Below are 56,864 nucleotides of genomic sequence, written 5' to 3'. Positions count from 1 at the left end.
GGTGGGCGGGTCCAGGAGGCCCGGGTGACAGGCCGCCCGGGCCACTCGGCTGCGCGGCTCAGTGTTCGACTATCTCCCCGTCGCGCAGCTCCAGGACCCGATCGGCGAGGTCCAGCAGGGTCAGGTCGTGCGTGGCGACCAGCGCGGTCACCTGCTGACTGTGGACCACTGCGCGCAGCAGCTCCATCACGGCGAGGCCGGTCTCCGCGTCCAGCTGGCCGGTCGGCTCGTCGGCTATCAGCAGCGCGGGGTCGTTCGCGAGCGCGCGGGCTATGGCCACGCGCTGCTGCTGGCCGCCGGAGAGCTCGCCGGGCCGCTGCCTGGCGTGGTCGGCGAGGCCGACCAGGGACAGCAGCAGCTCGACGCGCTCCTCCCGCTCGCGCGGGTCGGCGCGGCGCAGGCGCATCGGCACCCCGACGTTCTCGGCGGCCGTGAGGATGGGGATGAGGCCGAAGGACTGGAAGACGAACCCGATACGGTCCCTGCGCAGCGCGAGCAGGCCGTCCTCGCCGAGCTGGGAGAGGTCGCTGCCGTCGACGTGGACGCTCCCCCGGTCCGGCTCGTCGAGCCCGCCCACGATGTTGAGCAGCGTGGTCTTGCCGGAGCCCGAGCGGCCCTTGAGGGCGACGAGCTCGCCGCGCGGCACCTCGAAGGAGACCCCGCGCAGGGCGTGCACGGCTGCCGCCGCCTGCCCGTAGGACTTGTGGACGTTCTCGACGCGCACCATGGTCTCGGTGACGACCTGGCTCATGTGCCCCTCCCCGCTGTGCTCCCCCGTGGACCGTGCGCCAGTATCACGACCAGCGCCCGTCCCTTCAATCCCTCAACGGACGGCACCTCACGATGGTTTCCGTACCGGAGGTTCCTGTAGACGAAGAAGGGCCGCACCCCGCAGGGGTACGGCCCTCGGATGTCCGTCAGCGCACCTCGGTGATCTCCGGGCCGCGCTGCAGCTGCCCCATGCCGCCCGCGAAGCGGGAGTGGCCCTCGTCCTGCTGGACGCCCTCGGGCACCATCTGGGCGTCGTTCGGCAGCTTCAGGACGATCGGGTCACGGGGTGCCATCGGGCCCTCGCCGCGGACCACGACCGTGTCCCTGAAGATCTGTTCGAGCAGCCCGGCCGCCTGCGGCTGCACCGCGCCCTGCCCCGAGATCACCCCTCGCAGGAACCAGCGGGGTCCGTCCACACCGACGAACCGCACGACCTGGAAACCACCCGTACCGTCCGGCAGCTGCACCGGCACCTGCGCGCGCAGCTCCCAGCCCAGCGGCCCCTCGGCCTCGTCGACGATGCCGCCCTGCTGGGTGATACCGGTGGCGATCTCCTCGCGCACCTCGCCCCAGATGCCCTCGCGCTTGGGCGCGGCGAAGGCCTGCAGCTGGATGGCGCTGTCCCGCAGGACGACGGTCGCGGCGACGATCGCGTCACCCGCGACCTCCACCCGCAACTCCATGCCGTCCACACCCGGTACGAACAGACCCCCCAGGTCCACCCGGTCCTCGCCCGGGTCGCGCACCTCGGAGCTGTCCCAGGGCCCGTCGGGCCGCGGTTCGGGCTCGAGCCTCACCCGCTCGCGCTCGGCCTCTTCCTCCGCTTCGTCCGCCTCGGTGTCGACACTGTCGACGACCTGCTCGGCCTCGCCGGCCGCGTCCTCGGCGGCACCCTTCTTCTTGCGACGTCCGAACACGTCACTGTCCTTCCCGGTCGGATACGACCGAAGCGTATCGATTCCCACCCGTCCGGCCGCCCATGGCGGCCCGACCGCTTGTGCCGCTCACGCCGTCCACCGCGGCGTGGCCACCGGTGGACCCGAAGCCCCCCTCGGCCCGCGCCGAGTCGGGAAGCTCCGCCACCTCCTGGAAGCGGACCCTCTCGACCTGCTGGACGACCAGTTGGGCAATCCGGTCGAAGCGCTCGAACCGCACGGACTCGCGCGGGTCGAGATTCACCACGATCACCTTGATCTCCCCACGGTACCCGGCATCAACCGTCCCCGGGGCATTCACGAGGGCGACACCGCACCGGGCGGCGAGACCGGACCGCGGGTGCACGAAGGCCGCGTACCCCTCAGGGAGCGCGACAGACACACCCGTGGGCAGTACGGCCCGCTCCCCGGGCGCCAGTTCGCAGGCCACGGTGGTGCGCAGATCGGCACCCGCGTCGCCGGGGTGCGCGTAGGCCGGGAGCGGTACGTCGGGGTCGACGCGCCGGATCAGCACGTTCAGCGGGGCACGGTCGGCGGGAGCCGCAGAGCTCAGGCAACTCGCAGGCGTCTGCGGGTTCTGCGGGCCCTCGGGGCTGATGGGGCCCTCGGGGTTCGCGGGACCTTCGGGGTTCATGGGGCTCACGGGTTCACCTCGAAGGCGCGCGCCCGGCGGATCTGGTCCGGGTCGTTCATGGCGGCCAGGATCTCCTCCTCGCGGCCGTGCTCCACGAAGTGGTCGACCTTCACCTCGATGAACAGTGCCTCGGCGCGGACCGCGACGGGCCCGTCGGGGCCGCCGACGCGCCCGGTGGCCCGCGAGTAGATCTTCCGCCCGGCCACTGCGGTGACCTCGGCCTCCAGATGGAGCGTCGTGCCCACCGGCACCGGCCGCACGAAGTCGGTCTCCAGCCGTCCGGTCACGGCGATGGTCCGCAGCAGCCAGTTCAGCGAGCCGAGGGTCTCGTCGAGCGCGGTCGCGAGGACCCCGCCGTGGGCGAGGCCGGGCGCGCCCTGGTGGGCGGGCTGCACGGTGAACTCGGCGGTGATGCTGACGCCCTCCCCGGCCCGTGCCTGGAGGTGCAGCCCGTGCGGCTGCTGACCGCCGCACCCGAAACATTCCCCGTAGTGCGCGCCGAGGAGCTCGCCGGGCGCGGGAGCGTCGGGATGCCGTACGGGTTTCACGGCATCGGCGGGAGGCTGAAGAGCTGCGGAACTACCACTCACAGGCGCAGACCTTACCCGCGCCCGAAGGCAGCGCCGACACCATGCCAAGCTAGCTTCATGCAGCTTTCCGCCCAGCCGTACGAAGAACGTCTCACCGCACCCCGCTCCTGGTGGCTGATCAGCTTCCTGATCGGCGTTTCGTGCGCCCTGGTCCTGCTCCCCTTCGGCACCCTGCCCCTGCTCGGCGGCCTGGTCGGCGGCACCGCGGTCGCGGCGATCGTGGCCAGCTCCTACGGATCCGTACGCATCCGTGTCGTGGGCGGCTTCCTGATCGCGGGCGAGGCGAAGGTCCCGGTCACCGCGCTGGGCGAGGCGGAGGTCCTGGACCCGGAGGAGGCGCGCGCCTGGCGCACCTACAAGGCCGACACCCGGGCTTTCCTGCTGCTGCGTGCCTACATCCCCAGGGCGCTGCGCGTGGAGGTCACCGACCCCGAGGACCCGACGCCGTACCTGTACCTGTCCTCACGGGAGCCGGAGCGGCTGGCCGAGGCGCTGCGGGCGGCGCGAGCTGCGGCTCCCGGGGCCGCGTAGGAGTCACGGCCCGTCGAGGGCCGGGCGTGGTCAGGGCCGGCGGTCCTTGCCGGTGCCGGTCGTGTCGTCCCCGGTTTCGGCGTCACCGGTGCCAGCCGTGTCGTCACCGGTTCCGGTGGTTTCCGTCAGCGGCAGCGGCTTCTCGGGGGTCTCCAGGGGCGGCAGCGCGGGCAGTTCGTCCCACGGGACCTGGACCTTCCGCAGGTCCGCGCGGACGCGGGCCGCGAGCTTCTTGGTGTCGCGCCGGTTGACGGCGGCGCCGACGGCGGCGCCCACCAGGAACGGCATCAGGTTCGGCAGGTCCCGCACCATGCGTTTCATGATCTGCTGGCGCAGCCGGCGCTTCATATGGCCGCCGAGGGCCGTGTCGATCGTCGACGGCTTCATCACGTCGATCCCGCGCTCCCCCGACCACGAGGACAGATACGCGGTGCTGCGGACCTTCAGATTTCCGGGGGGCCGCACCCCGTAGACCTCGTGGAGCTCGGCGATCAGCTTGAGTTCGATCGCCGCGACCCCGGTGATCTCCGCGGCCAGTTCGGTCGGCATCGCGGGCGGCACCGGCAGCATCGCGGCCGCGCCGACCCCCGCTCCGATCGTGGACGTCCCGTTGGCCGCTCCGGCCACCAGTCTGTCCGCGAGCTGCTCGGGCCCGAGGCCCGGGAACTGCCGGCGAAGGGTGGCGAGGTCCCGTACGGGGACCCTGGGGGCGATCTCGATGATCCGGTCGGCGAGGTGCCCCAGTGCCGCCCTGGCGCGGCTCCCGCTCATGCGGACACCGGTCCTGGCGACTTCCCGGGCCCTGCTGCGGATCACCGCGGCCCGTCGTCCGGCGGCGGGCGCGGGCCCTTCCGCTGTGGCGGCGGGGTCACCACGCCCTGACACCTGTTCGAGCGAGGCCGATCCCGTCGATGCCGTGGCATCTGTCCGATCGGACGGACGGGATGGGCCTCGCTCGTGGTCACGCGCGCCGTGGGAGCCGTCGTGCGGCCCCGAGTCCGCTCCCCTGCGGGGGAAGCGGCGCTTCCAAGGAGGGGTCGAGCCGGTCACGGCCGACCCCGCCTCAGTCGCAGTCGCGGCAGATCGGCTGGCCGTTCTTCTCGCGGGCCAGCTGACTGCGGTGATGCACCAGGAAGCAGCTCATGCAGGTGAACTCGTCCTGCTGCTTGGGCAGTACCCGGACGGCCAGTTCCTCATTGGAGAGGTCTGCCCCGGGCAGCTCAAGGCCTTCCGCGGCCTCGAACTCATCGACGTCCACGGCGGACGTCGACTTGTCGTTCCGCCGAGCCTTCAGCTCTTCAAGGCTGTCCGAGTCGACGTCGTCGTCGGTCTTGCGTGGGGTGTCGTAATCGGTTGCCATGTCGCTCTCCCCCTCTGGGTGTCTGCGGTGTCTCCAGCGCACGTAACGCGTGAGAGGCCGGACTTGTGCCCGCCTCGAGGCGGAGATTTTGCCTCACATCAAGGTCTGTTACTCAATCGACACCCAACCGGACTCCTCAAGAGTGATCGGCTTGGATGGCGATGGGGACCGTACACGGTCCTATTGGCGCAGTTCAAAGCGGTCTCACCGTGTACTTCCCGTGATCATGACCCTTGAAAACCCGGACTTTCCCGGCTTTTCTACCCTCATCATGATCACGGAGAGTAGATGGCCGGAAATCCGTGCATGTGATCGATCACACAGGGGGCGGCCAGGGCGGGTGCCTGGAAATTCCGCGCAAAGCGAACATCCCTGTTGTCGGGGTCATGATTTCAGACGGGCAGAGTGACGCGCATCACGAGCCCGCCGCCCTCTCGTGGTTGGGCCGAGATGTGCCCGCCGTGCGCCCGGGCCACCGAGCGCGCGATGGACAGGCCCAGTCCGACGCCCTTGTCGCTGCCGGTCCGCTCGGTCCGCAACCGTCTGAACGGCTCGAAGAGGTTGTCGATCTCGTACGCCGGCACGATCGGGCCGGTGTTCGTGACCACCAGCACCGCCTGGCCGTGCTGGACGTCCGTGTCGACCTCCACCCAGCCGTCTTCCGCGACGTTGTACCGCACGGCGTTCTGCACCAGGTTCAGCGCGATCCGCTCCAGCAGCACGCCGTTGCCCTGGACGACTGCGGGCTTGCGCGCACCACGGATCTCGACACACTTGGCCTCGGCCTCCGCGTGCACCTGGTCGATGGCCTGCGAGGCCACCTCGGCCAGGTCCACCGGCTTGCGCTCGACGATCTGGTTGTCGCTGCGGGCGAGCAGCAGCAGGCCCTCCACGAGCTGCTCGCTGCGCTCGTTGGTGGCCAGCAGGGTCTTGCCGAGCTGCTGGAGCTCCACCGGGGCGCCCGGGTCGGACAGGTGCACCTCCAGGAGGGTGCGGTTGATCGCCAGCGGTGTGCGCAGCTCGTGCGACGCGTTGCCGACGAAGCGCTGCTGGGCGGTGAAGGCCCGCTGCAGCCGCTCCAGCATGTCGTCGAACGTGTCCGCGAGCTCCTTCAGCTCGTCGTCCGGGCCGTCCAGCTCGATCCGCCGGGACAGATCGGAACCGGCCACCGCGCGGGCGGTGCGGGTGATCCGGCCGAGCGGCGACAGGACCCGTCCGGCCATCGCGTAGCCGAAGGCGAAGGCGATCACCGCGAGACCCAGCAGTGCCAGCAGCGAGCGGCTCAGCAGGTCGTCCAGGGCGTGCTGGCGCTGCTGGTTCACACACGCGTTCATGGCGCTGTTGAACTCGCTGGGCGAGGCCTGGGCCGGCAGATTGCAGATCGTGCTGGTGACCTTGCCCTCGACGATCTTGAAGGGCAGGTCGCTGCCCGCGTTCAGCGCCTGGGCGGCCAGCAGGTAGATGATCGACAGCAGCAGGATGCCGGCGATCAGGAACATGCCGCCGTACAGCAGCGTCAGCCGTATCCGGATGGTCGGACGCAGCCACGGGAAGGGCGGCTCCGGCCTTCTGGGGTCCCACGTGGGCTTCGGGGGCGCCTGGGGCGGCGCGGGTGTCGCTGCCACGGCGGATCAGATCCGGTAGCCGGAGCCGGGCACGGTGACGATCACCGGGGGCTCGCCCAGCTTGCGACGCAGGGTCATCACGGTGACACGCACGACGTTGGTGAACGGGTCCGTGTTCTCGTCCCAGGCCTTCTCCAGCAGCTGCTCGGCCGAGACGACGGCGCCCTCGCTGCGCATGAGGACCTCCAGGACGGCGAACTCCTTGGGGGCCAGCTGGACCTCCTTGCCGTCGCGGAAGACCTCGCGGCGGTTGGGGTCGAGCTTGATACCGGCGCGCTCCAGAACGGGCGGCAGGGGGACGCTGGTGCGCCGGCCGAGGGCACGCACGCGTGCCGTCAGCTCGCTGAACGCGAACGGCTTGGGCAGATAGTCGTCGGCGCCGATCTCCAGGCCCTCCACGCGGTCGCTGACGTCGCCCGAAGCGGTGAGCATCAGCACGCGCGTGGGCATGCCGAGCTCGACGATCTTGCGGCAGACGTCGTCGCCGTGCACGAGCGGGAGGTCGCGGTCGAGGACGACCACGTCGTAGTCGTTGACGCCGATGCGCTCCAGGGCGGCCGCACCGTCGTACACGACGTCGACGGCCATGGCCTCCCGGCGCAGTCCGGTGGCCACCGCATCGGCGAGCAGCTGCTCGTCCTCGACGACGAGTACGCGCACGTCGCTTGTCCTTCCTGTGTCCACCCGCGTGGCCGACACTCGGGCGCACGCGGGCAGGGGTCTCCATGGGTGTGTGCCTCCATCCTGCCCTTTTCCGCCATAAGTCGGCTGTAAGCCGGGGAGGCGGCTGCCCTCGGACCGGGGTGAGCGCGGCATGAGAGCCGGGTGTGAGACGGACGAAGGGCCCGGGAATGCCGAATTTTCTCGCGCTGTTCAGGTTTCCGCGGCGGGGAGCCGGGGGAGGACGGCTTTACACCCCGCGATCACGCTCTGCATGTACCGCACCACCAAGCGGTACGCCGCGATCCGCTTCCGCAGAGTGGGCGTGGGTGTCCGGCACCGTCGCCGCCCAGCAGGGCAGCGCTGGGCACCTAGTGGAGACGTGATCGCCCCTTCCGAACGGCACACCCCCGTGCCACCGACCCACGACCCAGGACGAGGGGGCGCAGCATGGACGCATTCACCGCAGGACTTCTGCAGCGCATAAGGGCGACCGAGTCCGACTTGACGCGGGCTCGTGACGAGGGCGACGACTTCCTCGTCGACGTGGAGCTGGCCGAACTCGACGACCTGCGCCGCCTCGCCGCCGAACACGGTGTGGAGGTCGGCGTGTCCGGCGTCTGATCGACCTGCAGGCCGCACAAGAACGGGACCCTGGCGAATCCAGCGCCGGGGTCCCGTTCTTTCGGCTCGTTCGCCTACGGGACGCCCAAGCCGGCACCGAGACGACGAACGTGCTCAGCGCTTCGCGCCACGTGTTCACCGGCTCGTTCGCCTACGGGGCGCCCAAGCCGGTACCGAGGCGCCCCTTCGGCTCTCTCGCGGCCGGCGCGTGAGGAGACGCGGCCTGGGGCGGCCCTTGCCCGGCAGACAGTGGGCCCTTTACGCGAGCTCGGGAGGGGCTGCCCCCAGCGGTCTGGGTCCACGGGGCCGCCTCGGTCCCGCGTGGTTCAATCGTGCCAGGCGCCGAACTCCTCCAGGAGGTCCTGGAGGAGTTCGAAGACCTCCGGGCTGGCCGCGACCGTCAGGTCGCGGGACACACGTTCGCCGGGGCGGCCACCGGTGCGGGCACCCGCCTCGCGGGCGATCAGGTCGCCCGCGGCGTAGTCCCAGGGGTTCAGGCCGCGCTCGTAGTAGCCGTCCAGGCGGCCCAGGGCCACGTCGCACAGGTCGATCGCGGCCGAGCCGCCGCGCCGGATGTCGCGCACCAGCGGGATCAGGCGGCGGACGACGTCGGCCTGGTGGGTGCGGACCTCGGCGACGTAGTTGAAGCCGGTGGAGATCAGGGCCTGGTCCAGAGGCGGTGCGGAGCGGCAGGCCAGCTTGCGCTCGCCGGCCCAGGCACCGGTGGCCCAGGCCCCCCGGCCGCGGACCGCGTGGAACGTCTCGCCGCGCATGGGGGCGGTCACGACGCCGACGACGGGCTCGCCGTCCTGCTCGGCCGCGATGGAGACGGCCCAGGTGGGCAGGCCGTAGAGGTAGTTCACCGTGCCGTCGAGCGGGTCGATCACCCAGCGGATGCCGCTGGTGCCGTCCGTGGCGGCGCCCTCCTCGCCGAGGAAGCCGTCGTCGGGACGCCGGTCGGAGATCAGGCCGGTGATCAGTTTCTCGGCCGCGATGTCCATCTCGGTGACGACGTCGATCGGGCTGGTCTTGGTGGCGGCCACCGCGAGGTCGGCCGGGCGGCCGTCGCGCAGCAGCGCTCCCGCGCGCCCGGCGGCCTGGAGGGCGAGCTGGAGCAGTTCCGTGTGCAGGGAATCGGTCACGGTGGTCCTCACGCGTAAGGGCTGTCGGCGCCCGCGGCGGCGGGGCGGGGGGCGCGGGCCGGGCAGCAGCCCACCGGGCAGACGTCGTGGCTCGCGCCGAGGGCGCCGAGGGCGCACGGCGTGACCTGCCGGCCGCGCTCCGCGCAGGCGCGCTCCAGGATCAGGTCGCGGACCGCGGCGGCGAACCTCGGGTCGGCGCCGACCGTGGCCGAGCGGCGCACCGGCAGGCCCAGTTCCTCGGCCTTGGCCTTGGCCTCCGTGTCGAGGTCGTAGAGGACCTCCATGTGGTCGGAGACGAAGCCGATGGGTGCCATGACCACGGCCGGGGCGCCCGCGGCGTGGCGTTCCTCCAGGTGGTCGCAGATGTCGGGTTCCAGCCACGGGATGTGCGGGGCGCCTGAGCGAGACTGGTAGACGAGCTGCCAGGGGTGGTCGACTCCGGTGCGCTCACGGACCGCGTCGGCGATCAGCCGCGCCACGTCCAGGTGCTGGCGCACGTACGCCCCGCCGTCGCCGTGGTCGGCGACGGGCCCGGAGGTGTCGGCGGCCGAGGTCGGGATCGAGTGGGTGGTGAAGGCGATGTGGGCGCCGTCGCGGACGTCCGCGGGGAGGTCGGCGAGGGATTCCAGCACACCGTCGATCATGGGTTCGACGAAGCCGGGGTGGTTGAAGTAGTGCCGCAGCTTGTCGATCTTCGGCAGCTCCAGACCCTCGGACTCCAGGGCGGCCAGCGAGTCGGCGAGGTTCTCGCGGTACTGGCGGCAGCCCGAGTAGGAGGCGTAGGCGCTGGTGGCCAGGACCAGGATGCGGCGGCGGCCGTCACGGACCATGTCCCGCATGGTGTCGGTCAGGTAGGGCGCCCAGTTGCGGTTGCCCCAGTAGACCGGCACGTCCAGGCCGTGGTCGGCGAAGTCCTTGCGGAGGGCTTGCAGCAGGGCGCGGTTCTGGTCGTTGATCGGGCTGACCCCCCCGAAGAGGAAGTAGTGCTGCCCGACTTCCTTCAGGCGTTCCTTCGGGATGCCGCGCCCGCGTGTCACGTTCTCCAGGAACGGGACCACGTCGTCCGGGCCCTCCGGGCCGCCGAACGAGAGCAGGAGCAGGGCGTCGTACGGGGTGGCATCGAGCGCGTCTGGCATGTCTCGATCCTGCCATCCGGGACTGACGGCCGGGATCCCGACCCGCATTCGCAGGTGCGTCCGGGTCCCCCCGAGCCGTAAGCTGTATCGGCTCGTTCGCGCCTTACCGGACCCCGGAGACCCTGTGCCCAGCCCCTACCGTGCCCTGTTCGACGCCCCTGGCTCCAAGGGCTTCTCCGCCGCGGGGTTCCTCGGCCGTATGCCGCTGTCGATGATGGGCATCGGCGTGGTCACGATGATCTCCCAGCTCACCGGGCGCTACGGGCTCGCGGGCGCGCTGTCGGCCACCATCGCGCTGGCCGCCGCCGCGCTCGGCCCGCAGATATCGCGGCTGGTGGACCAGTACGGGCAGCGCAGGGTGCTGCGGCCCGCGACGCTCGTCGCGCTGACGGCGGCGGCTGGGCTGCTGCTCGCCGCGTACTTCCGGTGGCCGGACTGGGTGCTGTTCGTGTGCGCCGCCGGGATCGGTTCGGTGCCCTCTCTGGGCGCGATGGTCCGCGCGCGCTGGGCGGCGGTGTACCGCGGGACCCCGCACCTGCACACCGCCTACTCGTTCGAGTCGGTGGTGGACGAGGTCTGCTTCATCTTCGGACCCATCGTCTCCATCGGGCTGTCCACGGCCTGGTTCCCGGAGGCGGGGCCGCTGCTCGCCGCGTGTTTCCTGGCCGTGGGGGTCTTCTGGCTGACCTCGCAGCAGGCCACCGAGCCGAAGCCCCACCCGCGCGAGCACCACAGCGGCGGTTCGGCGCTGCGCTCGCGCGGGCTGCAGGTGCTGGTCGCCACGTTCGTGGCGACCGGGTCGATCTTCGGCGCGGTCGACGTGGTCACCGTGGCCTTCGCCGACGAGCGGGGCCACAAGAGCGCGGCGAGCGTCGTGCTCGCCCTGTACGCGGCGGGCTCGTGCACGGCGGGGGTGCTGTTCGGGCTGCTGCGGCCGGCCGGGGCGCCCGCCCGCCGCTGGCTGCTGGGCATATGCGCGATGGCCGTGAGTATGATCCCCCTCCTACTGGTCGGAAACCTGCCGTTTCTGGCCGTGGCGCTGTTCGTTGCGGGCCTGTCCGTCGCTCCCACGATGATCACGACGATGGCCCTCGTCGAAGAGCACGTACCACGCGCGCACCTGACCGAGGGCATGACCTGGGTGAGCACCGGACTCGCGGTCGGGGTGGCGCTCGGTTCGTCGTTCGCCGGCTGGGTGATCGACGCGGCCGGCGCGCGGGCCGGGTACGGGGTTCCGGCGGTGTCCGGGGCCGTCGCGGTCGCGGTCGGTTTCCTCGGGTACCGCCGGCTCAGCAGGCCGGCTCCGGGTCGGGGAGGCTTCGTTGAGCAGCACAGCGAGCGCGAAGAACGGCACGTGGCGTAACTGGGGCGGGAACGTCGCCGCCCGTCCCGCGCGAGAGGTCACGCCCGCCTCGGTCGAGGAACTGGCGGCGGCCGTGCGGAGGGCCGCCGAGGACGGCCTGAAGGTGAAGGCCGTCGGTACCGGGCACTCCTTCACGTCCATAGCCGCCACCGACGGTGTCTTGATCCGCCCGCAACTGTTGACGGGCATCCGCACCATCGACCGCGAGGCCATGACGGTCACCGTGGAGGCCGGCACCCCGCTCAAGAGGCTCAACATGGCCCTCGCGCGTGAGGGACTGTCCCTCACCAACATGGGCGACATCATGGAGCAGACGGTGTCCGGGGCGACCAGCACCGGCACCCACGGCACCGGCCGGGAGTCCGCGTCGATCGCGGCCCAGATCAAGGGCCTGGAACTGGTCACGGCGGACGGCTCGGTGCTCACCTGCTCCGGCAAGGAGAACCCCGAGGTCTTCGCGGCCGCCCGGATCGGCCTGGGCGCACTGGGCATCGTCACGGCGATCACGTTCGCGGTGGAGCCGCTCTTCCTGCTCACCGCCCGCGAGGAGCCGATGCCCCTGGAGAAGGTGCTCGCCGAGTTCGACCAGCTCTGGGCGGAGAACGAGCACTTCGAGTTCTACTGGTTCCCGCACACCGGCAGCACCAACACCAAGCGCAACAACCGCAGTGCCGGGCCGGAGGCACCGGTGGGGCAGCTGGCCGGCTGGTTCGAGGACGAGCTCCTGTCCAACGGCGTCTTCCAGGTCGCCAACTGGGTCGGCCGCGCGGTGCCCGCCACCGTCCCCGCGATCGCCCGTATCTCCAGCCGGGCGCTGTCCGCGCGGACCTACACCGACATCCCCTACAAGGTCTTCACCTCCCCGCGCCGGGTGCGCTTCGTGGAGATGGAGTACGCCGTCCCGCGCGCGGCCCTGCCCGACGCCCTGCGCGAGCTGAAGGCGATGGTGGACCGCTCCGGCCTGCGCGTGAGCTTCCCGGTGGAGGTGCGCACGGCGCCCGCCGACGACATCACCCTGTCCACCGCCTCGGGCCGTGAGAGCGCCTACGTCGCGGTCCACATGTTCCGGGGCACGCCCTACCAGCGGTACTTCACCGCCGCGGAGCAGATCCTCACCGCGCACGAGGGCCGGCCGCACTGGGGCAAGATCCACACCAGGGACGCGGAGTACCTCTCCGGGGTGTATCCGCGCTTCGGCGAGTTCACGGCCCTGCGGGACCGGCTGGATCCGGAACGCCGGTTCCAGAACGACTACTTGCGGAGGGTGCTGGGGTCGTAGCGGAGGCGGTGGGCTCCGGGGCCGGGGCGTCGGTTCCGGTCGTGGTCCCCGCCTCCACCCCGCCGGTGCTCTGGCCACCGGTGCCGGTACGTCCCGTGCCATCCGGCGTCGGCGTCGGGCTCACCGTCGTACCGCTGTCCGTCCGGCCGGAATCGGTCCCACGCTGTGACATCCCGTCACCGGTTCCGGCCGACGGGGTCCGCGAGCCGGACGGAACCGGCGTCTCGCCGCCGGTCGGGCCGGACGGGAGGGACGGCGCGCGCCGGCCGGACACCGCGTCGCCGACCGTCGTGCCGTTTCCGCCGCTGAAGCTGTTGCCCGACACCAGTTCGTAGGCGGTGATGCCGGCCATGGTGACCCCGAACACGAGGGCGGCCGCGACCACGGGCCGCTTCCAGCTCTTGACTCGGGCCCGGTACACGGTGCCCGGCGTGAACTCACCCATGGGCGGCGGCATCGGGCTGCTGGGGACCGACGCCGGGACCGGCCTGGTCGCGACGGCCGCTTCACGGAGCTGTTCGCCGGTGCGTCGGAAGAAGTGCTGGAAGACCGAGCCGCCGCAGGTGGCGACGACACTGACGAGGCCGGCCCCGAGGATCGTGCCGTAGACGCCGAAGTAGGAGGCCAGCTTCGCGGCCACCACCGCGGCTACGGCGCTGCCCGCGACCTGAGGCACGCTCAGGTCGATCCGCTTCTTCTTCCTCACCTCCTCCCCCGCACTCTGCTCACCGCCGTTGTCGGGCTTTTCGCGCATACCCGGACCTTGCCTGCCTCTCCCGCACATGGCCGAATCATCAGGACGTGATCGACCGACTGCACGAGAAAGGGACGTACAGACGAAACCGTTAGTTCCGTTTCTGGTGATTACGTGAAGTACGCCACGTTCGTGATCGAGAAAACCGGTCAGGGAGAGCCAAGTCCTGTCCCTTGCCAGAAGTTGGGCGGCGCGCCAATCCACGCACGTGGTCCAAATGGAGTACTGTTGCGAGCCCTGGGTCCGGTCTCCCGCCAGGGTGTCCGGGGCCTTGATGGACCGCCGGGAGGGGGCTGGTTGCACAGGGTGACGGAGTTGGTCACTGAGCGTTGTGAACAGGTAACCGTGCCATAACGGCGGCCCCGGGCCCGCGCCCGACACGCCGGGCAACTCGGCAAGGTTGTGGCAGGCTGCACCCGGGCAGGCCACACTCGACTAGCGGAAGCAGCGACGCACGTGACGTCGGCAGGCACCACCCGGGAGGTCCCCATGCCCGAACTGCGTGTCGTGGCCGTCTCCAATGACGGCACACGGCTGGTGCTGAAGGCTGCGGACAGCACGGAGTACACGCTTCCGATCGACGAACGGCTCCGCGCCGCCGTGCGCGGCGACCGTCCCCGCCTCGGCCAGATCGAGATCGAGGTGGAGAGCCATCTCCGCCCCCGTGACATCCAGGCGCGTATACGAGCCGGTGCGACCGCGGAAGAGGTCGCCCAGCTCGCCGGCATCCCGGTGGACCGCGTACGGCGCTTCGAGGGCCCCGTGCTCGCCGAGCGCGCCTTCATGGCCGAGCGGGCCCGCAAGACCCCGGTCCGCCGTCCCGGCGAGAACTCCGGCCCGCTGCTCGGCGAGGCCGTCCAGGAGCGGCTGTTGCTGCGCGGCGCCGAGAAGGACACCGTCCAGTGGGACTCCTGGCGCCGCGACGACGGCACGTGGGAGGTCCTGCTGGTCTACCGGGTCGCGGGCGAACCGCACTCGGCGAGCTGGACCTACGACCCGCCGCGGCGCCTGGTGCAGGCCGTCGACGACGAGGCGCGCGCCCTGATCGGCGAGTCCGACGACCTCGGGGTCCCCGAGCCGAGCTTCCCGTTCGTGCCGCGCATCGCCCGGCTGCCGCGTGAGCGCTCCTTCGACCGGGATCGGGAACGTCCCGCACTGCCCGCGCAGGCGATGGAACCGCCCGAGGAGAGCACGGGCGAACGCGACTCGCTGACCAGCCTGCTGGAGGCGGTGCCGAGCTTCCGCGGCGATCTCGTGGTGCCCGAGCACGCACCGGAACCCGTGGAGGAATCCGAGCAGGAACCGGCGGTCGAGGAGCCGCCGGCTCCCGCGGCCTCCGCCGGGGCCGGGTCCGCCTACGCGGACGTGCTCATGCCCCGCTCCGTCGGCAGCCACCGCGACCGGCTCATCGGGGCCACCGACCGCCAGGCCGAGGCGGACGGTGTCCGGCCCGGCCGCCGCGCCGCCGTCCCGAGCTGGGACGAGATCGTGTTCGGCACCCGCCGCAAGAAGCAGGAGTAGGCGGGGTCGTACGGGGCCTGGATGGGCCGCACGAGGCCGTGATGGCCGCGTGGGGGCGTTATCGGGCTGTATGAGGCGTAGTGGCCGTAGCGGCCCGACCGGGGCCGTATCGGACCGTGTGAGGCGGTTGATCGAACCCCGGGACCGTACGAAGCCGCACGACCCGATGAAGCCGTACGAGCAGGAGGGCCGCACCGTCCGGTGCGGCCCTCCTGCCGTTGCTCGCAGGGTCGGTCCGGCCGCTACTGCGGGTCCGGTCCCACCGCCACCGGGCGGGACGGGTCCGAGGACCACTCCGACCACGAGCCGACGTACAAAGCCGCCGGAATCCCCGCCACGGCCAGGGCCAGGGCCTCGTGCGCGGCGGAGACGCCCGAGCCGCAGTAGACGCCCACCTCCCTGCCGTCGGCCGCGCCCAGGGCCTTGAAGCGCGCCTGGAGTTCCGCCGCGGGCAGGAAGCGCCCGTCAGCACCGACGTTCTCGGTGGTCGGCGCGGACACCGCACCCGGAATGTGGCCTCCCACCCGGTCGATCGGCTCCACCTCCCCGCGGTACCGCTCCCCGGCGCGCGCGTCGAGCAGCACCCCGGACCTGGCCAACGCCGCCGCCCCGTCGGCGTCGAGCAGTTCCACCGCGCCCGGCACCGGCGAGAAGTCGCCCTCGGCCGGCTCGGGCACCGCGGTCTCCAGCGGTCCGTCCCAGGCCGCCAGTCCCCCGTCCAGGACCCGGACGTCGGGGTGCCCCGTCCAGCGCAGCAGCCACCACGCGCGTGCCGCCGCCCAGCCCTGCCCGCCGTCGTACACGACGACCGGCCGATCGGCGCCGACGCCCGCACGGCGCATCGCGGCGCCGAACTCCTCGATGCCGGGCAGCGGATGACGGCCGTTCGCGCCCGGAGCGGAGGCCAGTTCGCGGTCCAGGTCGACGAAGACGGCACCGGGGATGTGCCCGGACTCGTACGCGGCGCGCCCGTCGAAGGGCGGCTCGCCGGCCGCCTTGGCCACGCTGAGCTGCCAGCGGACGTCGAGCAGCACCGGCGGGTTCGTTCCCGCGAGGGCGCCCGCCAGATCGGATGCGGAGATGATGGCGTTCATGGTCACCATCCTTGCGCACGGGGTGGCCGCCGCGTCCAGGTCCGACTAATCTGCTCGGCCGGACGGGTCCGATCACGACGCGTATGGGATCGGACACATGCTGTACAGCCGATCGACACCCGTCGGCAAGCGCGCCGCAACGGGCAGGAAACCGCGCACCGGGCATCCTCCGGTCAGGAAACCGCACATGGGCGGTGGTGTGCGCATCGGCTCGGGTCCGGGGAGCGGAATCGACGCGGCCATCGCGAGGCCGAGAAGAGAGTGACGATGACCGAGGCGCGGGAGTCGGCCGGCCACGGCGGCCGGGCACACACCCGGTACACACCCGGCAGGCCCTGCTGGGTGAGCCTGATGGTGCACGGCATGGCCGCGACCCAGGCCTTCTACGGGGAGCTCTTCGGCTGGGAGTTCCGCCCGGGCCCCGACCAGCTCGGCCCCTATGTGCGGGCCCTGCTGGACGGCCGGGAGGTGGCGGGCATCGGCCTGCTGCCGCCGGACCGGCATCTGCCCATCGCCTGGACGCCGTATCTCGCCTCCCACGACGCGGACCTGACGGCCGAAACGGTACGGCTGTGCGGCGGCACGATCGGTGTGGGGCCGCTGGACGCGGGATCCGCCGGACGCCTGGCGATCGGCTCCGACCCGTCGGGCGCGGTCTTCGGCGTGTGGCAGGCCGCGGCCCACCTCGGCACCGGCCTCGGCGGCGTGCCCGGTACGCCCGTCTGGAACGAGCTGCGCACCTTCGAGACCGCGAACGTCGCCAAGTTCTACGAGACGCTGTTCGGTTACGAGGTCGAGCGGGCGGAGGCCGGGGCCGAGGCGGCGGCCACGGGCGCCGGGGGACCCACGGCCGGGGCGGAGTCCGCGGCCACGGCGGAGTCCGGGTCCGGCTTCGATTACGTGACGCTGTGCCTCGACGGACGTGCGGTCGCCGGAATCCACGGCCTGGGCCGCGCCCTGCCCCGTGACCGGGGCCCGCACTGGATGACGTACTTCGAAGTCGCCGACACCGACGACGCGGCCGGGCGCGTCGCCGGCCTCGGCGGACAGGTCCTGTCCCCGGCAAGGGACACCGTCCACGGCCGGGTGGCCATGGTGGCGGACCCCGAGGGTGCTCGTTTCGCCCTTGTCTCGAGCCCGCGTTGACCGGGCCCGTCGCTCAGGAGGGTGACACCGGCAGGACGTCCGGTGACAGTGCCGCGGCGTGGGCCGAGGCCGCCGTCATGCGGCGGCGGTGGTGCCGGCGGCACAGCACCTCGTAGCCGACCTCGTCCGCGGAGTGGTTGACGTCTCCGACGACGACCTGGGCGCCCTCGACCACCATGACCCCGCCGACGGTACGGGCGTTGTGGGTGGCGCGGGAGCCGCACCAGCACAGGGCCTCGACCTGGAGCACCTCGACCCGGTCGGCGAGCTCGACCAGGCGCTGGGAGCCGGGGAACAGCTTGGAGCGGAAGTCGGTCGTGATGCCGAAGGCGAAGACGTCGATGTCCAGGTCGTCGACCAGGCGCGCGAGTTGGTCGATCTGCTCCGGCGCCAGGAACTGCGCCTCGTCCGCGATCACGTAGTCGGCGCGACCGCCCTGGGAGAGGTGCTCGACGATGTAGGCGTACAGGTCGACGCCGTCCTCGACCTCCACCGCGTCCGTGACCAGGCCCAGGCGCGAGGACAGCTTGCCCTCGCCCGCCCGGTCGTCGCGGGTGAAGATCATGCCCACGAGGCCACGCGTCGAACGGTTGTGCTCGATCTGGAGAGCCAGTGTCGACTTCCCGCAGTCCATCGTTCCGGAGAAGAACACCAGCTCGGGCATGGGAAGTCGGGCACCTTTCGGCGAGGTCGGATCGGCTTGCGGTCGGGGCGCCGTGCGGTTGCGGCGTCGGCTGTCCGGGGCGGGCGGCGTCAGGAGCGTACTTCGACCAACGGGACCAACTGCTCGGCAGGGGTCATCGAACCGTGGTTGCCGACCATCGACGACTCCTTCGGCTCCCGCTCCGAGGCGATGAGCAGCACGTCGTCCCGGGCCGCCGCGACCACGTCCCCGATCCGCGCGTACACGCGGTCGTCGATCCGCGGTCCGAACCAGCCGGCGGCGACCGCCTCGTCACGGGAGGCCACCCAGAACTGCTCCCCCAGCACCTCGCGCCAGCAGGTCAGCACGTCGTCGTCGGCGCCCGGCACGGCGTACACGTGCCGCGCGCGCCCCTCGCCGCCGAGCAGGGCGACGCCCGCGCGCAGCTCCCAGTCCTCGTCGAAGTCGATGCGGTGCTGCTCGTCGAACGGGATGTCGACCATGCCGTGGTCTGCGGTGACGTACAGCGCGCTGCGCGGCGGCAGCTGCTCGGCCAGGCGCTGCGCCAGCCGGTCGACGGCCATGAGCTGGCCGCGCCAGGTGTCGGAGTCGACGCCGTAGCGGTGCCCGGCGCCGTCGAGCTCGGAGTAGTAAGTGTAGACCAGGGCGCGGTCGCCGGCCGCGAGCTGCTCGGCCGCGAGGTCCATGCGGTCCTCGCCGGTCAGCCGCCCCAGGAACGTTCCACCGCTGAGCGCGACCCGGGTCAGCGGGGTGTTCTCGAAGGTCGGGGAGGACACCTGGGCGGCGTGCACACCGGCCCGGTGGGCGAGCTGGAAGACGGTGGGGTACGGCTGCCAGGAGCGCGGTTCGGTGTACGGCTGCCAGCGCAGCTGGTTCATCAGCTCGCCGGTCCCGGGATCGCGCACCGTGTAGCCCGGCAGGCCGTGGACGCCCGGGGGCAGGCCGGTGCCGACGGAGGCGAGGGAGGTCGCGGTGGTCGCGGGGTAGCCGGCGGTGAGCGGGCGTCCGGTGCCGCCGCGGGAGCTGCCCAGCAGCGAGGTGAGGAAGGGCGCGTCCTCGGGGTGCGCCCGCAGCTGCTGCCAGCCCAGGCCGTCGATCAGGAAGACGCAGGCCCGGTCGACCGGGGTCAGCTCGGGGATCGCGACCGTCATGTCCGGCACGCCCATGCCCGCGGCCAGCGTCGGCAGCAGGTCGGCGAGCGAGCCGGAGCCGTACTCGGGGACGGGTGCGGACTCGACGGCCAGGGGTTCGGGATGGTCCCACGCGGTGGACTGTGTCATCAGCGGGTCAGGTCCGCAGTGGCCTCGGAGACGGCCTGGGCGAACGCGAGGGTCTGGCGCACCGTCTCGGGGCCGTCCCCGGCCTCGCTGACGCGCAGGCTCAGATCGTCCGCCGTCGAATTGCCCGTGTAGCCGTGGTCCGCCTCGCAGTTGGGGTCGCCGCAGGCGGCGGGCTCCAGGTCGAGACGGGAGACGGCGCCCCAGCCGATGGTCAGCACGACCTCGCGGGGCAGCGTGCCCGGCGTGTACTGCTCCGGGTTGGCCACCACCCTGCTGACCACGACCGACGAGATCCGGCCGAGCTTCACCGACTCCGTGGACGTCGTGGCGTACGGCGTCGGGGAGGTGCTGTCGGCGGCCTGCTCGTCGGTGTGGCTGACGATGAAGCGGTTGCCGGTCAGGACGAGCACCGTCACGTGGCGGCGCACCTCGTTCTGGTCGAAGGTGGTCTCCTGGTGGACCAGGTACGACCGGATGGGCTCGCCGCCCACGGCGGCCTCCACCGCCTCGGCCACGAGAGCCGGGTAGTAACCGCTGCGCTCGATCGCCGCCCGCAGCCCCTGGGTCGTCGTACTGGTCTTGGCCATGCCGTCCATCCTACGGGGGCGCACTGACTGCGAGGCACCGCCGCGTAGCGGGAAACCCGCTCAGTACGCCGGGAGCGTGCGCGGGCCGAGGTCGCCGCGGGCGGGAGGCGGCGCGAGGCGCACGCCGGCGCCCAGGACGCTGACCCCGCGCGGGGCGACGACGACCGGTTCCAGGGTGACGGCGACGACCTCCGGGTGGTCGTCGACCAGCCGCGACACGCGCAGCAGCAGCTCCTCCAGGGCCGGCGTGTCGACCGGGTCGGAGCCGCGCCAGCCGAACAGCAGAGGGGCCGTCCGGATGGACCGGATCATGGATGTCGCCTCCCGGCCGGTGACCGGGACCAGCCGGTGCGCCATGTCGTCGAGCAGCTGGGAGGCCGCCCCGGCGAGTCCGAAGGAGAGCACCGCGCCCGCCGCCGGGTCGATGACCGCCCGTACGACGGTGTCGACTCCCCGGGGCGCCATCGTCTGCACCACCGGCCGCAGCTCCTCGGGCTTGCCGAACAGCTCGGTCAACTCGGCGTAGATCCTGCGCAGTTGCTCCTCGTCGGCCAGGTCCAGCCGGACGCCGCCGAGGTCGGCGCGGTGGCGCAGGTGCGGGGCGGTGGCCTTCAGGGCGACGGGGTAGCCGAGGGCGCGGGCGGCCTCCGCGGCACTGTCGGGGGTGGGCGCGGGGATGGCCCGGCGGACGGGGATGCCGTAGCGGCCGAGCAGCTCGCAGGTCTCCTCGGTGCCGAGCGTGAGGCCCTGCCCGCGGGCGAGCAGCCCGTCGATGAGCGCGGCGGCGCCCTTCTCGTCGATGTCCTCGTACTCGGGCACCTTGCCCGGGTCGGCGGCCTCCCGCCGCCACTGGCCGTACCTGACGGCTTCGGCGAGGGCCCGGACGGCGCGCTCGGCGGCGGGGTAGGCCGGGATGAGGAGGGAACGCGCCCCGGCGTGCGCGGGCGACGGGCCGTCCAGCTCCCGCGCGGGGCCGGACTCCGCGGCACGGGCCGCGGCGGAGGGCCGGACGGCCACCCCCGCGGCGACACGCCGTGGTGCGGGATCGTGGTGAGGGTGGGTGCCTGCCTTCGGTCCCGTGCCGGTCTCGGGGTCCAGGTGTTCCTCGGGCCCCGAACCGAACCACGGTGATGTGCCGGGCCGGGGAACCGCGCCGGGCTGCGGGCCCACCCCTACCTGCGGGTTCGCGTCGGTCCGCGAGCCCGTGCCGGTCTGCGGACCCGCGTCGACCTGGGGGTCCGTGCCGGCCTGGGGACCTGTGCTGGCCGCGGCAGAGAGCGCTTCCGCCAGTCCGCCGAGTTCGACGTGGACGACCAGGACCGGCTTGCCGGGCGCCGTCTCCGTGGCCGAGCGGAGGGCCTCGGCCAGGGCCGCGTCCTCGGCGGCGCCCTCCCCCACCGCCGGTATCGCGGTCACGACCACCGCGTCGGTCGTCTCGTCCGCGAGCGCCCGTGACAGAGCCGACCGGAAGTCCTCCGCCGACGCCGCCGTCGTCAGGTCCTGCGGCGGCTGCGGGCGCAGGCCCTCGGCGAGGCAGCGGTCGTACGTCAGCACGCCCAGCGACTCGGAGTTGCCCAGGATCGCCACCCGCGGGCCCGGAGGGAGCGGCTGGCGGGCGAGCAGCAGGCCCGTGTCCACCAGCTCCGTGATGGTGTCCACGCGGATCACGCCCACCTGCCGCAGCAGGGCGGAGACCGTCGCGTGCGGCAGCCGTGTCGCCCGGACGGTGTGCCCCTGTGGGGCCGATCCGGCGCCCTGCACCACGACGAGCGGCTTGGCCGCCGCCGTACGCCGGGCGAGCCGGGTGAACTTGCGCGGGTTGCCGATGGACTCCAGGTACATCAGCACGACGTCGGTGTCGGGGTCGTCGTACCAGTACTGCATGACGTCGTTGCCGGAGACGTCCGCGCGGTTGCCGGACGAGACGAAGGTCGACACGCCCGTGACGCCCGTCACGCCGCCGCCGCGCCGGTGCAGCCGGGACAGCAGCGCGATGCCGATCGCCCCGGACTGCGCGAACATCCCGATGCGGCCGGGGCGGGGCATATCGGGGGCGAGGGAGGCGTTCAGCCTGACGTCCGGCGAGGTGTTGATGATCCCGAAGGCGTTGGGCCCGATGATCCGCATGCCGTACGTGCGCGCTTGCCGCACGAGTGCGCGCTGGCGCTCACGCCCCTCCGGGCCGCTCTCCGCGTACCCCGCGGAGATCACGACGAGTCCCTGGACGCCGTGCTCGCCGCACTCGGTGACGGCCTCGGGAACCTGCTCGGCCGGCACGGCCACGACCGCGAGGTCCACGGGTCCGTCGATCTCCCGCACCGAGCGGTGGGCCGGAACCCCGTCGATCTCCCGCCGGTCCTCGTCGAAGGCGCGGTTCACGGCGTGCAGCCGGCCGGTGAACCCCGCCTCGCGGATGTGGTCCAGGATGCTGCGGCCCACACCGCCGGGTGTGCGGCCCACTCCGATGACGGCGAGCGAGCCGGGCATCAGCAGCCGCCGTACCGACCGCCCCTCGGCGCGCTGCTCCCGCGCGCGCTGCACGGCGAGGGAGCGGTCCGTGGGCTCGATGTCGAACTCCAGGCGTACGACGCCGTCCTCGAAGCTGCGCTTCTGGGTGTACCCGGCATCGGTGAACACCTTGATCATCTTGGTGTTCGCGGGCAGCACCTCGGCGGTGAAGCGGCGGATGCCGCGCTCGCGGGCGACAGCCGCGATGTGCTCGAGGAGGGCGGAGGCGACACCTCGCCCCTGGTGGGCGTCCTGCACCAGAAAGGCGACCTCCGCCTCGTCCGCGGGCGCGGAAGCGGGCATTCCACCGGCGCCGACGCGGTCATAGCGTACGGTGGCGATGAACTCGCCGCCGATGGTGGCCGCGAGTCCCACCCTGTCCACAAAGTCGTGGTGCGTGAAGCGGTGGACGTCCTTCGCGGACAGACGCGGATAGGGCGCGAAGAAGCGGTAGTACTTGGACTCGTCCGAGACCTGCTCGTAGAAGCTGACCAGCCGGTCGGCGTCGTGTGCGGTGATGGGGCGGATCCGGGCGGTGCCGCCGTCGCGCAGCACCACGTCGGCCTCCCAGTGGGCGGGATACTCATGCCGGTCCGACGAGGTCTGCATGCGCCCCAGAGTACGGCTAGCGTCCGACAACGGCGCGAGGCAATCTGTGGGGGAACCACGGGAGGACACATCGGATCGAGGCCGCGGTCCGACGCCGTCCCGGGACGGGACACCGTGCCGCTCCGGGCCGTGCTTCACGTGTGGGAAACTGGTCTAGACAACCCTGATACACCGAAGGGCAGCATCACATGGCTGAGCGCCGCGTCAACGTCGGCTGGGCCGAGGGCCTCCACGCCCGCCCCGCTTCCATCTTCGTCCGGGCCGCCACGGCCGCAGGTGTCCCCGTGACGATCGCCAAGGCCGACGGCACCCCCGTCAACGCGGCCTCCATGCTGGCCGTCCTCGGCCTCGGCGCCCAGGGCGGCGAGGAGGTCGTCCTGGCCTCCGACGCCGAGGGCGCGGAGGTCGCCCTGGACCGGCTGGCCAAGCTGGTCTCCGAGGGCCTCGAGGAGCTGCCCGAGACGGTCTGACCGCAAGGTCACGGCCCGGCCGACCACCGGACCGACCCGCCGAGCGCTCGCGCTCGATCGGACACCGAAGCCGCGTCGCCCGCCCCGGGCGGCGCGGCTTCGCCGTTTCCTCACGGGTCACGGTCCCGCCGCTCCCGGCTCGCCCAGCGGCGGCCCGGCTAGCGGATCGATTCAGCAGACCGTCTCATCGGATCGACCCGGCGGATCAACCGCACAACACACCAACCGAAATTCCGACGCGCCAGGAAAGCCGCCCGCGAAAAAGGGCAGCGTGAATACACCTCCACCGAATTCACCTCTTTGTATACGGCCCCCGTGTTAATTCCGCGCACCCGATGTGTTCACGGGAGGTTGCGAGGTCCTCACGCGGTGCGCGGCGGTCGCGCGCCCGGTGTGCAGGGTGGTCAGGGCCCGCGCGCGCTCGCCGTCGCCGCGCGCCACCGCGTCCACGATGGCACCGTGCTCGGCCCACGACTCCCCGGGATCGGCCGGGACCTGCACCGAGTACATCCAGGCGATCTTGTGCCGCAGCTGGGTCAGCATGGACGTGAGCGCCGGGCTGCCGCAGGCCTGGGCGAGCGTCTCGTGGAACCAGCCGCCCAGGGACCGCAGCTCTTCGCTGCCGCCGCTCGCCGCCCGCTCCTGACCCAGCCTGACCAGGCCGCGCAGCACCTTCAGATGGGCCTCCGTGCGCCGCTGGGCGGCGCGGGCCGCGGCCAGCGGCTCCAGCAGCAGCCTCATCTCCAGCAGGTCGGCGGCCTCCTGCTCGGTGGGCTCCGCCACGCACGCGCCCGCGTGCCGACGCGTCACCACGAAACCCTCGGCCTCCAGGGTGCGCAGGGCCTCGCGGACGGGGACCCGCGAGACGCCGTAGCGGCGTGCGAGCACTTCCTCGGTGAGCCGGCCGCCGCGCTCGTGGACTCCCGCGACGATGTCGTCCCGGATCGCCGTGCACACCGAGTGCGCCGGAATACGCATGACCGACCTCCGCCTGAATCCCGCCGGAATCCCCGCTGCGCGCCGCACCGGACGCCCGTTCCGTGACTCTATTCCAATGAGGCGGAATTTCCGACGGCGGGCCGGAATCCATGGATATCTTTTGGACAGCACCCCGTCCGGAACACCGAAAGCCCCGGCACGGTCGGCCGGGGCTCTCGAGTGTGGCTGCGCGGGTCGCTCAGACGTTCACGCCATGCTTGCGGAGGTAGGCGATCGGGTTGATGTCGGAGCCGTAGTCCGGGGTGGTGCGGGCCTCGAAGTGGAGGTGCGGTCCGGTGGTGTTGCCGGTCGCGCCGGACAGGCCGATCTGCTGGCCCGGGGTGACCTTCTGGCCCACCGAGACGCCGATGGACGACAGGTGACCGTACTGGGTGTACATGCCGTCGGCCATCCTGATCACGATCTGGTTGCCGTACGCCCCGCCCCAGCCGGTCTGGACGACGGTGCCGACACCGACGGCGTGGACGGAGGTGCCGCTCGCGGCGTGGAAGTCGATGCCGGTGTGGGAGCCGGAGGACCACAGGGAGCCGCCGGTCTTGTACCCGGTGGAGACGTACGAGCCGGGGATCGGCGACACGAAGGTGTTGAGGCGCTTGCGCTCGGCCTCGCGGGCGGCGCGCTCCTTGGCCTCGCGCTCCTTCTTCGCCTCCTCGGCGGCCTTCTGGCGCGCGGCCTCCTCGGCCTTCTTCTGCTCGGCGGCCTGCCGCTGGGCGGCGGCCTGGGCGTCGATCTTCTCGGCGAGGGAGTCGCCGATGGTGATGACCGGGGTGAGACCGGTCTCCTCGGGGGCGGGAGCCTCGGCGGCCAGGGCCGGGGCGGCGGCCAGGGTGCCGAGGACACCGGTGGTGGTGAGGGCCGCGACACCCGCGGCGCGGGCGGTGGTGCGGTGTATCCGGCTGGGGCGGCGATGCTTCCCGGTGGCGCGCGTGAACGCCATGTAGACGTTGGTCCTTTCCTTCCCTCTCGCCTACCGGGTTAGCTGACGGGTTCGGAGCAGGAAGGTCTCCTACGGACCCCTCGCTGCGCGCGGGTGTCCGATTCACCCCAGGGACTGGGTGGGTCCCCGGCTCCCCTGGCTCGCGCCGTACGGGGACTCGGCGATGGCTGTCCGGTGCCGCGGGTGCGGCGCACTGCCCGACGAACAGCCTGACCGACGCTAAGGGGGGCTGCTTTCAATTCCCAAACCGATCCGGGGTTTTGTAGCGCAAGCCACAGGGCAGACGGGCAGCCTCTCGCCCAATTCGGACATGGTGGGGCCCTGGTGACGCTTCGGTCACCAGGGCCCCACGCGCGCGTGCCGTCCGCCGACTGCCGGACGGCGTTCCTGAGGGTCGCTACTCGGCCGCGACGACGGTCACTTGGCCGATGCCCAGCGCCTCCACGGGCTCCTTGATCTGCGCCGCGTCACCGACGAGGATCGCCACCAGGCGGTCCACCGGGAAGGCGTTGACGACCGCCGCGGTGGCCTCCACCGTGCCTGTCGCGGCGAGCTGCTGATAGAGCGTCGCCTGGTAGTCGTCGGGCAGGTGCTGCTCGACCTGGTCGGCCAGCGTGCTCGCCACGGCGGCCGCCGTCTCGTACTTGAGCGGCGCCACGCCGACGAGGTTCTGCACGGCCACGTCCCGCTCGGCGTCGGTGAGGCCCCCGGCGGCGAGCTTGCGCAGCACCGTGAAGAGGTCCGCCAGCGCCGGGCCGGTGTTCGGCGTGTCGACCGAGCCGCTGATCGCGAGCATCGCGGCGCCCGAGCCGTCGGGGGCCGAGCGCAGCACCTGGCCGAACGCCCGGACACCGTAGGTGTAGCCCTTCTCCTCGCGCAGGACGCGGTCCAGGCGGGAGGTGAGGGTGCCGCCGAGGCAGTACGTGCCGAGCACCTGGGCGGGCCACACACGGTCGTGCCGGTCGGGGCCGACACGGCCGATGAGCAGCTGGGTCTGGACGGCGCCGGGGCGGTCCACGATGACCACGCGGCCGGTGTCGTCGGCGTTCACCGCCGGCACGGGCCGCGGCTTGGCCGGCGAGCCGGTCCAGGCGCCCAGGGTCTCGCCGAGCAGCTCGCCGAGGTCGATGCCGGTGAGGTCGCCGACGACCACGGCGGTGGCCGTGGAGGGGCGCACGTGCCGGTCGTAGAAGGCACGCACGGCCGCCGAGTCGATGCCGCGGACGGTCTCCTCGGTGCCCTGGCGCGGACGCGACATGCGCGCCGTGGCAGGGAACAGCTCCTTGGAGAGCTCCATGGCGGCGCGGCGGGAAGGGTTGGCCAGCTCGTGCGGGATCTCGTCGAGCCGGTTGCGCACCAGCCGCTCGACCTCGGAGTCGGCGAACGCGGGCGCCCTGAGGGCGTCGGACAGCAGGCCGAGTCCCTTGGCCAGGCGGGAGGCCGGGACCTCCAGACTCAGCCGTACGCCGGGGTGGTCGGCGTGCATGTCGAGGGTGGCGCCCGCACGCTCCAGCTCGGCGGCGAACTCCTCGGCGGAGTGCTTGTCGGTGCCCTCGGAGAAGGCCCGCGCCATGATCGTGGCGACACCGTCCAGGCCGGCCGGCTCGGCGTCCAGAGGCGCGTCCAGCAGCACCTCGACGGCGACGACCTGCTGGCCGGGGCGGTGGCAGCGCAGGACGGTCATCCCGTTGTCCAGCGTGTCACGCTCGGGCGCCGGGAACGCCCACGGCTTGGCCTCGCCCGCCTTGGGCTGGGGGTGGAAGTCCATCGTGGCGAGCTCGGTCACTTCGCCGCCTCCTCGGTGTCGTCGGTGGCCGCGGCGTCCGCGTCCTGGGCGTCGCCCGCTTCGGTCGTGTCGGCGGCGGTCGGCTCGTAGACGAGCACCGCGCGGTTGTCGGGACGCAGACGGGCCTTGGCGACCTCCTGGACCTCCTCCGGCGTCACCTCCAGCACCCGCTTGACGGCGGTCAGGGCGAGCTGCGGGTCGCCGAACAGGACGGCGTAGCGGCACAGTTCGTCCGCGCGGCCCGCCACCGTGCCGAGCCGGTCCAGCCACTCGCGCTCCAGCTGGGCCTGGGCACGCTCCATCTCCTCGGCCGTGGGCCCCTCCTCGGCGAACCGGGCGAGCTCCTCGTCGATGGCGGTCTCGATCACCGGGACCTCGACGTCGCCGGAGGTCTTCACGTCCAGCCAGCCCAGGGAGGGCGCCCCGGCCAGCCGCAGCAGGCCGAACCCGGCCGCGACAGCGGTGCGGTCGCGCCGCACCAGACGGTTGTACAGGCGGGAGGACTCGCCGCCGCCCAGGATGGTCAGCGCGAGGTCGGCCGCGTCGCACGCGCGCGTGCCGTCGTGCGGGAGCCGGTAGGCGGCCATCAGGGCACGCGCCGGGACCTCTTCCTCGACGACCTCGCGCAGCTGCTCGCCGATGACCTCGGGCAGCACGCCGTCGCGGGGCGCCGGCTTGCCGTCGTGGGACGGGATGGAGCCGAAGTACTTCTCGATCCAGGCCAGGGTCTGCTGCGGGTCGATGTCGCCGACGACCGAGAGGACTGCGTTGTTGGGCGCGTAGTACGTGCGGAAGAACGCGCGCGCGTCCTCCAGGGTGGCCGCGTCCAGGTCCGCCATGGACCCGATGGGCGTGTGGTGGTACGGGTGGCCCTCCGGGTAGGCGAGGGCGGTCAGCCGCTCGAAGGCGGTGCCGTAGGGGACGTTGTCGTAGCGCTGGCGGCGCTCGTTCTTGACGACGTCCCGCTGGTTCTCCATCGACTCGTCGTCCAGGGCGGCGAGCAGGGAGCCCATGCGGTCGGCCTCCAGCCAGAGGGCGAGCTCCAGCTGGTGGGCGGGCATGGTCTCGAAGTAGTTGGTGCGCTCGAAGCTGGTGGTGCCGTTCAGCGAGCCGCCGGCGCCCTGCACCAGCTCGAAGTGACCGTTTCCCTTGACCTGGCCGGAGCCCTGGAACATCAGGTGCTCGAAAAGGTGAGCCAGGCCGGTGCGTCCCTTGACCTCGTGGCGGGAGCCGACGTCGTACCAGAGGCACACCGCCGCGACCGGGGTCAGGTGGTCCTCGGAGAGCACCACGCGCAGACCGTTGGCCAGGCGGTGCTCGGTCGCTGTCAGGCCGCCGGAGCCTGCCTCGGCTGTGGCCGTGTGACCCATGGGCATGTACGTCCCTTCGATCGCGGTGGCGGTCTGGAAACCGCCCTTTCCTGCCAGTCCTGCCACTGTATGCAAGCGCACGGACCCCTGGCGAAGTTCCCGGAGGCCGTACGCCGAAAGCGAGAGGGAAAGACAGCCGGGACACGTTCCGGAACGAGGGGGCGGACGGGAGCCGGCGAGGGTGTCGGTCGCGGATCACCGCGGGACGCCGGATGCCGGTACCGGGCACCGTCACCGAGGGCGTCGGGTTCGTCACGGAACGGTGCGCAGTGAGGGCACGGCCGGTCGCCGGGGCGCGGGCCGGGGCGGTCGGGAGCGCTCGGCCGGGGTAGTCCGTGGCCGTCGGCCGGGGCGGTCCAGGGCCGACGAAAGGGGCGATCGGAAGCCGTCGGCCAGGGCGGTCGGGGGCTCGGAGCGGCCCCTCGGCGGGGCGGGGTCGGGCGGTCGGGTGGGCGGAATGAGGCGGGGTCTGGTCCGACTTGTCAGTGCGGCGGTCCACAATGGTCCGCGTCAGATCCCGTCACACGCTTCAGCAAGAGTGAGCCGAAGTGGCGCGCCGGTGTCGACAGGGCGGCTCGTGAAGGGCCCGGAGGGCTGAGCACGGTCGCCCCGTCGGCATCGGCACGAGCGCCCCGTAGGCGAGCGATCAGAGTTCAGGAGGAGCCGGCAGCGATGGCCCGCCGCAGCACGAAGACCCCGCCGCCCGACGACCCGTACGAGGAGAAGATCCTCGACATCGACGTCGTCGACGAGATGCAGGGCTCCTTCCTCGAGTACGCGTACTCGGTCATCTACTCCCGCGCCCTGCCGGACGCCCGGGACGGTCTCAAGCCGGTGCACCGGCGCATCGTCTACCAGATGAACGAGATGGGCCTGCGCCCCGAGCGCGGGTACGTGAAGTGCGCCCGCGTCGTCGGCGAGGTCATGGGCAAGCTCCACCCGCACGGCGACGCGTCGATCTACGACGCCCTGGTGCGCCTGGCCCAGCCGTTCTCGATGCGCGTCCCGCTCGTCGACGGCCACGGCAACTTCGGCTCGCTGGGCAACGACGACCCGCCCGCCGCCATGCGGTACACCGAGTGCCGCATGGCCGAGGCGACGAGCCTGATGACCGAGTCGATCGACGAGGACACGGTCGACTTCGCCCCCAACTACGACGGCCAGGAGCAGGAGCCGGCGGCCCTGCCCGCCGCGTTCCCGAACCTGCTGGTGAACGGCGCCTCGGGCATCGCCGTCGGCATGGCCACGAACATGCCGCCGCACAACCTCGGCGAGGTGATCGCGGCCGCCCGGCACCTGATCCGGTACCCGAACGCGGATCTGGACGCGCTGATGAAGCACGTACCGGGCCCCGACCTGCCCACCGGCGGCCGCATCGTCGGCCTGTCCGGGATCCGCGACGCCTACGAGACCGGCCGCGGCACGTTCAAGATCCGTGCCACGGTCTCCGTGGAGACCGTGACGGCCCGCCGCAAGGGCCTGGTCGTCACCGAGCTGCCGTTCACGGTCGGCCCGGAGAAGGTCATCGCCAAGATCAAGGACCTGGTCGGCTCGAAGAAGATCCAAGGGATCGCCGACGTCAAGGACCTCACCGACCGCGAGCACGGACTGCGCCTGGTCATCGAGATCAAGAACGGCTTCGTGCCGGAGGCGATCCTGGAGCAGCTGTACAAGCTGACGCCGATGGAGGAGTCCTTCGGCATCAACAACGTGGCGCTGGTCGACGGCCAGCCCCTCACGCTGGGCCTGAAGGAGCTCCTGGAGGTCTACCTCGACCACCGCTTCGACGTCGTACGGCGGCGCAGCGAGTACCGCCGCGGCAAGAGGCGCGACCGGCTGCACCTGGTCGAGGGCCTGCTCACGGCGCTGGTGGACATCGACGAGGTCATCCGCCTGATCCGCTCCAGCGAGAACTCCGCGCAGGCCAAGCAGCGCCTGATGGAGCGCTTCTCGCTGAGCGACGTGCAGACCCAGTACATCCTCGACACGCCGCTGCGCCGCCTGACCAAGTACGACCGCATCGAGCTGGAGGCGGAGAAGGACCGGCTCACGGCGGAGATCGAGGAGCTCACCCGGATCCTGGACTCGGACGCGGAGCTGCGCAAGCTGGTCTCGGTCGAACTGGCCGCGGTCGCCAAGAAGTTCGGCAGCCCGCGGCGCACGCTGCTGCTGGAGACGGGCGCCGTCCCGGCCGCGACGGTGCCGCTGCAGGTGGCGGACGACCCGTGCCGTGTCCTGCTGTCCTCGACGGGCCTGCTGGCCCGCACTGCGGACGGCGAGCCGCTCCCGCACGAGGAGGGCGGCAGGCGGCACAAGCACGACGTGATCGCCTCAGCGGTCCCCGCCACCGCCCGTGGCGAGATCGGTGTGGTGACCTCGGCCGGTCGTCTGCTCCGCGTGAACGTCGTCGACCTGCCCCAGTTGCCGGAGTCGGGGTCGGCGCCGAACCTGTCGGGCGGCGCCCCGCTCGCGGAGTTCGTCTCCCTGGAGGACGACGAGACGGTGGTCTGCCTGACCACGCTGGACGAGTCCTCGCCGGGCCTGGCGCTGGGCACCGAACAGGGTGTCGTCAAGCGCGTGGTTCCCGACTACCCGTCCAACAAGGAGGAGTTGGAGGTCATCACCCTCAAGGAGGGCGACCGGATCGTCGGCGGAGCCGAGCTGCGCACCGGGGAGGAGGACCTGGTCTTCATCACGGACGACGCCCAGCTCCTGCGCTACCAGGCCGCCCAGGTCCGGCCGCAGGGCCGCCCGGCCGGCGGCATGGCGGGCATCAAGCTCACCGAGGGCGCCAAGGTCATCTCGTTCACGGCCGTGGACCCGGCCGTGGACGCGGTGGTCTTCACGGTCGCCGGCTCCCGCGGGACGCTGGACGACTCCGTGCAGACGACGGCCAAGGTGACGCCGTTCGACCAGTTCCCGCGCAAGGGCCGGGCCACCGGCGGTGTGCGCTGCCAGCGGTTCCTGAAGGGCGAGGACTGCCTCTCGTTCGCCTGGGCGGGCGCCACTCCGGCCCGTGCCGCCCAGAAGAACGGCAACCCGGCGGAACTCCCGGACATCGACCCGCGCCGCGACGGCTCGGGCGTGTCGCTGACGAAGACGGTGGCGGCGGTGGCGGGACCGGTCTAGGACATCGGGTCCTCGAGGACCGGTTCGTCGAGGACCGGCTCCTCGGGAGCCGCTCCCTGGTGGTCGGGTCCGTCGTGGCCCGGTTCCTCGGGGCCTCGTACGTAGCGCAGGACGCCCCACATGCCGTGCTCGTCGGCGTGCGGGGCGTTCTCCTTGCACGCCTTGAGTTCCTCGCCGAGAACCGGTGCGTCGATGCCGGAGCCGATGAGCACCAGCTGGGTGAGGCGCGGCTGCCGGCCCGCGGGCCAGGGCTCCGGGTAGAACCGCAGGAAGCGCCCCACGGCGTGCACGGCGTAGCGGTTGCGCGGGTCGTGCGGGCCGAAGTCGACGTACCCCTTGATGCGGTAGAGGCCGTCGGGCCGGCTGTCGAGGAACCGCATCAGCCGGCGGGGGTCGAGCGGCAGGTCGGAGACGAAGGAGAGGCTGTCGTAGCCGGCGTGCAGGTGCCCGGCGTGGCGGCCGTGCGCATCGTCCTCCTCGCTCGTCCCCAGGTCGTCGAAGGACAGCTGCCCGATGCGCTCCCCGCGCGGCCTGCAGTCGAAGAGGAACTCCGGGTCGACGCGGCCGTAGGAGGCCGGGACGACGGCGGCCCGGTCGACGAGGGACCGTACGAGCCCGAGCACCCTGTCGCCGTCGTCGACCCGGTCGGCCTTGTTGACCACGACGAGGTCGGCGAGCGCGAGATGCCGGTCGATCTCGGGGTGCCTGGCACGGGTGTCGTCGAACTCGGCGGCGTCGACGACCTCGACGAGACCGCCGTACACGACCCTGGGGTTCTCGCTGGCCAGCAGCATGCGGACGAGTTCCTGTGGCTCGGCGAGCCCGCTGGCCTCGACGACGACGACGTCGATGCCGACCTCGGGGCGGGTGAGCCGGTCGAGGTACCGGTCGAGCTCGCCGGGGTCGACCGCGCAGCACAGGCATCCGTTGCCGAGGGAGACGGTGGAGTCGCCGAGTGCTCCGGCGACCGCCATGGCGTCGATCTCGATGGCGCCGAAGTCGTTGACGATCGCGCCGATACGGCTGCCGCCGCTGTGGTGGAGGAGGTGGTTGAGGAGGGTGGTCTTTCCGGAGCCGAGGAATCCGGCGAGCACGACGACCGGGATCCGCCCACCGGTCCCGCCCGCGCCGGCACTCGCGTTCGGATCCGGGTTCCGGCTCGGCTGGCTCACCGCGCGACCTCTCTCACACCTACGCGTGCACCGGCTCACGGCCGCGGTGCACCTACGACAACTGAATGCCGACCCAGGATACGAGCCGCGCGAATCACGCCGAAGTGAACGATTGTTAGCAGCACTTGCGGGGCAGACGTTGGACATGGCGCCGGAGCGTGCGACCCTCGCTTCCCTCCGTGCGCCTCCTCTCCGCCTCCCCGCCGATCAGAGCCGCTCGGCACCCTGGGAGACGGCAAGCGCCGCCCACCGCTCGCCGGTCCCTGCAATCGACCCGCACCCGACGACCGGCGGACGGCTGCCTGATCGGGGGTTGACATGAGCACACGGAAGAACACCGCGGGGAGGTTCGGCTCCACCGCGGCCGCTCTGCTGCTCGCCGGCGCCGGCCTGGGGCTCGCGGCACGTCAGCGGCGCCTCGAGGCGGAGCGCCTGCAGGCGCGCCGGCTGGAACTGGAGGAACTGGCGTCCCGGCGCAGAGCTCTGGCAAACCAGCAGCGCATGCACTGGGAACTGCTGGCGAGGGCGATCGACGATCCGTCCCTGGCCGCGGTCATCGACACCTACGACACGAGCATCCCGGCGGAGAAGCGGCGTCAGTACCTCTACGCCAACGCCTGGTACATCAACCTCTACCACCTCTACCGGGCCGGACTGCTGGATCAGGAGGAGTTCTACGGGCACGCGCGGGAGCTCTTCCAGAATCCTGTGATGCGGGAGTACTGGGAGGCGTCCAAAGGACAGCGCGCCACGCTGAAGCAGTCGTCCGACGAAGCGAGGATCGGCCACATGGTCGACGGGCTCATCCAGGACCTCGACGACGCCGACACGGACGAATGGTGGGTGGTGGGCAATCCGCCGTCCGCCTAGGGTGCGCACGCGGCGACCATCGTGGACGCCCCGGGTTCACAGAGCGTCAACCCAGTCACGCTGGGCGACACGACGGGCCGCTTTCGCGCATCAGCAACATGGGTCTCTGGAACACCATTAATCTGCTGAACCACCACTGTGTTCCCAGATCATTGGTAAGGACCGGTACCCCTTGAAAATCGTGCGCCGCATCGGTGTGCCTCCCCGTGCCCGCGGCAGTGCCTCAGGAGCCAACTGCCCGGACGTCTTCGAGCTGAGCGACGGAAACTTCGCCGTCATCGGCACCGAGGCCACCGAGACGCTAGAGCGGGAGCTGCCAGCCGACGCCTCCCGCGCCGACTACGAACGCATCGTCGTCGTGAGCCGGGAGACCCTGATCCGCGCCAAGGCGGACATCCCCGACGCCTGACACCCACCCGAGGCCGCGTCCACCCCGAGAGCGTCCCGTCCCGTACCGGCCGCACGCGCAACCGCCCACAGAGCCGGACCGCCCCTCCGGCGAGCAGCCGGCACCCCGTCCCTGCTCGACGGCCACCGATGAGGCCTGGCGCCAGAACGGCACCAGGCCGCACGCGTCCCTCAGGCCGCCTCCGGCACCTTCACGGGCGGCACCGGCCCGACGTACCTCGCCGCCGGCCTGATGATCTTCGAGTCCTCCGCCTGCTCCAGGACGTTCGCGCTCCAGCCCACCACCCGCCCCGCGGCGAAGGTCGGGGTGAACATCTCGCGGGGCAGGCCGCACAGCTCCATGACGACGCCCGCGTAGAACTCGACGTTGGCGTGGAGTTCACGGCCGGGCTTCAGCTCCGCGAGAATCGCCTCGACACGGCGTTCGACCTCGACGGCGAATTCGACCCGCGGCCCGCCGAATCCCTGGGCGATCTCACGCAGCATGCGGGAGCGCGGATCCTCGGTGCGGTAGACGGCGTGGCCGAAGCCCATGATGCGGTCTCCGGCGAGGACGCGGGCACAGATCCAGGAGTCGATCCGATCAGGGGTGCCGATCGCGTCCAGTGTGTCCAGCGCCCTGCTGGGCGCGCCTCCGTGCAGGGGCCCCGACAGCGCCCCCACCGCTCCCACGAGGCAGGCGGCCACGTCCGCCCCGGTCGACGCGATGACCCGTGCCGTGAAGGTTGACGCATTGAACCCGTGGTCAATGGTTGAGATCAAGTACTGCTCGATCGCCCGCGCCCGCCGTGGATCCGGCTCGGAACCCGTCAGCATGTAGAGGTAGTTCGCCGCGTACGAGAGGTCCTCGCGCGGCTCCACGGGGGCGAGCCCCTTGGCCAGCCGGTGCAGCGCGGTGAGCAGTGTCGGCACGGCCGCACAGGCGACGAGGGTGTCCTGGCGGCGACGGTCGGCGTCGATGTCGTAGACCGGGCGGAAGTCCTTCGCCGCGCCCAGCAGGGACAGCGCGGTGCGCATGCCGGCCAGCGGGCCGGAACGCCGGCCCGCCGCCGCGATCGCGGGCAGGGCCGACCGCACCTCGTCGGGCAGCCTGCGCAGCGCGGCCGTCTCCGCGGCGAAGGCGGCACCGCGTTCGGCGTCCGGCAGCCCGCCGTGGACCAAAAGATGCCAGACGTCCTCGAAGCTGCGGGTCCGGGCCAGTTCGACGGCCGAGTACTGGCGGTAGTGGTAGAAGCCCTCGAGCCCGCGGACGTCACCGATTCGGGTGTCGGTGACCACGACTCCCGCGAGTCCCCGCGGCGCGTCGACAAGAGTTGCTGCGGCCCTGTTGCTGGACATGTTTCCTCCCATGGACTTGATCTGCACTGTCCAGCGTTGACTGAGTAGCTGTCAATATTGATTGAATCAATGCTTGCACAAGGGCCGGAGGCGGATACGGTGAGCTCCATGCGCGATCAGCAACCCGCCGTCGACGCCGCGGAGCGGCGGCTGACCACCAAGGAGACCGCCGAGCTGCTCGGGGTGAAGCCCGAGACCGTGTACGCGTACGTGAGCCGCGGTCAGCTCAGCAGCCGCCGCGGTCCGGGCGGCCGGGGCAGCTCCTTCGACGCCAAGGAGGTCGAGGCGCTCGCCCGCCGCAAGCGGAGGGACGCAAGCGCCGCGGACTTCAGCGGGGAGCTGTCCGTGCGGACCCGGATCACCCTCATCGACAAGGACCGCTACTACTTCCGCGGCGTGGACGCCGCGGAGCTGGCCGCCCGGCACACCTACGAGGAGATCGCCGAGTGGCTCTGGACCGGGCGGCTGCGCCCCGGAGTCACCTTCACCGCGCCCGACGCCTCCGTCGCCGTGGCCCGCCGCGCCGTGGACGCCCTGCCCGAGCACACGGGGCCCACCGACCGGCTGCGGGTCGCCGCGATCGCGGCCGCCGCGGCGGACCCGCTGCGGTTCGACCTGTCGGAGGACGCCGTGCTCGGCACCGCGCGCGTGCTCATCCCGACCCTCGTCACCGCGCTGCCGCCGGTCCGGCACGACCACCGCGACCAGGGCCCGCTCGCCCACCGGCTCTGGGCACGGCTGACCGGTCGCCCCGCCGACGACGCCTCACTGCGCGTGCTGGACACCGCGCTGGGCCTGCTCGTCGACCACGACCTGGCCGCCTCGACGCTCGCCGTGCGCGTGGCCGCCTCCGCCCGCGCGCACGCCTACGCCGCCGTCTCCGCGGGGCTCGGCGTGCTCGAGGGCCCGCTGCACGGCGCGGCCGGCGGACTGGCCCACCGGCTCATCCTCGAGGTGCTGGACCGGGGCTCCGCCGGGCCCGTCATCGCCGACGAGCTGCGCGAAGGCCGCCGCATCCCCGGACTCGGCCACCGCCTCTACCCGGGCGAGGATCCACGCGCGCGTGCCCTCTTCGCCCTCCTGGAGGACATCCCGCGGGCCGCCCCGGCCCTCGCCGCCGCCCGCGACATCGTCGCCACGACCGCCCGTCACACTCCGCTGCACGCCAACGTCGACCTGGCCCTGGCCGTGTTCACCGCCTCCTCCGGCATGCCCTCCAGCGCGAGCGAGACGATCTTCGCCGTGGCCAGGACGGCGGGCTGGATCGCCCACGCCCTGGAGGAGTACGGGGAGCGCCCGCTGCGCATGCGCCCGAGTGGCCGGTACGTCGGTCCACGGCCTCCGCAGCCACTGCCGGAGTAGATCGTTCCGAGCGCCGAACACTGCTGCGCGCCAACTCAGGTTAGGCTCGCCTGTGTGAGTACGTGCGCGACCGTCTCCCGGCAGCTCCACGAGCCGATGTCCGCCACCGCGCCCACGGCGACCACGTGGCTGCTGCTGGAGCAGCCCGGCCCCTGGGGCGCCAGGGCGCTCACCTCCAGCCACCTCGACCCGGACCTGGGGCGCTCCCTGGAACGGGCGGCTGAGGGCACCGGCGTCCGTGTCGCGCTCATCCGCCGCCCGGGGCGGCACGCCGACTGCCGCACCCCGTCCGTGCGCCATGTATATGCCGCACACACGGTTCCGGGCGACGCATGGCTGCACAGCGCCATGACCGTCGACCCCGCGCGGTTGCTGGGTCTCGACTTCGCCGCCCTGGGCAGGGGCGATCACCACAGCTTCGACGCGGCGCTGGGCGGCAGGCCGCACACGGGCGACCCACTCGCCCTCGTCTGCACCAACGGCAAGCGCGACCGGTGCTGCGCCCTGCTCGGCCGGCCGCTCGCGGCCACACTCGCCGCCTCCGGGGTGCGGGGAGCCTGGGAGGTCACTCACCTCGGCGGCCACCGCTTCTCGCCGACCCTGCTGATCCTGCCGTACGGGTACGCGTACGGCAGGGCCGAGGCCCACGCCGTCAAGGACGCCCTGCACGGCGTGCGGGAGGGCCGGGTGGTCCTGGAGGGCTGCCGTGGCCGCACCGCCTGGGAACGGCCCGGACAGGCGGCGGAGCTGGCGGTGCGCACGGCGTCCGGCGAGCACCGCGCGGACGCGCTGAGCGTTGTACGCACCGAGAGCCTGGACACCGACGGCGACGCACCGCGCTGGGAGGTGACCGTCGCCCACGCCGACGGACGCCGGTGGCACGTGACCGTGGTGCGGGGCGTCGCCGAGCCGCCCCACCCGGAGAGCTGCGGCGCGGCGGTGCTGGGCGGGCCGACCCGCATGGACGTGACCGCGGTGCGCGAGCTGACGGTCGCCCGGTCGGTACCCGCCCGCTGAGGCGGGGCATGTGACCGCGCGCGTCCCCTGGAACGGGACCCGGCCGCTCGGGCTGCCGGGCACCCGGGATCCGGCCACGAGATCCATGCCACACCCCCCTGGGGCAGTCACCGCCCGCCGACGTACGGTCGTGGGCATGAGCCCCACTCCCCCCGCGCGCCGCCTGCGCCTCGGCCTGCCACGGCGGGTGTTCTCGCAGGTGCTGCTGATGCAGTTGGCGATCGCCGCTGGAGTGGCGGTCCTGGCGACCGGGCTGTTCCTCGCGCCGCTCAGCCATCAGCTGGACGACCAGGCGATGCGCCGCGCGCTCGCCATCGCCGAGACCACCGCACAGAACCCTCAGGTCGCGCACGACCTGCAGAACTCCGCGCCGACCGTCGGCGGCCCCGTGCAGAAGGAGGCGGAGCGGATCCGCAAGGAGACCTCCGCCGAGTACGTCGTGGTGATGGACGTGCGGGGCGTGCGCTGGTCGCACACCGATCCGAAGCAGATCGGGCGGACCGTCTCGACGGACCCCACTCCCGCACTGGCGGGCAGGAAGGTCATGCAGATCGACACCGGCACCCTGGGCCGCTCGGCCCGGGGCAAGGTGCCGCTGTACGACGACGACCACCGCATCATCGGCGCGGTCTCGGTGGGCATCGCCTACGACAGCGTCCGCGCCAAACTGATCGATGCCATACCGGGGCTGCTCGCGTACGCCGGTGGCGCCCTCGCGGTCGGCGCGCTGGCCGCCTGGCTGATCTCCCGGCGGGTCCAGCGGCAGACGAGGGACCTGGCCTTCTCGGACATCGCGGCCCTGCTCGCCGAGCGGGAGGCGATGCTGCACGGCATCCGGGAGGGCGTCGTGGCCCTCGACCGCCACGGCCGTGTCCGGCTGCTCAACGACGAGGCCCGGCGCCTGCTCGGCATCGGTGACGAGGCGGTCGGCCGGTCGCTCGACGAGGCGCTCGGCGAGGGCCGTACGACCGACGTGCTGGCCGGGCGGGTGACGGGCACGGATCTGCTCACCGTGCGCGGGCAGCGCGTCCTGGTCGCCAACCGCATGCCCACCGACGACGGAGGCGCCGTCGCCACCCTGCGCGACCGCACCGAGCTGGAGCAGTTGGGCCGGGAACTGGACTCCACCCGCGGACTGATCGACGCGCTGCGCGCGCAGGACCACGAGCACGCCAATCGCATGCACACGCTGCTCGGGCTGCTGGAGCTGGAGATGTACGACGACGCGGTGGAGTTCGTCGGGGAGGTCGTCGGCGACCACCGAGCCACCGCGGAACAGGTCACCGAGAAGATCCAGGACCCGCTGATCGCCGCCCTGCTGGTCGGCAAGGCGACCGTCGCGGCCGAGCGCGGGGTCGCACTGTGGGTCTCGGACCGGACCCGGCTGCCGGACCGGCTGGTCGATCCCCGGGGCCTGGTGACGGTCGTCGGCAACCTGGTCGACAACGCGCTCGACGCGGTGGCGGCGACCCCGCACGCGCGCGTGGAGGTCGAACTGCGCGCCGAGGGACGCACCGCCGTCCTCAGGGTGCGCGACACGGGGCCGGGGATCCCGGCGGACCAACGGGACCTGATCTTCACGGAAGGGTGGTCCACCAAGCAGCCGCCGGCACACGGCAAGCGCGGCATCGGTCTCTCCCTGGTGCGCAGGCTCGCCGAGCGGCAGGGAGGCCGGGCGACGGTGGGCGAGGCGCCCGGCGGCGGCGCGGAGTTCACCGTCGTGCTGCCCGAGGCGCTGGCCGAGCCGGACCTCGCGTCCGCGGACCCCACGCCGGCGGACCCGGGAACCGCGGACCCGGGAACCACGGACCTGGAATCCGCGGAGCTGCAGCCCTCTCTCACCGCCGCCCTCGAGACGTCCGAGGAGGAGTCGCGATGATCGAGGTCCTGGTCGTGGACGACGACGCCCGGGTGGCCCGGGTCAACGCGGCCTATGTCGAGAAGGTGCCGGGCTTCCACGTCGCGGGCGAGGCGCACACCGCAGCCGAGGCGCTGCGCCGGCTGGAGACGCTGCCGCGCCTGGACCTGGTCCTCATGGACCACTACCTGCCCGACGAGACGGGTCTGACGGTCGTGCGGGAGATGCGTCGGCGCGGCCACCAGACCGACGTGATCATGGTGACGGCGGCGCGGGACGTGGCGACCGTCCAGGCCGCGATGCGGCACGGGGCGCTGCAGTACCTGGTCAAGCCGTTCGGCTTCGCGGGCCTGCGGGTCAAGCTGGAGGCCTATGCGGAGCTGCGCCGCACGCTGGACGGCGGTGGCGAGGCGGAACAGGCCGAGGTGGACCGGATCTTCGGGGCCCTGTCCGCCCCGGCCGATCCCGGGCTGCCCAAGGGGCACTCCCCCACCACCGCCGAACTCGTCCGCCAGTCGCTGATGACGGCCGAGGGCCCCCTGTCGGCCCAGGAGATCGCCGACCGGACCGGGGTGAGCCGGCAGACCGCCCAGCGCTACCTCAAGCTGCTGGAGCGCACGGGGCGGGCCAGGCTGACCCTGAAGTACGGCGACGCGGGCCGCCCGGAACACCGTTACGTGTGGGCGACCCGCGTCTGAGACACGGCTCGGGGGCGGGGGACGAGACCGTGTCCCCCTGTGCATACGGATGTCAGCCGGTGGCCTTCTCGACGAACTCGGTGGTGAAGGTCTTGCTCAGGTCCACCTTGGCGTTCTTGATGTTGGGGTTGAACGCCTTGAGGACCTTCTCAACGGTTGCGGGACCGTCGGCCGGCATGACGCCGTCCTTGGTGAACATCGGCAGCGTGCTCTTGATCGCCTCGGCGTAGAGCGCCTTGTTGCCCTGGGAGTAGTCGGCGGGCATCTTGGCGGCGATCTCGGAGGCGCTGTGGGTGGACATCCACTTGAGCGTCTTGACGAACGCGTTGGCCAGCTTCTGGACGGTGTCCTTGTGACCGTTGACCCAGTCGGTCTGCATGTACAGGCTCGACGACGGGTACGGGCCGCCGAGCGCCGCCTGCGAACCCTCCGGGGTCCGCATGTCGAGGAGGATCTTGCCGGCCTTCTTGTCCAGGATCGTCGCGACGGTCGGGTCGGTCGTCATACCGGCGTCGATGGAGCCCTTCTGGAGGGCGGAGATGAAGGTCGGTCCGGCCCCGACGGCGACCGGCGAGAACTCGTTGACGTTCACACCGTTCTTGACCGCGAGGTACTTCGTGAGGAAGTCGGTCGAGGAGCCGAGGCCGGTGACGCCGAGCTTCTTGCCCTTGAAGTCCTTCGATGAACCGATCTTGCCGGCCGCCTTGCTGGAGACGACCTCCACCTCGCCGGGGGCGTGCGAGAACTGGACCACGGACTCGACGTTCTTGCCCTTGACCTGCAGGTCGAGCGTGTGGTCGTAGAAGCCGACGGCGCCCTGCACCTGGCCGGAGACGAGCGCGGTCTCGGCCTGGACACCGGCGGGCTCGCTCAGCAGCTCGACATTGAGGCCTTCCGCGGAGAAGTAGCCGAGGCGCTGGGTGAGCATCGCCGGCATGTAGATGACCTTGTCCAGGCCACCGACCATGATCTTGACGTGCTCGCCCTTGCCGCCGCCCCCGCCACCGCCGCTGTTCGCGGTCGAGCTGGCCGCGTCGTTGGCGCAGGCGGTGAGGGAGGACAGGGCGAGCAGACCGGCGACGGCCGAGGCGGCGAATCTGGCGGACTTGCGCATGGCGGTTTCACGTCCTTGTGAGAGGGCGGTGCGGGAGAAGAAGAACTACGAAGAAGCGGTGATACGGCAGTGGTGAGGGTCAGTGCTCGGAATCCGCGGGCTTCCAGCGGAAGATGCGCCGCTCGGCGAAGGTGAGCAGGCCCTCGGCGACGAGCGCGACCGCGGCGAGGATGACCATCGCGGCGTACACACCGGCGGCGTTGAACGTGCCCTGGGACTGCGCGACGAGCAGGCCGATGCCCCGGGTCGCGCCGATGTACTCGCCGACGATCGCACCGATGAGGGCGAAGCCGAAGCTCACGTGGAGGCTGGTGAAGATCCACGAGGTCGCGGACGGGATGACCACCTGGAGCGTGACCCTGCGGTCGCTCGCACCCAGGATCCGGGCGTTGGCCACCAGATTGCGGTCGACCTCGCGGGCGCCCTGGAAGGCGTTGAAGAACACCGGGAAGAAGACGAGGACCACGGCGGAGGCGACCTTGGAGGCCGGGCCGAGCCCGAACCAGATCACGAAGATCGGGGCGAGCACGATCCTCGGTATGGAGTTGAGCACCTTGATGTAAGGACCGAGGATATCGGCGAGGAACGCGACGCGACCCAGCGCGATACCGAGGACCACACCTGCCACGACACCGACGACCCAGCCGAGCAGCGCCTCGTAGAGCGTGTACCAGATCTGTTCGCCCAGCGAGCCGAGCGCGGTGCCGTGGGTGATCCAGGTCCAGATCTGGTCCCATATCTGCGAGGGCATCGAGAAGTTGAACGGGTCGATGACCTTGGCCCGGGAGAGCACCTCCCACAGGCCGAGCACGGCCACCAGCAGCAGGACGCGGGCGGAGGTGATGACGACCTTGCGTCTGCGGGCGGCCTGGGCCCGGGAGAGCGCGCGGTCCGGGGTCTTCGCCGTCTCGGCGACCGGTGTGCTGAGGACCTCAGGCGACATTGGCGGCACCCCTCTCGCGGGTGATGCGGACCTCTTCGCCGAGGGACTCCCAGATCTCGCGGTAGATGTCGATGAACTCCGACTGCAGGCGCACCTGCTCGACCTTGCGCGGACGGGGCAGGCCGATGTCGAAGACCTGCTTGACGGTCGCGGGGCCGGCGGTCATCACGACGACCTTGTCGGCCAGCGCGATGGCCTCCTCCAGGTCGTGGGTGACGAACACGACCGAGGCGCCCGTCCCCTCCCACAGCTCCAGGAGCTCGTCCGACATCAGCGCCCGGGTCTGCACGTCGAGCGCCGAGAACGGCTCGTCCATCAGCAGGATCTCGGGGTCGTTGACAAAGGTGGCGGCAAGGGCGACGCGCTTGCGCTGGCCGCCGGAGAGCTGGTGCGGGTAGCGGTCCTCGAAGGCGGCGAGCCCGACCCGGGCCAGCCATGCGCGCGCCTTCTCCTTCGCCTCCGCCTTGGGTACGCCGCGGAAGCGCGGTCCGGCCATCACGTTGGACAGCACGGTACGCCAGGGGAAGGTCGCGTCCTGCTGGAAGACGAAGCCGACCCTGCCGCCGACGCCCTGAACCGGCTCGCCGGCCACCAGCACATCGCCCTGCGTGGGCTCCTCGAGGCCACTGACCAGGGTCAGCGTGGTCGACTTGCCGCAACCGGTGGGGCCGACCACGGCCACGAACTCACCCCGCCGAACGGTGAGGTCCAGATCCTTCACAGCGGTGTGCAGGCCCCCGGACGGGGTCCTGAAAGTCTTGCTCGCGCCCCGTAGCTCGATGGCGGGGCTGGTGTCTGTGCTCATGGCCCGGGACGGTAGGTGTGGTCCCTGCCACAGCAGCAGTCTTCTGGGCGCAAGCCGTTCTTTTGCTCGCAAGCATCTGTTGTGCTCGTTTTGCTCGCGCTACAACAACGGAGCCGAAACACGGGCTTAACGCTCGCCTGGCCTTGGGAGAAAGAGGCCCGATGATTGACGTCCTGGTGGTCGACGACGACTTCCGTGTCGCCGAGATCAACGCCAAGTACGTGGGAAAGGTTCCCGGCTTCCGGGTGACCGCCCGCGCGCACAGTGCCGCGCAGGCACTGACCGCCGTGCAGCGCGGCGGTATCGACCTGGTCCTGCTCGACCACTATCTGCCCGACCGTACGGGGCTGGAACTCGTCCACCGCATGCGTGAGCAGGGCCTGGGCACGGACGTCATCATGATCACGGCGGCCGGCGACGTGGCGACGGTGCAGCAGGCGATGCGTCTGGGCGCACTGCACTACCTGGTCAAGCCCTTCACCTTCGCGGCGCTGCGCACCCGCCTGGAGTCCTACGCCGCGCTGCGCCGCACCGTCGACCGCGTCGGCGGGCACGGGGTGGCCGGACAGGAGCAGGTGGACCGGATATTCGGCGCGCTGCGCACCACGCCCGCGCCTTCCTCTCCCGGACTGCCCAGCGGCCACTCGGAGCCCACCACGGACCTCATCTGCGGTGTCCTGCACCGCGCCGACCAGCCCCTGTCGGCCCACGAGGTGGCCGCCCGGACCGGCCTGAGCCGCTCCACCGCCCAGCGCTACCTCCGTCACCTGGAACAGGCCGGCCGCCTGCGCCTGTCGCTGAAGTACGGCGACACCGGGCGCCCGGAGCACCGGTACGCATGGGTGGCGCCGTAGACACGTTTCCCCGTCCGCGGTGGTACGACTGCTGCGGGCTCGGCGGTTCGTCGGGGCCGGTCGGCCCTACACGGCGCCCGCTCCCGTCAGCGACCGGACCTCCGTCTCCGCGTGTTTGGCCTCGTCCGGCGGCTCGGTGGAGGTGACGGTGCCGAGCCAGCCGGCGACAAAGCCCAGCGGAACCGAGACGATCCCGGGGTTCTGCAGCGGGAAGTACTGGAAGTCGACGCCCGGGAACAGCGAGTCGGGACTGCCGGAGACCACTGGCGAGAGCACGACCAGCCCCAGGGCCGGAATCAGCCCGCCGTACACGGCCCACACCGCGCCACGGGTCGTGAAACGGTGCCAGAACAGCGAGTACAGCAGCACCGGCAGGTTCGCGGAGGCCGCGACGGCGAAGGCGAGACCCACCAGGAACGCGACGTTCAGGTCGCGGGCGAGCAGTCCGAGGGCGATGGCGACCACCCCGATGCCGACGGCCGCGACCCGCGCCACGGCGACCTCGCTGCGCTGCCGGCCGCTGCGGCGTCGCAGCGACGCGTACAGGTCGTGGGCCACGGACGCAGAGGAGGCGAGCGTGATCCCGGCGACCACCGCGAGGATGGTGGCGAAGGCGACGGCCGCCACCACCGCGAACAGGATCGTGCCACCCGTGGAGTCCGCGCCGCCCCCCAGCTTCAGGGCCAGCAGCGGAATCGCCGTGTTCCCTGCCGCGTTCGACCCTCGTACGGCCTCCGGTCCGACGATCGCCGCCGCGCCGAACCCGAGGACGATCGCCATCAGGTAGAAGCCGCCGATGAGCCCGATGGACCAGATCGCCGAACGACGCGCTGCCCGCGCGGTCGGCACGGTGTAGAAGCGGGACAGGATGTGCGGCAGCCCGCCCGTGCCGAGCACGAGCGCGAGCCCGAGACTGATGAAGTCCAGGCGGGCCGTCCAGTCCCCGCCGTACTTCAGTCCCGGCGCCAGGAAGGCGTCCGCGTGGCCGCTGCGCCCGGCCGCGGCGAGCAGCAGCCGGTCCAGGTCGCCGTGGAAGCGGGCCATGACGAGCACGGTCAGCACGACGGTGCCGCCCAGCAGTACGACCGCCTTGACGATCTGGATCCACGTCGTGGCCCGCATCCCTCCCAACGAGACGTAGATCACCATCAGCGCGCCGACACCGATGACCGTCCAGGCCTGCGCCGCCCCGCCCGACCGTCCGAGGAGCAGGGCCACCAGGCTGCCCGCGCCCACCATCTGCGCCACCAGATACAGAACGGACACGGTGACCGAGGAGGTTCCCGCCGCGATCCGCACCGGCCGTTCGCTCATCCGTGCCGCGACCACGTCGGCGAGCGTGAACCGGCCGCAGTTGCGGACGAGTTCCGCGACGAGGAACAGCACCACCAGCCAGCCCACGAGAAAGCCCACCACGTACAACACCCCGTCGTAGCCGAACAGGGCGATCAGCCCGGGGACGCCGAGGAAGGAGGCGGCCGAGGCGTAGTCGCCCGCGATGGCAAAACCGTTCTCCATGGGTGTGAACAGCCGCCCGCCCGCATAGAACTCCTCCGCCGAACCGTGCCGGTGGCGGCTCACCCAGGTGGTGATGGCCAGCGTGACGGCGACGAACACGCTGAACAGCAGCAGCGCCAGGGTCTGATGGTCACCGGTCACGACGCACCGCCTCCGGCGGCGCCCCGCGTCAGTTCCTGGGTGTCCCAGCGCAGTTCCAGCGCGGCCCGGTCCCGGCGCAGCCGCGCGTGCCGCGCGTAGGACCAGGCGAAGAGGAAGGTGGTGAGGAACTGACCCAGCCCGGCGAGCATCGCCACGTTCACCGCCCCCGCCACCGGCCGCGCCATGAACCCCGGGGCGGTGGTCGCGGCCACGACGTACACCAGGTACCAGACGAAGAAGACCGCCACCGCCGGCACCACGAACCTCCGGTAGCGGCTGCGCACCTCCTGGAACGCCGCGCTGCGCTGCACCTCCAGGTACACCTCTCCCGCCCCGTCGGCGCCCCGCCCGATCTGCCCCTCCCGGCGTGCCGCCGGCACCGGTGCGACGGGGAGGCCGGTACCGTCCCCCTCGCCCCACCCGGACGCCAGTGCGTCGTACCAGGGGTCGCGGTACCTCATGTCCTCGGGTGCCGGGTCCTGCCCGTCGTGGTGGCCCGACGTGTTCTCGGGACCGCCTCCGCCCCCGTGGGGACGGCTGTTGCTTGGCTGCATGCCCCAGGATGGACAGAACGGGAAGACCCCGGACTTCGCTTCTCCGCGCTCTTCACCCCATCAGGTGATTCACCTCGTCGGCGGCCGCACCAGCCCGTTCGCGTAGGCGTAACGCACCGCCTGCGCCCGGTCCTTGAGGCCGGTCTTGGCGAAGAGGTTGTTGATGTGGGTCTTCACCGTCGCGGTGGAGACGTGCAGCCGGCGGGCGATCTCTTGGTTGGTCAGGCCCTCGGCGATCAGCACCAGCACCTCGCACTCGCGCGCGGTGAGTCCGTCCGGCGCCTCGGGGGCGGCGGTCGGGCGGGGCGCGGGCTCCGGCTCGGACAGCCGCTCCAGCAGCCGCCGTTGGATGCTGGGCGACAGTCCCGCGTCACCGGACAGCACGCTCTCCACGGCCCGGACGATCTCGTCACCTCCCGCGTCCTTGGTGAGATACCCGCGTGCTCCCGCCCGGAGGGCCGGAAACAGCGACTCGTCGTCCGCGTAGGTCGTCAGGACCACCACCTGTGTCCCAGGGTGTTCCGACCGGATCCGCCGGGTGGCCTCCACACCGTCGCACCGAGGCATGCGCAGGTCCATCAGGACCACGTCGGGAGCGAGTTCCGCGACGAGCTCCACCGCCTCGTCCCCGTCGGCCGCGGACCCCACGACCTCGATCCCCGGCAGCAGCCCCAGCAGCATCACGATGCCCTCCCGGACAACGGTCTGGTCGTCCGCCACCACCACCCGTGCGGGCTTCTTGCCGGCCTCCTCGCTCACACCGGCACCTTCAACGTCACCGCGAACCCCTCCTCGTGCGGCCCCGCCTCCAGCGAACCGCCCAGCAGCTCGGCACGCTCCCGCATGCCCAGCAGACCGTACCCGCCCCCGGCCCCGGCGAGCTCGCCCGGTCTGCCGCCCGAATCCCGTACGTCCAGCATCACCTGGTGCTCGCCGTAGTCGAGCCGGACCCGGACCTTGGCACCCGGCGCGTGCTTGCGGACATTGGTCAGGGCTTCCTGGGCGACCCTGCGCACGGCCTGCGAGGCCTCGGCGGGCAGCGGTCTGCGTTCACCCGAGATGGTGACCTCTGCACCGTCGTTCACCCCGACGAGCTCGCTGAGGAAGTCCTCCAGCGGGGTCAGGTCACCGCGCAGGGCGGACAGGGCCTGCCGGGTCTCGGCGAGACCGTCGCGGGCCATCCCCCGGGCCGCCACCACCCGTTCCAGGATCTGCTCCCGCTCGGCCCCCCGCTCGAGGAGCAGCCGGGCGGCCTCCAGATGCACGAGCTGCGCCGAGAGGCTGTGGGCCAGCACGTCGTGGATCTCCCGGGCGATCCTGGCCCGCTCGGCCAGTGCCGCCGACTCCGCCTCCGCCGCGAGCGCGGCCCGCTCCTGGGTGAGGAGCCGCTGGGCGTTTCCGCGGGCCTCGGCATCGAGCCGCAGGACGTAGCCGGCGAGGGCGAGGCCGACGCTCGTGACGACGGTGGTCAGCCACTTGTCGTCGTTGACGACGCTGTAAGCGGTCAGAGCGACGGCCGTCACGGACGTGGCAGCGGCGAGGGGCATTCTCTCCAGCGCGCAGACCGCGCAACCGCAGAAGATGACGAGCGCGGGCACCGTGAAGCCGGTGGTCTGGGCGGCGACCGCGATGCCCAGCAGTACCGCGATGAGTCCCAGGGAGGGCCAGAGCCGGTGTGCGAGCGTGGTCCGGAAGTAGGCCCAGGCGGCGGCCGCCGCCACGAGGACACCCACCGCCGCCGCGACCGCGCCCCAGAGGGGAACCCGGCTGCTGCTGACGGCGCCCCACAGCAGCGTGGCGGTCACCAGCAGCCGCACGGCCCGGCTGAGCAGCCGTCGAGGCTGTGAGATGCCCGCGCGTCCCAGCGCCTCCGGCGAGGGCCAGCGCGTCCAGGCGTTCTCCGTCACACGCGCTCCTTCCACGCGGGTCGGGGCCCGTCGCCACCGTACGCCGCGGCCGTGGCCGACGCCGAGGTCAGCCCACGCGTCCGCCAGACGAGGATCCCCGAGCGGACCAGCAGCGTGCCGGCGAGGGCGAACATCAGGGCCCCGCTGTCCTGGTGCACGCCGAGCACGGCACCGAGCGCGAAGAGACCGGCACGCAGGGCTATGCCGCCGATCCAGACGGCCACGCTGGCCTTGCTGCTCTTGGTCCACACCGTGCCGTCCGGCTCCGCCCATATGCGGGTCGTCCAGGCCCAGCCGGCTCCCGTGCCCAGGCCGATGACCAGTTCGGCGGCGAGCAGCACGACGGACTCGGTGCGGTGGTGGGCATCGACCATGCCGGGTTCGCGAAGGGCGACGAACGCCAGGATCACGGGCAGGAGCCACCAGCGTCGATCGGCGTCGAGCCGGCGTGCGCGGAACTGCCGGGTGATCACCAGGGCGGCGACGGCGACGATCACCAGCGCGTTGACGAGCCCGGACATCAGAGCCTCCGTGAGCGGGAAGGAGAGGCCGGCGGCGCGGTGCCGCCGACGCCTTCGACGCTACGGAAAACCGCGGTCCGGCTGATCGGAGCCGGGGTGGATCAGGGGTGGAAACCGCGACCCTGCCGATCTCCACCCACGGGTGGAGAACACCCGCTCGGCCAGGGCGTGGCCGAGCGGGGCTGGGCTGAGCTGGGGGCGCGGACGTCCGGTGACGTCCACGCAGAGCCTCGCTGGCCTCCGCCTACATCCACGCAGAGTCTCGTGCCTCCGCCGGCACCCGCGCAAAGCCTCGTGCCTCCGCCGTACAAAAGCCCCGGCCGGGGATACCAGGGCCCCGGCGGTGCGTGCCAGGGCCCTGGTCGCGCGCACCGAGGCCCGGGTAGGGCCCGGCGGCTACGCGTCGATGCGCGAGCGGTCCAGCGTGGCCGCCGAACTGGCGATGAACTCCTTGCGCGGCGCTACCTCGTTGCCCATCAGCAGGTCGAAGACCTCCTCCGCGGCCTCCAGGTCGGAGAGGTTGATGCGGCGCAGGGTGCGGTGGCGGGGGTCCATGGTGGTCTCGGCCAGCTGGTCGGCGTCCATCTCACCGAGACCCTTGTACCGCTGGATCGAGTCCTTGTACCGGATGTTCTTGCTCTGGAACTCGAGCAGCTTGTCGCGCAGTTCGCGGTCCGAGTACGTGTAGACGTACTTGTCCTGGCCCTTCTTCGGCTGGATCAGCTCGATGCGGTGCAGCGGCGGCACCGCGGCGAAGACCCGGCCGGCCTCGACCATCGGCCGCATGTACCGGTGGAACAGCGTCAGGAGCAGGGTCCGGATGTGGGAGCCGTCCACATCGGCGTCGGTCATCATGATGATCTTGCCGTAGCGGGCGGCGTCGAGGTCGAAGGTCCGGCCGGAGCCTGCTCCTATGACCTGGATGATCGCGCCGCACTCGGCGTTCTTCAGCATGTCCGTGACCGACGACTTCTGGACGTTGAGGATCTTGCCGCGGATCGGCAGCAGCGCCTGGAACTCGGAGTTCCGGGCCAGCTTCGCCGTACCGAGGGCGGAGTCGCCCTCGACGATGAACAGCTCGCTGCGGTCGACGTCGTCGCTGCGGCAGTCGGCCAGCTTGGCCGGCAGCGAGGAGGACTCCAGAGCCGTCTTGCGGCGTTGCGCGTCCTTGTGCTGGCGGGCGGCGATGCGCGTGCGGGCTGCGGCGACGGCCTTCTCCAGGACCACGCGGGCCTGCTGTGCGGCGTCGCGCTTGGTGGAGGTCAGGAACGCCTTGAGTTCCTTGGTCACCACGTTGTTCACGATACGGCGGGCCGCCGAGGTGCCGAGGACCTCCTTGGTCTGGCCCTCGAACTGGGGCTCGGCGAGCCGGACCGTGACCACGGCGGTGAGGCCCTCCAGCGCGTCGTCCTTGACGATGTCGTCCTCCGCGACGCGCAGCAGCTTCTTGGCCCGCAGCACCTCGTTGATCGTCTTGGCGACGGCCTGCTCGAAGCCGGCGACGTGGGTGCCGCCCTTGGGGGTGGCGATGATGTTGACGAAGGACCGCAGCGTCGTGTCGTAGCCGGTTCCCCAGCGCAGCGCGATGTCCACGCCGAGCTCACGGGTCACCTCGGTGGGCGTCATCTGGCCGTGGTCGTCGAGGACCGGGACGGTCTCCTTGAAGGTGCCCTGACCGTTGAAGCGGAGGACGTCGCAGACCGGCTTGTCACTCGCCAGGTACTCGCAGAACTCGCTGATGCCACCGTCGAAGCGGAAGGACTCCTCGCCCTTGCTGCCGCCCTCGCCGAGGCCATACTCGTCGCGCACCACGATGGTCAGGCCCGGCACCAGGAACGCCGTCTGGCGGGCGCGCTGGTGCAGATTCTCCAGGGACAGCTTGGCGTCCTTCAGGAAGATCTGGCGGTCGGCCCAGTAGCGCACGCGCGTGCCGGTGCGGCTCTTCGGGATCTTCTTGGCCTTGCGCAGGCCGCCCTTGGCCTCGAACTTGGCGTCGGGACCGTTGCCCGAGAACGCTCCGGGCACACCGCGCCGGAAGCTGATGGCATGGGTGTGGCCGCCGCGGTCCACCTCGACGTCCAGCCGGGCGGACAGGGCGTTGACCACGGAGGCGCCGACTCCGTGCAGGCCGCCGGAGGCCGCGTACGAGCCGCCGCCGAACTTGCCGCCGGCGTGCAGCTTGGTCATGACGACCTCGACGCCGGACAGGCCGGTCCTGGGCTCGACGTCGACCGGGATGCCGCGGCCGTTGTCCCGCACCTCCACCGAGCCGTCGTCGTGCAGGACCACCTCGATGTGGTCGCAAACGCCGGCCAGGGCCTCGTCCACGGAGTTGTCGATGATCTCCCACAGGCAGTGCATCAGGCCGCGGCTGTCGGTGGACCCGATGTACATGCCCGGGCGCTTGCGCACGGCTTCGAGGCCCTCGAGGACGAGCAGGTGCCGCGCGGTGTAGTTGGAACCGTCCCGGTCTGCTCCTGCCAGCAGCGCTGTGGACGGCACGGACGTATCGGCGGTCACGCGGTTCGCTCCTCGCTGAATTTCAGGTGGGGCCCTGGTGGGTAAGGGCGCGGCTTCGGTTGCCGCTCAGAGGGTACCGAGGCCTGGTAGAGCCCTTGTAACGCAACCCTCTGCATCGACACAGACTAGTCCAGAGTCGCATGTACGTTCGATCCCTCGATGGAGTGAAGCACATATCACGTTCCTTTCGAGGCATGAACCATTTAGGCTCCGGGCACGTCCTCATGCAACAACCGGCAACCCGGCCGGGGAGGACCGACCATGACCGACAGCGCGAACCCGTAAGACACAAAGACGTAATACGGCACATTCGCCGCCAAACCGGCAACGGACAGCCTCTCGGAAAGATTTTTCGAGGAAATGCCACGAGCGGGAACGTTTGGGGCTGGTTGGATGTTGACCCTGGTACGACAGCTCGTCGAGCTAGAGAAGAGGCGACGTGACTACTGTTCTGACCCCCGCGAGCCCGCTGACGGCCGCTGATCGCTGCGACCGCTGCGGCGCCCAGGCATACCTGCGCGTCGTCCTGCTGAGCGGCGGAGAACTGCTCTTCTGCGCCCACCACGGTCGCAAGTTCGAGCCGGAACTCAAGAAGATCGCCGCCGAGATACAGGACGAGACCGAGCGCCTGACGTCTGTTCCGGCAAACTCGTCCGACGAAGAGCGCTGACCCCTCGCACGACGAGCCAGCTACCGGCACAGGCCGGCGAACGGGCGGCCGTTCCTGACACACGGGAGCGGCCGCCCGTCTTCATGCCCTCATGACCGGCGATCCCGGTCAGGCGTCACCGGCATCCTGATCCGGCTCCTCGGAGCCACCGGCACGAGCGAGAGTGCGTACGACGTCGGACACGCGGGTGTAGACGCCTGGGCTCCCCGCTCGTCCGCAGCCGCTCCCCCACGACACCAGCCCGATCAGTCGGCCCTGGGCGACCAGCGGGCCTCCACTGTCCCCCTGACAGGCGTCCCGCCCCCCTCTGGCCTCGCCCGCGCACAGCATCGTCTCGGGTTTGTAGGTGCCCTCGGCGGTGCCCGGATAAGCCCGCCGGCACTGGGCGTCGGGCAGGACGTGCACCCGTGCCGCGTGCAGGGAGTGGGCGTAGGCGGCGGCACCGGTGGTGTCCCCCCAGCCGTAGACCACGGCGCTCGTGCCCGGCCTGTACGCCGGGTCGCCCGGGCCCGCCATGGGGATGACGGCGCTCCGCGGCAGCGGCTGGGCCAGTTTGAGCACGGCGAAATCGCCCGCGTTCGTGGCCGTGTCGTACCGCGGATTGACCCAGATGGCGCGCACGTGGATCTCCTTGCCCCCACTGGTGAGCAGATCCGTTCGCCCCGTGATGACCTTCAGGTCCCGTGTCGGTGGCGCGCCGACCACCTCGCCGCCCAGACAGTGCGCCGCGGTGAGCACAGTGGTGCGGCCGACGGCCACGCCCCCGCAGAACTGCCCCGCGCGCGTACCCCCGAACCGGTCACGGCTGGAGAGCGCCACGGTCCACGGGCTCTGCGACACATCCACGGGAAAGCCACCGACAACACCGTCAGCGGCCGCGGGGGCCGCGTTCACCAGCGGTATCGCGGCCGCAGCGGCCGCGAGGACGAGCGGCCGGACCAGTACTCGGGCAATACGGCGTCGCATACCCACTCCTCACTCTGTGGTGATCTTTGAAATCCCAGAGTCGGGCAGAGTGGCGCGCACCGCAGCACGAAGGCCCGGCCCCCGTGGAGGGGACCGGGTCTTCGGTGCCGTATGGCTGTGACCTAGTCGAGGTAGTCGCGCAGCACCTGCGAACGCGACGGGTGGCGCAGCTTCGACATGGTCTTGGACTCGATCTGGCGGATCCGCTCACGCGTCACGCCGTACACCTTGCCGATCTCGTCGAGAGTCTTCGGCTGACCGTCGGTGAGGCCGAAGCGCATGGAGACGACGCCGGCCTCGCGCTCGGACAGGGTGTCCAGCACGGAGTGCAGCTGCTCCTGCAGGAGCGTGAAGCTGACGGCGTCGGCGGGGACGACGGCCTCGGAGTCCTCGATGAGGTCACCGAACTCGCTGTCGCCGTCCTCACCCAGCGGGGTGTGCAGCGAGATGGGCTCGCGGCCGTACTTCTGGACCTCGATGACCTTCTCGGGGGTCATGTCGAGCTCCTTGGCCAGCTCCTCCGGGGTGGGCTCGCGGCCCAGGTCCTGGAGCATCTGGCGCTGCACGCGCGCGAGCTTGTTGATGACCTCGACCATGTGCACCGGGATACGGATGGTGCGGGCCTGGTCGGCCATCGCTCGGGTGATCGCCTGCCGGATCCACCAAGTGGCGTACGTGGAGAACTTGTAGCCCTTGGTGTAGTCGAACTTCTCCACCGCGCGGATCAGACCGAGGTTGCCCTCCTGGATGAGGTCCAGGAAGAGCATGCCGCGGCCGGTGTACCGCTTGGCCAGGGAGACCACCAGACGGAGGTTGGCCTCCAGGAGGTGGTTCTTGGCGCGGCGGCCGTCCTCGGCGATGATCTCCAGCTCACGCTTGAGCTTGGGTGCGAGCTTGTCGGAGTTGGCCAGCTTGTCCTCGGCGAAGAGACCCGCCTCGATGCGCTTGGCCAGCTCGACCTCCTGCTCGGCGTTGAGCAGGGGGACCTTGCCGATCTGCTTGAGGTAGTCCTTGACCGGGTCGGCGGTGGCGCCCGCAGCGGCGACCTGCTGGGCGGGGGCGTCGTCCTCGTCCTCGTCGGAGAGCACGAAACCGGCGCTCTCGGCGCCCTCCGGCTCCTCCGCGCCCTTGGGGTCCTCGAGCACCTCCTCCTCGAGAAGCTCGACGTCGTCCTTCTTGGCGGCGGTCTTCTTGGCCGCCGTCTTCTTCGCGGTGGCGGTCGCCTTCTTCGCCACCGTCTTCTTCGCGGCGGCCGTCTTCTTGGCGGCGGCCTTCTTGGGAGCGTCGTCCTCGGCGGGCGTGTCGACGGCGGGCGCCGCCGGGGTGGCGTTGGCGGTGGCCTTCCTGGTGGTGGTCACCGTCTTGGCCGCGACCGTCTTGGTGGCGGTGCGCTTGGCCGGACTCTTCGCTGCGACGCTCTTTCGGGTGCGCTTGTTGGGCTCCGCGGCACTGACCATCAGCGTCACACCCTCTTCCTCGAGGATCTGGTTGAGGCTGCGCAGTACGTTCTTCCACTGAGTGGCCGGAATCTGGTCAGCTTCGAAGGCCCGACGCACATCGTCGCCGGCGATCTGCCCCTCAGCCTTTCCCCGCTCAATGAGCGCCATGACAGAGACGGACTCGGCGATCTCCGGCGGGAGCGTACGGGATGTGCTGGCCGACACGAACAACCTCTCGGAACGTTGGAAAACGGCTTCCGGCCCCGTCCACAGCGGACAGGAGCCGACCACCGGCCTGGGGATTGGGCCGACGGTACGGGCGGGGGCCGGGGAAGATGCACAGCGCCGTGAACGGCGACCGTATTCCCTCCGCGGCTGTCACCTCTTAGGTCATCGCGTTGCTTCCCCGAGCGTTACGCCCATTCCGCGTGGCCCGAGTCACACCCCGTAAGCGCTCAAAAGCTGTCAGAAACGGGCATACGAGATCACCTGTCGCCAGCGACAGGTCACTCCGGCAGGAACTCCCCGGGGGCTCGCCCGCTCGCCATGCGGGGACCCCGCCGATTGTGCGGAGGATCCGGCGGGGTCTGTGAGGCCGCTCACCGGCCGGGTGAGGCCGCGGGAGGACGGCAGGTCCGGCCATGCCGTCCTCCCGCGGCCTCAGGCAGCGCTCGCGGCTCAGTGCTCGCGCGGCGCGGGAACCACCCGCTCGATCTCGGGATGCACCGTGAGCAATTGACGCATGGCACCTTCTGCCGCCGCCCCGTCGCCCGCCGCCAGCGCGTCGACGATCCGGCCGTGCTGCGCCAGGGACGTCTCGTTCGGCCGGTCGCAGCCCGTGACCGGTCCGCCGGAGACCTGTAGGGCGGCCGAGACGATCCCGGAGAGGTGCTCCAGCATGCGGTTGCCGGCGATCTGAATGAGCAAGTTGTGGAACTCGGTGTCCGCGCGGGAGAAGGTGAGCGCGTCGCCCTGCCCCAGGGCGTGCCCCATGATCTCGACCATGTCGGAGAGGCGCTGCTGGACGTCCTCACGCCCATGCCCGGCGGCGAGCCGCGCGGCGAGCGGTTCGATCGTCCACCGCAGCTCACTCAGCTCACGGCGCTGGTCGTCGCGCTGCGGCCCGAAGGCCCGCCACTCGATGATGTCCGCGTCGAGGAGATTCCAGTCGCTGACCGGGCGAACGCGTGTTCCGACGTTCGGCCGGGCGCTGACCAGGCCCTTGGCCTCCAGGACACGGAGCGACTCGCGGACGACGGTGCGGGACACCTCGAAGCGCTGGCCGATCTCCTCGGGCACCAGCGGGCGGTCGGCACCGAGGTCCCCGGAAACGATCATCTGACCCAGCTGCTGGACGAGTTGGCCGTGCAGTCCGCGGCCGCGGCTGCCCCCGGCGCGTCGGCCCACGCGCCCCAGCTCCGGGTCCGCACCCTCCCAGGGGGGGCTTGCGACGCGGTCGGGGACGTGCGCCTCCGTGTACGGGTAGCGGTCGAGTTCGCCCGGGCCGGCCAGACCTGAGTCTGAGTTGCGGGCGGCGGTCATCATGGTGTGCGCAAGGGTACTCACGGATCCTTTGTCGGCGTCGTTTCCAACTCCCTTGAGGTCTTTGGTGAAAAGCACACGAAAGGGTGATCGCTCACTCCGTCGTAATTGACGCCTTATTGGAAAGAAATGTGCTTTCCGTAAGGAGTTGCGCACAATGCGCGACCGGAAGAGCGCGATCGGTTGTCATCGGAGCCTGCTTCGCAGGGCCGTCAGCAGATATCCGCCCAGCAGCGCGACCAGCGACAAGGTCAACGCGCCGCCCACAGGTTGCGCGATCACGCGAGCCGCGGCGGCCAGATAGCGGTCTCCTCCGAAGGGCCACTGCAGCAGGAACGTCTGGCGCAGCCGCGCGGGCAGACCGGCCGCGTCCCCGGCCGCCCCGCCCAGAGCCTTCTGTACAACGGGTACGACGACCACCGGTACGGCGAGCACCGCCGCGAGCCCGGCGGAGGTGGAGCGGAAAACGCCGGCGGCCAGTACGCCGGCCCAGGCGCACCCCACGACCAGCCCCATCCAACTCGCGCCCAGAGCGAGCCAGTCGCCGGGAACCTGGGTGAGCTCCCGTCCGTAGACGAGATAGAGAACCTCGGCGTCGCAGCCGATGGTGAGGAAGGCGAGCATCAGCGCGCTGGCGGCGGCCACGACGAGCTTGGCGGTGAGCAGCCCGAGACGGCGGGGCACGGTGCCGCGGTCCGCGGCCAGCGCGGGGTGGCGGAACTCGTCGCCGAAGGCGAACGCGCCGAGCAGCCCGGCGCCCAGCGCCGCGGGTGGCAGGGGGAACTGCTGCGGCCATGCCGCCAGCAGCCGGGGCTGCGGGGTGTGGCCGAGCCGTCCCATGATCAGGGCGGTGAGGGCGGAGACGACGAGGACGGCGGCGGCGGTGACGAAACCCGTATTGATGCCGGAGGCGCGCCGCAGCTCATAGCGCAGGGGACGCAGAGGGCTGGGTGCGAGTCGGACGGAGATGGGGGGCGGGAGAGGGGACGACGTGTCGAGCCTGGCGGCCTCCGCCGGACGCGGGGTGGGAATCGAGGGTTGCGTGGCCGCCGGGTGGCCGGTCGTCGACTGAGCACTCGCGGCGTGGGCGGCGGTGGAGGAGGCGGCACGCGTGGTGGCGGGTCGGGAGCCCGGGGCGTGGGG

The 56,864-nt window shown here is 71.5% G+C and carries 50 protein-coding genes, 1 pseudogene and 1 riboswitch; of the genes and pseudogenes, 16 read left to right on the top strand and 35 right to left on the bottom strand.

The annotated features are described in order from the left end of the window. Positions 1–58: 58 nt before the first annotated feature. From BZY54_RS26655 to BZY54_RS26640, 4 genes are all read right to left on the bottom strand, one after another. The gene (locus BZY54_RS26655) at positions 59–751 is read right to left on the bottom strand and encodes an ABC transporter ATP-binding protein (RefSeq protein ID WP_086727866.1); all 693 of its coding nucleotides are present in this window, start codon (positions 749–751) and stop codon (positions 59–61) included. A gap of 166 nt (positions 752–917) precedes the next feature. Continuing rightward, the gene (locus tag BZY54_RS26650; protein ID WP_086727865.1) at positions 918–1,688 is read right to left on the bottom strand and encodes a DUF3710 domain-containing protein; all 771 of its coding nucleotides are present in this window, start codon (positions 1,686–1,688) and stop codon (positions 918–920) included. Between the two features lies 1 nt (position 1,689). Next, positions 1,690–2,226, bottom strand: a complete 537-nt coding sequence (dut, locus tag BZY54_RS26645; protein ID WP_244217348.1) for a dUTP diphosphatase — start codon at positions 2,224–2,226, stop codon at positions 1,690–1,692. A gap of 119 nt (positions 2,227–2,345) precedes the next feature. Further along, the gene (locus tag BZY54_RS26640) at positions 2,346–2,930 is read right to left on the bottom strand and encodes a PaaI family thioesterase (protein WP_086727864.1); all 585 of its coding nucleotides are present in this window, start codon (positions 2,928–2,930) and stop codon (positions 2,346–2,348) included. 57 nt (positions 2,931–2,987) lie between these two features. On the opposite strand from BZY54_RS26640, the gene BZY54_RS26635 reads away from it, so the two are divergent. Next, positions 2,988–3,461 (top strand): DUF3093 domain-containing protein, encoded by a 474-nt coding sequence (locus tag BZY54_RS26635; RefSeq protein ID WP_086727863.1) that lies wholly within the window; start codon positions 2,988–2,990, stop codon positions 3,459–3,461. Positions 3,462–3,491: 30 nt separating this feature from the next. Here BZY54_RS26635 and BZY54_RS26630 read toward each other — a convergent pair whose 3' ends face one another. The 4 genes from BZY54_RS26630 to BZY54_RS26615 form a co-directional block, all read right to left on the bottom strand. Continuing rightward, positions 3,492–4,511 (bottom strand): hypothetical protein, encoded by a 1,020-nt coding sequence (locus BZY54_RS26630; protein WP_244217344.1) that lies wholly within the window; start codon positions 4,509–4,511, stop codon positions 3,492–3,494. 13 nt (positions 4,512–4,524) lie between these two features. Continuing rightward, positions 4,525–4,821, bottom strand: coding sequence for a DUF4193 domain-containing protein (locus BZY54_RS26625; RefSeq protein WP_005481602.1), 297 nt, complete (start codon positions 4,819–4,821; stop codon positions 4,525–4,527). Positions 4,822–5,213: 392 nt separating this feature from the next. Next, a complete protein-coding gene (locus BZY54_RS26620) occupies positions 5,214–6,446 on the bottom strand; it encodes a sensor histidine kinase (RefSeq protein ID WP_086727862.1) in 1,233 nt (410 codons plus the stop codon). Positions 6,447–6,452: 6 nt separating this feature from the next. Continuing rightward, positions 6,453–7,106, bottom strand: coding sequence for a response regulator transcription factor (locus BZY54_RS26615; protein WP_007385219.1), 654 nt, complete (start codon positions 7,104–7,106; stop codon positions 6,453–6,455). Between the two features lie 450 nt (positions 7,107–7,556). Here BZY54_RS26615 and BZY54_RS51735 point away from each other — a divergent pair, with 450 nt between their 5' ends. After that, on the top strand, positions 7,557–7,730 hold the full coding sequence (locus BZY54_RS51735; protein WP_167414066.1) for a hypothetical protein: 174 nt from the start codon (positions 7,557–7,559) through the stop codon (positions 7,728–7,730). A 326-nt stretch (positions 7,731–8,056) separates the two neighbouring features. Here BZY54_RS51735 and BZY54_RS26610 read toward each other — a convergent pair whose 3' ends face one another. Beyond that, complete coding sequence (locus BZY54_RS26610) at positions 8,057–8,872, bottom strand: inositol monophosphatase family protein (RefSeq protein WP_086727861.1); 816 nt, start codon at positions 8,870–8,872, stop codon at positions 8,057–8,059. A gap of 8 nt (positions 8,873–8,880) precedes the next feature. Further along, positions 8,881–10,008: a ferrochelatase gene (locus tag BZY54_RS26605; protein ID WP_086727860.1), complete on the bottom strand. Its 1,128-nt coding sequence runs from the start codon at positions 10,006–10,008 to the stop codon at positions 8,881–8,883. Between the two features lie 124 nt (positions 10,009–10,132). Here BZY54_RS26605 and BZY54_RS26600 point away from each other — a divergent pair, with 124 nt between their 5' ends. Further along, entirely contained in the window at positions 10,133–11,371 is a 1,239-nt protein-coding gene (locus BZY54_RS26600; RefSeq protein WP_086727859.1) for an MFS transporter, read from the top strand. Next, positions 11,331–12,650 (top strand): D-arabinono-1,4-lactone oxidase, encoded by a 1,320-nt coding sequence (locus BZY54_RS26595; RefSeq protein ID WP_086727858.1) that lies wholly within the window; start codon positions 11,331–11,333, stop codon positions 12,648–12,650. Before BZY54_RS26600 ends, BZY54_RS26595 begins: the two co-directional genes overlap by 41 nt. Here the strand turns inward: BZY54_RS26595 and BZY54_RS26590 are convergent. Continuing rightward, positions 12,574–13,404 (bottom strand): RodZ family helix-turn-helix domain-containing protein, encoded by an 831-nt coding sequence (locus BZY54_RS26590; RefSeq protein ID WP_086727857.1) that lies wholly within the window; start codon positions 13,402–13,404, stop codon positions 12,574–12,576. The genes BZY54_RS26595 and BZY54_RS26590 overlap by 77 nt on opposite strands. A 489-nt stretch (positions 13,405–13,893) precedes the next feature. Here BZY54_RS26590 and sepH point away from each other — a divergent pair, with 489 nt between their 5' ends. Beyond that, complete coding sequence (gene sepH / locus BZY54_RS26585) at positions 13,894–14,925, top strand: septation protein SepH (RefSeq protein WP_086727856.1); 1,032 nt, start codon at positions 13,894–13,896, stop codon at positions 14,923–14,925. 242 nt (positions 14,926–15,167) lie between these two features. Here the strand turns inward: sepH and BZY54_RS26580 are convergent, their stop codons facing one another. After that, entirely contained in the window at positions 15,168–16,019 is an 852-nt protein-coding gene (locus BZY54_RS26580) for a sulfurtransferase (protein WP_086727855.1), read from the bottom strand. A gap of 267 nt (positions 16,020–16,286) precedes the next feature. Between BZY54_RS26580 and BZY54_RS26575 the strand changes: the two genes are divergently transcribed. Then, the gene (locus BZY54_RS26575) at positions 16,287–17,165 is read left to right on the top strand and encodes a VOC family protein (RefSeq protein WP_086727854.1); all 879 of its coding nucleotides are present in this window, start codon (positions 16,287–16,289) and stop codon (positions 17,163–17,165) included. Positions 17,166–17,178: 13 nt separating this feature from the next. On the opposite strand, the gene BZY54_RS26570 is transcribed toward BZY54_RS26575, so the two are convergent. The 4 genes from BZY54_RS26570 to BZY54_RS26555 form a co-directional block, all read right to left on the bottom strand. After that, positions 17,179–17,829 carry a thymidine kinase gene (locus BZY54_RS26570; RefSeq protein WP_086727853.1) on the bottom strand — a complete coding sequence of 217 codons (651 nt, stop codon included), beginning with the start codon at positions 17,827–17,829 and terminating at the stop codon, positions 17,179–17,181. Between the two features lie 89 nt (positions 17,830–17,918). Further along, positions 17,919–19,109, bottom strand: a complete 1,191-nt coding sequence (locus BZY54_RS26565; RefSeq protein ID WP_086727852.1) for an alkaline phosphatase family protein — start codon at positions 19,107–19,109, stop codon at positions 17,919–17,921. Then, complete coding sequence (locus BZY54_RS26560) at positions 19,109–19,705, bottom strand: DUF5998 family protein (protein ID WP_167414068.1); 597 nt, start codon at positions 19,703–19,705, stop codon at positions 19,109–19,111. Before BZY54_RS26560 ends, BZY54_RS26565 begins: the two co-directional genes overlap by 1 nt. Before the next feature lie 51 nt (positions 19,706–19,756). Then, positions 19,757–22,813, bottom strand: coding sequence for a bifunctional acetate--CoA ligase family protein/GNAT family N-acetyltransferase (locus tag BZY54_RS26555; RefSeq protein ID WP_086727850.1), 3,057 nt, complete (start codon positions 22,811–22,813; stop codon positions 19,757–19,759). 188 nt (positions 22,814–23,001) lie between these two features. Here BZY54_RS26555 and BZY54_RS26545 point away from each other — a divergent pair, with 188 nt between their 5' ends. Continuing rightward, positions 23,002–23,283 carry an HPr family phosphocarrier protein gene (locus BZY54_RS26545; RefSeq protein WP_086727849.1) on the top strand — a complete coding sequence of 94 codons (282 nt, stop codon included), beginning with the start codon at positions 23,002–23,004 and terminating at the stop codon, positions 23,281–23,283. A gap of 318 nt (positions 23,284–23,601) precedes the next feature. Here BZY54_RS26545 and BZY54_RS26540 read toward each other — a convergent pair whose 3' ends face one another. The 4 genes from BZY54_RS26540 to BZY54_RS26525 all read right to left on the bottom strand — a co-directional run bounded on the left by BZY54_RS26540 (position 23,602) and on the right by BZY54_RS26525 (position 28,375). Next, positions 23,602–24,261: a GntR family transcriptional regulator gene (locus BZY54_RS26540; RefSeq protein ID WP_086727848.1), complete on the bottom strand. Its 660-nt coding sequence runs from the start codon at positions 24,259–24,261 to the stop codon at positions 23,602–23,604. A 199-nt stretch (positions 24,262–24,460) separates the two neighbouring features. Continuing rightward, positions 24,461–25,219 carry a M23 family metallopeptidase gene (locus BZY54_RS26535; protein ID WP_086727847.1) on the bottom strand — a complete coding sequence of 253 codons (759 nt, stop codon included), beginning with the start codon at positions 25,217–25,219 and terminating at the stop codon, positions 24,461–24,463. Positions 25,220–25,231: 12 nt separating this feature from the next. Continuing rightward, a riboswitch (cyclic di-AMP (ydaO/yuaA leader) is annotated at positions 25,232–25,392 on the bottom strand. Between the two features lie 224 nt (positions 25,393–25,616). Beyond that, a complete protein-coding gene (locus tag BZY54_RS26530; RefSeq protein WP_086727846.1) occupies positions 25,617–27,005 on the bottom strand; it encodes a M16 family metallopeptidase in 1,389 nt (462 codons plus the stop codon). Then, positions 27,002–28,375, bottom strand: a complete 1,374-nt coding sequence (locus BZY54_RS26525) for a M16 family metallopeptidase (protein ID WP_244217347.1) — start codon at positions 28,373–28,375, stop codon at positions 27,002–27,004. Before BZY54_RS26525 ends, BZY54_RS26530 begins: the two co-directional genes overlap by 4 nt. 672 nt (positions 28,376–29,047) lie before the next feature. Here BZY54_RS26525 and BZY54_RS26520 point away from each other — a divergent pair. Further along, positions 29,048–31,504: a DNA gyrase/topoisomerase IV subunit A gene (locus BZY54_RS26520; protein ID WP_086727845.1), complete on the top strand. Its 2,457-nt coding sequence runs from the start codon at positions 29,048–29,050 to the stop codon at positions 31,502–31,504. Here the strand turns inward: BZY54_RS26520 and BZY54_RS26515 are convergent. Continuing rightward, positions 31,501–32,676, bottom strand: coding sequence for a CobW family GTP-binding protein (locus tag BZY54_RS26515; protein ID WP_086727844.1), 1,176 nt, complete (start codon positions 32,674–32,676; stop codon positions 31,501–31,503). The genes BZY54_RS26520 and BZY54_RS26515 overlap by 4 nt on opposite strands. 318 nt (positions 32,677–32,994) lie before the next feature. On the opposite strand from BZY54_RS26515, the gene BZY54_RS26510 reads away from it, so the two are divergent. Together BZY54_RS26510 and BZY54_RS26505 are read left to right on the top strand one after the other, a co-directional pair. Next, positions 32,995–33,546 carry a DUF6082 family protein gene (locus BZY54_RS26510; RefSeq protein ID WP_086727843.1) on the top strand — a complete coding sequence of 184 codons (552 nt, stop codon included), beginning with the start codon at positions 32,995–32,997 and terminating at the stop codon, positions 33,544–33,546. Positions 33,547–33,718: 172 nt separating this feature from the next. Beyond that, positions 33,719–33,955: a hypothetical protein gene (locus tag BZY54_RS26505; RefSeq protein WP_086727842.1), complete on the top strand. Its 237-nt coding sequence runs from the start codon at positions 33,719–33,721 to the stop codon at positions 33,953–33,955. A 170-nt stretch (positions 33,956–34,125) separates the two neighbouring features. Here BZY54_RS26505 and BZY54_RS26500 read toward each other — a convergent pair whose 3' ends face one another. Continuing rightward, positions 34,126–35,292, bottom strand: coding sequence for a citrate synthase/methylcitrate synthase (locus BZY54_RS26500; protein ID WP_086727841.1), 1,167 nt, complete (start codon positions 35,290–35,292; stop codon positions 34,126–34,128). A gap of 108 nt (positions 35,293–35,400) precedes the next feature. Between BZY54_RS26500 and BZY54_RS26495 the strand changes: the two genes are divergently transcribed. From BZY54_RS26495 to BZY54_RS26480, 4 genes are all read left to right on the top strand, one after another. Continuing rightward, positions 35,401–36,654, top strand: a complete 1,254-nt coding sequence (locus BZY54_RS26495) for a citrate synthase (protein ID WP_086727840.1) — start codon at positions 35,401–35,403, stop codon at positions 36,652–36,654. Between the two features lie 54 nt (positions 36,655–36,708). Next, positions 36,709–37,671, top strand: a complete 963-nt coding sequence (locus BZY54_RS26490) for a sucrase ferredoxin (RefSeq protein ID WP_086727839.1) — start codon at positions 36,709–36,711, stop codon at positions 37,669–37,671. A gap of 136 nt (positions 37,672–37,807) precedes the next feature. Further along, a complete protein-coding gene (locus BZY54_RS26485) occupies positions 37,808–39,550 on the top strand; it encodes an ATP-binding protein (RefSeq protein WP_086727838.1) in 1,743 nt (580 codons plus the stop codon). Then, a complete protein-coding gene (locus BZY54_RS26480) occupies positions 39,547–40,227 on the top strand; it encodes a response regulator (protein ID WP_086727837.1) in 681 nt (226 codons plus the stop codon). The genes BZY54_RS26485 and BZY54_RS26480 overlap by 4 nt, the downstream gene beginning before the upstream one ends. 52 nt (positions 40,228–40,279) lie before the next feature. Here the strand turns inward: BZY54_RS26480 and BZY54_RS26475 are convergent, their stop codons facing one another. From BZY54_RS26475 to BZY54_RS26465, 3 genes are all read right to left on the bottom strand, one after another. Beyond that, the gene (locus BZY54_RS26475) at positions 40,280–41,341 is read right to left on the bottom strand and encodes an ABC transporter substrate-binding protein (protein WP_086727836.1); all 1,062 of its coding nucleotides are present in this window, start codon (positions 41,339–41,341) and stop codon (positions 40,280–40,282) included. Positions 41,342–41,420: 79 nt separating this feature from the next. Next, on the bottom strand, positions 41,421–42,284 hold the full coding sequence (locus BZY54_RS26470; RefSeq protein ID WP_086727835.1) for an ABC transporter permease: 864 nt from the start codon (positions 42,282–42,284) through the stop codon (positions 41,421–41,423). Further along, positions 42,274–43,089, bottom strand: coding sequence for an ABC transporter ATP-binding protein (locus tag BZY54_RS26465; RefSeq protein ID WP_086727834.1), 816 nt, complete (start codon positions 43,087–43,089; stop codon positions 42,274–42,276). Before BZY54_RS26465 ends, BZY54_RS26470 begins: the two co-directional genes overlap by 11 nt. 161 nt (positions 43,090–43,250) lie before the next feature. On the opposite strand from BZY54_RS26465, the gene BZY54_RS26460 reads away from it, so the two are divergent. After that, positions 43,251–43,943 carry a response regulator gene (locus tag BZY54_RS26460; protein ID WP_086727833.1) on the top strand — a complete coding sequence of 231 codons (693 nt, stop codon included), beginning with the start codon at positions 43,251–43,253 and terminating at the stop codon, positions 43,941–43,943. 66 nt (positions 43,944–44,009) lie between these two features. Here BZY54_RS26460 and BZY54_RS26455 read toward each other — a convergent pair whose 3' ends face one another. From BZY54_RS26455 to BZY54_RS26430, 6 genes are all read right to left on the bottom strand, one after another. After that, the gene (locus BZY54_RS26455) at positions 44,010–45,602 is read right to left on the bottom strand and encodes a solute symporter family protein (RefSeq protein ID WP_086727832.1); all 1,593 of its coding nucleotides are present in this window, start codon (positions 45,600–45,602) and stop codon (positions 44,010–44,012) included. Next, a complete protein-coding gene (locus BZY54_RS26450) occupies positions 45,599–46,156 on the bottom strand; it encodes a DUF485 domain-containing protein (protein WP_086727831.1) in 558 nt (185 codons plus the stop codon). Before BZY54_RS26450 ends, BZY54_RS26455 begins: the two co-directional genes overlap by 4 nt. A 69-nt stretch (positions 46,157–46,225) precedes the next feature. Next, positions 46,226–46,915 (bottom strand): response regulator transcription factor, encoded by a 690-nt coding sequence (locus BZY54_RS26445; RefSeq protein ID WP_086727830.1) that lies wholly within the window; start codon positions 46,913–46,915, stop codon positions 46,226–46,228. Continuing rightward, on the bottom strand, positions 46,912–48,063 hold the full coding sequence (locus BZY54_RS26440; RefSeq protein ID WP_086727829.1) for a sensor histidine kinase: 1,152 nt from the start codon (positions 48,061–48,063) through the stop codon (positions 46,912–46,914). Before BZY54_RS26440 ends, BZY54_RS26445 begins: the two co-directional genes overlap by 4 nt. Beyond that, a complete protein-coding gene (locus tag BZY54_RS26435; RefSeq protein ID WP_086727828.1) occupies positions 48,060–48,584 on the bottom strand; it encodes a CcdC protein domain-containing protein in 525 nt (174 codons plus the stop codon). The genes BZY54_RS26440 and BZY54_RS26435 overlap by 4 nt, the downstream gene beginning before the upstream one ends. 396 nt (positions 48,585–48,980) lie before the next feature. Next, a complete protein-coding gene (locus BZY54_RS26430) occupies positions 48,981–51,104 on the bottom strand; it encodes a DNA gyrase/topoisomerase IV subunit B (RefSeq protein ID WP_086727827.1) in 2,124 nt (707 codons plus the stop codon). A gap of 439 nt (positions 51,105–51,543) precedes the next feature. Between BZY54_RS26430 and BZY54_RS26425 the strand changes: the two genes are divergently transcribed. Beyond that, the gene (locus BZY54_RS26425; RefSeq protein WP_086727826.1) at positions 51,544–51,774 is read left to right on the top strand and encodes a DUF7455 domain-containing protein; all 231 of its coding nucleotides are present in this window, start codon (positions 51,544–51,546) and stop codon (positions 51,772–51,774) included. 108 nt (positions 51,775–51,882) lie between these two features. Here the strand turns inward: BZY54_RS26425 and BZY54_RS26420 are convergent, their stop codons facing one another. The 4 genes and pseudogenes from BZY54_RS26420 to BZY54_RS26405 all read right to left on the bottom strand — a co-directional run. After that, a complete protein-coding gene (locus tag BZY54_RS26420) occupies positions 51,883–52,740 on the bottom strand; it encodes a serine protease (RefSeq protein WP_086727825.1) in 858 nt (285 codons plus the stop codon). Between the two features lie 122 nt (positions 52,741–52,862). Then, a complete protein-coding gene (locus BZY54_RS26415; protein ID WP_086727876.1) occupies positions 52,863–54,404 on the bottom strand; it encodes an RNA polymerase sigma factor in 1,542 nt (513 codons plus the stop codon). A gap of 453 nt (positions 54,405–54,857) precedes the next feature. Continuing rightward, positions 54,858–55,745, bottom strand: coding sequence for a FadR/GntR family transcriptional regulator (locus tag BZY54_RS26410; protein ID WP_086727824.1), 888 nt, complete (start codon positions 55,743–55,745; stop codon positions 54,858–54,860). A gap of 162 nt (positions 55,746–55,907) precedes the next feature. Continuing rightward, a pseudogene (locus tag BZY54_RS26405) lies at positions 55,908–56,864 on the bottom strand (ABC transporter); the annotation flags it as partial.

Source organism: Streptomyces carpinensis, from assembly GCF_002154505.1.
Classification (GTDB): Bacteria; Actinomycetota; Actinomycetes; order Streptomycetales; family Streptomycetaceae; genus Streptomyces; species Streptomyces carpinensis.
Note: the sequence above shows the minus strand (reverse complement) of the source record. Positions and strands in the feature narration are given on the sequence as shown.

What these genes read in the sequence shown, in the direction of transcription:
- BZY54_RS26655 (WP_086727866.1), bottom strand. Translation starts at nt 751, where the DNA reads ATGAGCCAGGTCGTCACCGAGACCATGGTGCGCGTCGAGAACGTCCAC.
- BZY54_RS26635 (WP_086727863.1), top strand. Translation starts at nt 2,988, where the DNA reads ATGCAGCTTTCCGCCCAGCCGTACGAAGAACGTCTCACCGCACCCCGC.
- BZY54_RS26625 (WP_005481602.1), bottom strand. Translation starts at nt 4,821, where the DNA reads ATGGCAACCGATTACGACACCCCACGCAAGACCGACGACGACGTCGAC.
- BZY54_RS51735 (WP_167414066.1), top strand. Translation starts at nt 7,557, where the DNA reads ATGGACGCATTCACCGCAGGACTTCTGCAGCGCATAAGGGCGACCGAG.
- BZY54_RS26605 (WP_086727860.1), bottom strand. Translation starts at nt 10,008, where the DNA reads ATGCCAGACGCGCTCGATGCCACCCCGTACGACGCCCTGCTCCTGCTC.
- BZY54_RS26590 (WP_086727857.1), bottom strand. Translation starts at nt 13,404, where the DNA reads ATGCGCGAAAAGCCCGACAACGGCGGTGAGCAGAGTGCGGGGGAGGAG.
- sepH (WP_086727856.1), top strand. Translation starts at nt 13,894, where the DNA reads ATGCCCGAACTGCGTGTCGTGGCCGTCTCCAATGACGGCACACGGCTG.
- BZY54_RS26580 (WP_086727855.1), bottom strand. Translation starts at nt 16,019, where the DNA reads ATGAACGCCATCATCTCCGCATCCGATCTGGCGGGCGCCCTCGCGGGA.
- BZY54_RS26575 (WP_086727854.1), top strand. Translation starts at nt 16,287, where the DNA reads ATGACCGAGGCGCGGGAGTCGGCCGGCCACGGCGGCCGGGCACACACC.
- BZY54_RS26570 (WP_086727853.1), bottom strand. Translation starts at nt 17,829, where the DNA reads ATGCCCGAGCTGGTGTTCTTCTCCGGAACGATGGACTGCGGGAAGTCG.
- BZY54_RS26565 (WP_086727852.1), bottom strand. Translation starts at nt 19,109, where the DNA reads ATGACACAGTCCACCGCGTGGGACCATCCCGAACCCCTGGCCGTCGAG.
- BZY54_RS26560 (WP_167414068.1), bottom strand. Translation starts at nt 19,705, where the DNA reads ATGGACGGCATGGCCAAGACCAGTACGACGACCCAGGGGCTGCGGGCG.
- BZY54_RS26555 (WP_086727850.1), bottom strand. Translation starts at nt 22,813, where the DNA reads ATGCAGACCTCGTCGGACCGGCATGAGTATCCCGCCCACTGGGAGGCC.
- BZY54_RS26545 (WP_086727849.1), top strand. Translation starts at nt 23,002, where the DNA reads ATGGCTGAGCGCCGCGTCAACGTCGGCTGGGCCGAGGGCCTCCACGCC.
- BZY54_RS26540 (WP_086727848.1), bottom strand. Translation starts at nt 24,261, where the DNA reads ATGCGTATTCCGGCGCACTCGGTGTGCACGGCGATCCGGGACGACATC.
- BZY54_RS26535 (WP_086727847.1), bottom strand. Translation starts at nt 25,219, where the DNA reads ATGGCGTTCACGCGCGCCACCGGGAAGCATCGCCGCCCCAGCCGGATA.
- BZY54_RS26525 (WP_244217347.1), bottom strand. Translation starts at nt 28,375, where the DNA reads ATGGGTCACACGGCCACAGCCGAGGCAGGCTCCGGCGGCCTGACAGCG.
- BZY54_RS26520 (WP_086727845.1), top strand. Translation starts at nt 29,048, where the DNA reads ATGGCCCGCCGCAGCACGAAGACCCCGCCGCCCGACGACCCGTACGAG.
- BZY54_RS26510 (WP_086727843.1), top strand. Translation starts at nt 32,995, where the DNA reads ATGAGCACACGGAAGAACACCGCGGGGAGGTTCGGCTCCACCGCGGCC.
- BZY54_RS26500 (WP_086727841.1), bottom strand. Translation starts at nt 35,292, where the DNA reads ATGTCCAGCAACAGGGCCGCAGCAACTCTTGTCGACGCGCCGCGGGGA.
- BZY54_RS26495 (WP_086727840.1), top strand. Translation starts at nt 35,401, where the DNA reads ATGCGCGATCAGCAACCCGCCGTCGACGCCGCGGAGCGGCGGCTGACC.
- BZY54_RS26485 (WP_086727838.1), top strand. Translation starts at nt 37,808, where the DNA reads ATGAGCCCCACTCCCCCCGCGCGCCGCCTGCGCCTCGGCCTGCCACGG.
- BZY54_RS26480 (WP_086727837.1), top strand. Translation starts at nt 39,547, where the DNA reads ATGATCGAGGTCCTGGTCGTGGACGACGACGCCCGGGTGGCCCGGGTC.
- BZY54_RS26475 (WP_086727836.1), bottom strand. Translation starts at nt 41,341, where the DNA reads ATGCGCAAGTCCGCCAGATTCGCCGCCTCGGCCGTCGCCGGTCTGCTC.
- BZY54_RS26470 (WP_086727835.1), bottom strand. Translation starts at nt 42,284, where the DNA reads ATGTCGCCTGAGGTCCTCAGCACACCGGTCGCCGAGACGGCGAAGACC.
- BZY54_RS26465 (WP_086727834.1), bottom strand. Translation starts at nt 43,089, where the DNA reads ATGAGCACAGACACCAGCCCCGCCATCGAGCTACGGGGCGCGAGCAAG.
- BZY54_RS26460 (WP_086727833.1), top strand. Translation starts at nt 43,251, where the DNA reads ATGATTGACGTCCTGGTGGTCGACGACGACTTCCGTGTCGCCGAGATC.
- BZY54_RS26450 (WP_086727831.1), bottom strand. Translation starts at nt 46,156, where the DNA reads ATGCAGCCAAGCAACAGCCGTCCCCACGGGGGCGGAGGCGGTCCCGAG.
- BZY54_RS26435 (WP_086727828.1), bottom strand. Translation starts at nt 48,584, where the DNA reads ATGTCCGGGCTCGTCAACGCGCTGGTGATCGTCGCCGTCGCCGCCCTG.
- BZY54_RS26420 (WP_086727825.1), bottom strand. Translation starts at nt 52,740, where the DNA reads ATGCGACGCCGTATTGCCCGAGTACTGGTCCGGCCGCTCGTCCTCGCG.